This window comes from Pseudomonas sp. 5.2 (assembly GCF_059025405.1).
In genome coordinates this window covers 115344-170437 of record NZ_JBYBHH010000004.1, presented here as the reverse complement: position 1 = coordinate 170437, position 55094 = coordinate 115344, and the positions used below count along the sequence as shown (strand labels likewise).

Annotated in this window: 52 protein-coding genes and 1 riboswitch (2 of these 53 cut by a window edge); of the genes, 15 read left to right on the top strand and 37 right to left on the bottom strand. The window is 63.8% G+C overall.

Annotated elements, in window-relative coordinates; translation table 11 throughout:
- The 3 genes from AC5PZ0_RS08525 to AC5PZ0_RS08515 form a co-directional block, all read right to left on the bottom strand.
- Positions 1-180, bottom strand: the 5' portion of a protein-coding gene (locus tag AC5PZ0_RS08525) for an HvfX family Cu-binding RiPP maturation protein (protein ID WP_225876655.1). The gene continues 330 nt to the left of window position 1, outside the view; the window shows 180 of its 510 coding nt (coding positions 1-180); its start codon is at positions 178-180; its stop codon lies beyond the left edge, outside the window.
- 165 nt (positions 181-345) lie between these two features.
- Complete coding sequence (locus AC5PZ0_RS08520; RefSeq protein WP_454244129.1) at positions 346-1632, bottom strand: sensor histidine kinase; 1287 nt, start codon at positions 1630-1632, stop codon at positions 346-348.
- On the bottom strand, positions 1629-2369 hold the full coding sequence (locus AC5PZ0_RS08515) for a response regulator (RefSeq protein WP_099429879.1): 741 nt from the start codon (positions 2367-2369) through the stop codon (positions 1629-1631). The genes AC5PZ0_RS08520 and AC5PZ0_RS08515 overlap by 4 nt, the downstream gene beginning before the upstream one ends.
- Positions 2370-2588: 219 nt before the next feature.
- Between AC5PZ0_RS08515 and AC5PZ0_RS08510 the strand changes: the two genes are divergently transcribed.
- Together AC5PZ0_RS08510 and AC5PZ0_RS08505 are read left to right on the top strand one after the other, a co-directional pair.
- Positions 2589-2864 (top strand): DUF2790 domain-containing protein, encoded by a 276-nt coding sequence (locus tag AC5PZ0_RS08510; protein WP_493854687.1) that lies wholly within the window; start codon positions 2589-2591, stop codon positions 2862-2864.
- Positions 2865-2874: 10 nt separating this feature from the next.
- Positions 2875-3390 (top strand): thioredoxin family protein, encoded by a 516-nt coding sequence (locus AC5PZ0_RS08505; protein WP_238210804.1) that lies wholly within the window; start codon positions 2875-2877, stop codon positions 3388-3390.
- 54 nt (positions 3391-3444) lie between these two features.
- Here AC5PZ0_RS08505 and AC5PZ0_RS08500 read toward each other — a convergent pair whose 3' ends face one another.
- Positions 3445-4293 (bottom strand): shikimate dehydrogenase, encoded by an 849-nt coding sequence (locus AC5PZ0_RS08500; protein ID WP_085273256.1) that lies wholly within the window; start codon positions 4291-4293, stop codon positions 3445-3447.
- A complete protein-coding gene (gene aroQ, locus AC5PZ0_RS08495) occupies positions 4290-4739 on the bottom strand; it encodes a type II 3-dehydroquinate dehydratase (RefSeq protein WP_027593852.1) in 450 nt (149 codons plus the stop codon). Before aroQ ends, AC5PZ0_RS08500 begins: the two co-directional genes overlap by 4 nt.
- Positions 4740-4962: 223 nt before the next feature.
- Here aroQ and AC5PZ0_RS08490 point away from each other — a divergent pair, with 223 nt between their 5' ends.
- From AC5PZ0_RS08490 to AC5PZ0_RS08480, 3 genes are all read left to right on the top strand, one after another.
- Positions 4963-6198, top strand: a complete 1236-nt coding sequence (locus AC5PZ0_RS08490; RefSeq protein ID WP_493854686.1) for a TolC family protein — start codon at positions 4963-4965, stop codon at positions 6196-6198.
- A 158-nt stretch (positions 6199-6356) separates the two neighbouring features.
- Entirely contained in the window at positions 6357-7556 is a 1200-nt protein-coding gene (locus AC5PZ0_RS08485) for an efflux RND transporter periplasmic adaptor subunit (RefSeq protein WP_493854685.1), read from the top strand.
- A 16-nt stretch (positions 7557-7572) separates the two neighbouring features.
- Positions 7573-10719: an efflux RND transporter permease subunit gene (locus tag AC5PZ0_RS08480; protein ID WP_493854684.1), complete on the top strand. Its 3147-nt coding sequence runs from the start codon at positions 7573-7575 to the stop codon at positions 10717-10719.
- 33 nt (positions 10720-10752) lie between these two features.
- On the opposite strand, the gene AC5PZ0_RS08475 is transcribed toward AC5PZ0_RS08480, so the two are convergent.
- The 7 genes from AC5PZ0_RS08475 to AC5PZ0_RS08445 all read right to left on the bottom strand — a co-directional run bounded on the left by AC5PZ0_RS08475 (position 10753) and on the right by AC5PZ0_RS08445 (position 18888).
- Entirely contained in the window at positions 10753-12090 is a 1338-nt protein-coding gene (locus tag AC5PZ0_RS08475) for an MFS transporter (protein ID WP_493854683.1), read from the bottom strand.
- A 148-nt stretch (positions 12091-12238) separates the two neighbouring features.
- Positions 12239-13009: a hypothetical protein gene (locus tag AC5PZ0_RS08470; protein WP_493854682.1), complete on the bottom strand. Its 771-nt coding sequence runs from the start codon at positions 13007-13009 to the stop codon at positions 12239-12241.
- 117 nt (positions 13010-13126) lie between these two features.
- On the bottom strand, positions 13127-15277 hold the full coding sequence (locus AC5PZ0_RS08465; RefSeq protein ID WP_493854681.1) for a TonB-dependent receptor: 2151 nt from the start codon (positions 15275-15277) through the stop codon (positions 13127-13129).
- 66 nt (positions 15278-15343) lie between these two features.
- Positions 15344-15751: a DUF2946 family protein gene (locus AC5PZ0_RS08460; protein WP_085273260.1), complete on the bottom strand. Its 408-nt coding sequence runs from the start codon at positions 15749-15751 to the stop codon at positions 15344-15346.
- An 81-nt stretch (positions 15752-15832) separates the two neighbouring features.
- Complete coding sequence (locus AC5PZ0_RS08455) at positions 15833-16609, bottom strand: ParA family protein (RefSeq protein WP_027593844.1); 777 nt, start codon at positions 16607-16609, stop codon at positions 15833-15835.
- Positions 16610-16737: 128 nt separating this feature from the next.
- On the bottom strand, positions 16738-18321 hold the full coding sequence (locus AC5PZ0_RS08450) for a sensor domain-containing diguanylate cyclase (protein WP_493854680.1): 1584 nt from the start codon (positions 18319-18321) through the stop codon (positions 16738-16740).
- Between the two features lie 87 nt (positions 18322-18408).
- Positions 18409-18888: a hypothetical protein gene (locus tag AC5PZ0_RS08445; RefSeq protein ID WP_265969456.1), complete on the bottom strand. Its 480-nt coding sequence runs from the start codon at positions 18886-18888 to the stop codon at positions 18409-18411.
- Between the two features lie 128 nt (positions 18889-19016).
- On the opposite strand from AC5PZ0_RS08445, the gene AC5PZ0_RS08440 reads away from it, so the two are divergent.
- Complete coding sequence (locus tag AC5PZ0_RS08440) at positions 19017-19514, top strand: GNAT family N-acetyltransferase (RefSeq protein WP_493854679.1); 498 nt, start codon at positions 19017-19019, stop codon at positions 19512-19514.
- Positions 19515-19646: 132 nt separating this feature from the next.
- The gene (locus tag AC5PZ0_RS08435) at positions 19647-19970 is read left to right on the top strand and encodes a hypothetical protein (protein WP_027593840.1); all 324 of its coding nucleotides are present in this window, start codon (positions 19647-19649) and stop codon (positions 19968-19970) included.
- 66 nt (positions 19971-20036) lie between these two features.
- Here the strand turns inward: AC5PZ0_RS08435 and AC5PZ0_RS08430 are convergent, their stop codons facing one another.
- The 6 genes from AC5PZ0_RS08430 to AC5PZ0_RS08405 form a co-directional block, all read right to left on the bottom strand.
- Entirely contained in the window at positions 20037-21374 is a 1338-nt protein-coding gene (locus tag AC5PZ0_RS08430; protein ID WP_027593839.1) for an OprD family porin, read from the bottom strand.
- Complete coding sequence (locus tag AC5PZ0_RS08425; RefSeq protein WP_099453542.1) at positions 21371-21805, bottom strand: pseudoazurin; 435 nt, start codon at positions 21803-21805, stop codon at positions 21371-21373. The genes AC5PZ0_RS08430 and AC5PZ0_RS08425 overlap by 4 nt, the downstream gene beginning before the upstream one ends.
- Before the next feature lie 17 nt (positions 21806-21822).
- Positions 21823-22602 (bottom strand): ABC transporter ATP-binding protein, encoded by a 780-nt coding sequence (locus tag AC5PZ0_RS08420; protein ID WP_493854777.1) that lies wholly within the window; start codon positions 22600-22602, stop codon positions 21823-21825.
- A 5-nt stretch (positions 22603-22607) separates the two neighbouring features.
- Positions 22608-23624 carry a FecCD family ABC transporter permease gene (locus tag AC5PZ0_RS08415; protein WP_027593836.1) on the bottom strand — a complete coding sequence of 339 codons (1017 nt, stop codon included), beginning with the start codon at positions 23622-23624 and terminating at the stop codon, positions 22608-22610.
- The gene (locus tag AC5PZ0_RS08410; protein ID WP_493854678.1) at positions 23624-24634 is read right to left on the bottom strand and encodes an ABC transporter substrate-binding protein; all 1011 of its coding nucleotides are present in this window, start codon (positions 24632-24634) and stop codon (positions 23624-23626) included. Before AC5PZ0_RS08410 ends, AC5PZ0_RS08415 begins: the two co-directional genes overlap by 1 nt.
- 127 nt (positions 24635-24761) lie before the next feature.
- Positions 24762-24960, bottom strand: a riboswitch (cobalamin riboswitch).
- A 28-nt stretch (positions 24961-24988) separates the two neighbouring features.
- Entirely contained in the window at positions 24989-26155 is a 1167-nt protein-coding gene (locus AC5PZ0_RS08405) for an acetyltransferase domain-containing protein (protein WP_275750404.1), read from the bottom strand.
- A gap of 455 nt (positions 26156-26610) precedes the next feature.
- Here AC5PZ0_RS08405 and AC5PZ0_RS08400 point away from each other — a divergent pair, with 455 nt between their 5' ends.
- Positions 26611-27357: an outer membrane beta-barrel protein gene (locus AC5PZ0_RS08400; RefSeq protein ID WP_027593833.1), complete on the top strand. Its 747-nt coding sequence runs from the start codon at positions 26611-26613 to the stop codon at positions 27355-27357.
- Positions 27358-27482: 125 nt separating this feature from the next.
- Here AC5PZ0_RS08400 and AC5PZ0_RS08395 read toward each other — a convergent pair whose 3' ends face one another.
- The 3 genes from AC5PZ0_RS08395 to lpxO all read right to left on the bottom strand — a co-directional run bounded on the left by AC5PZ0_RS08395 (position 27483) and on the right by lpxO (position 29472).
- Complete coding sequence (locus AC5PZ0_RS08395) at positions 27483-28052, bottom strand: GNAT family N-acetyltransferase (RefSeq protein WP_027593832.1); 570 nt, start codon at positions 28050-28052, stop codon at positions 27483-27485.
- 78 nt (positions 28053-28130) lie between these two features.
- Positions 28131-28475 (bottom strand): carboxymuconolactone decarboxylase family protein, encoded by a 345-nt coding sequence (locus tag AC5PZ0_RS08390; RefSeq protein ID WP_013973174.1) that lies wholly within the window; start codon positions 28473-28475, stop codon positions 28131-28133.
- 97 nt (positions 28476-28572) lie between these two features.
- Positions 28573-29472, bottom strand: a complete 900-nt coding sequence (lpxO, locus tag AC5PZ0_RS08385; protein WP_027593830.1) for a lipid A hydroxylase LpxO — start codon at positions 29470-29472, stop codon at positions 28573-28575.
- 157 nt (positions 29473-29629) lie between these two features.
- Between lpxO and thpR the strand changes: the two genes are divergently transcribed.
- On the top strand, positions 29630-30175 hold the full coding sequence (gene thpR / locus AC5PZ0_RS08380) for an RNA 2',3'-cyclic phosphodiesterase (RefSeq protein WP_274887308.1): 546 nt from the start codon (positions 29630-29632) through the stop codon (positions 30173-30175).
- A 13-nt stretch (positions 30176-30188) separates the two neighbouring features.
- Here thpR and AC5PZ0_RS08375 read toward each other — a convergent pair whose 3' ends face one another.
- The 4 genes from AC5PZ0_RS08375 to AC5PZ0_RS08360 form a co-directional block, all read right to left on the bottom strand.
- On the bottom strand, positions 30189-32624 hold the full coding sequence (locus AC5PZ0_RS08375; protein ID WP_493854677.1) for a TonB-dependent siderophore receptor: 2436 nt from the start codon (positions 32622-32624) through the stop codon (positions 30189-30191).
- Between the two features lie 94 nt (positions 32625-32718).
- Complete coding sequence (locus AC5PZ0_RS08370) at positions 32719-33693, bottom strand: FecR domain-containing protein (protein WP_493854676.1); 975 nt, start codon at positions 33691-33693, stop codon at positions 32719-32721.
- Positions 33690-34196 (bottom strand): sigma-70 family RNA polymerase sigma factor, encoded by a 507-nt coding sequence (locus tag AC5PZ0_RS08365; protein ID WP_274887310.1) that lies wholly within the window; start codon positions 34194-34196, stop codon positions 33690-33692. Before AC5PZ0_RS08365 ends, AC5PZ0_RS08370 begins: the two co-directional genes overlap by 4 nt.
- A gap of 414 nt (positions 34197-34610) precedes the next feature.
- Positions 34611-35516: an AraC family transcriptional regulator gene (locus tag AC5PZ0_RS08360; RefSeq protein ID WP_493854675.1), complete on the bottom strand. Its 906-nt coding sequence runs from the start codon at positions 35514-35516 to the stop codon at positions 34611-34613.
- Positions 35517-35696: 180 nt separating this feature from the next.
- Here AC5PZ0_RS08360 and calA point away from each other — a divergent pair, with 180 nt between their 5' ends.
- Positions 35697-36749, top strand: a complete 1053-nt coding sequence (gene calA / locus AC5PZ0_RS08355; RefSeq protein ID WP_186678760.1) for a vanillin reductase — start codon at positions 35697-35699, stop codon at positions 36747-36749.
- A 64-nt stretch (positions 36750-36813) separates the two neighbouring features.
- Here calA and AC5PZ0_RS08350 read toward each other — a convergent pair whose 3' ends face one another.
- Positions 36814-38130, bottom strand: coding sequence for a hypothetical protein (locus AC5PZ0_RS08350; protein WP_493854674.1), 1317 nt, complete (start codon positions 38128-38130; stop codon positions 36814-36816).
- A 202-nt stretch (positions 38131-38332) separates the two neighbouring features.
- Between AC5PZ0_RS08350 and AC5PZ0_RS08345 the strand changes: the two genes are divergently transcribed.
- A complete protein-coding gene (locus tag AC5PZ0_RS08345; RefSeq protein WP_493854673.1) occupies positions 38333-39532 on the top strand; it encodes a sugar transporter in 1200 nt (399 codons plus the stop codon).
- A gap of 125 nt (positions 39533-39657) precedes the next feature.
- Here the strand turns inward: AC5PZ0_RS08345 and AC5PZ0_RS08340 are convergent, their stop codons facing one another.
- The 3 genes from AC5PZ0_RS08340 to AC5PZ0_RS08330 are packed head-to-tail and all read right to left on the bottom strand — an operon-like array spanning position 39658 to position 42094.
- Positions 39658-40242 (bottom strand): LysE family translocator, encoded by a 585-nt coding sequence (locus AC5PZ0_RS08340; protein ID WP_493854672.1) that lies wholly within the window; start codon positions 40240-40242, stop codon positions 39658-39660.
- A gap of 50 nt (positions 40243-40292) precedes the next feature.
- On the bottom strand, positions 40293-41123 hold the full coding sequence (locus tag AC5PZ0_RS08335) for an AraC family transcriptional regulator (RefSeq protein WP_099429858.1): 831 nt from the start codon (positions 41121-41123) through the stop codon (positions 40293-40295).
- A 47-nt stretch (positions 41124-41170) separates the two neighbouring features.
- Positions 41171-42094, bottom strand: a complete 924-nt coding sequence (locus AC5PZ0_RS08330) for a LysR family transcriptional regulator (protein WP_493854671.1) — start codon at positions 42092-42094, stop codon at positions 41171-41173.
- A gap of 103 nt (positions 42095-42197) precedes the next feature.
- On the opposite strand from AC5PZ0_RS08330, the gene nfsB reads away from it, so the two are divergent.
- Positions 42198-42851 (top strand): oxygen-insensitive NAD(P)H nitroreductase, encoded by a 654-nt coding sequence (nfsB, locus tag AC5PZ0_RS08325; RefSeq protein ID WP_493854670.1) that lies wholly within the window; start codon positions 42198-42200, stop codon positions 42849-42851.
- Positions 42852-42988: 137 nt separating this feature from the next.
- Here nfsB and AC5PZ0_RS08320 read toward each other — a convergent pair whose 3' ends face one another.
- Positions 42989-44143 (bottom strand): cysteine desulfurase family protein, encoded by a 1155-nt coding sequence (locus tag AC5PZ0_RS08320; protein WP_493854669.1) that lies wholly within the window; start codon positions 44141-44143, stop codon positions 42989-42991.
- A 185-nt stretch (positions 44144-44328) separates the two neighbouring features.
- Positions 44329-45255, bottom strand: a complete 927-nt coding sequence (locus AC5PZ0_RS08315; RefSeq protein ID WP_085273280.1) for a LysR family transcriptional regulator — start codon at positions 45253-45255, stop codon at positions 44329-44331.
- A 140-nt stretch (positions 45256-45395) separates the two neighbouring features.
- Between AC5PZ0_RS08315 and AC5PZ0_RS08310 the strand changes: the two genes are divergently transcribed.
- The 3 genes from AC5PZ0_RS08310 to AC5PZ0_RS08300 all read left to right on the top strand — a co-directional run bounded on the left by AC5PZ0_RS08310 (position 45396) and on the right by AC5PZ0_RS08300 (position 48534).
- Positions 45396-46625 carry an acyl-CoA dehydrogenase gene (locus AC5PZ0_RS08310; RefSeq protein WP_085273281.1) on the top strand — a complete coding sequence of 410 codons (1230 nt, stop codon included), beginning with the start codon at positions 45396-45398 and terminating at the stop codon, positions 46623-46625.
- A 117-nt stretch (positions 46626-46742) separates the two neighbouring features.
- Positions 46743-48140, top strand: a complete 1398-nt coding sequence (locus AC5PZ0_RS08305) for a PAAR domain-containing protein (protein ID WP_493854668.1) — start codon at positions 46743-46745, stop codon at positions 48138-48140.
- Positions 48133-48534: a hypothetical protein gene (locus tag AC5PZ0_RS08300; RefSeq protein ID WP_493854667.1), complete on the top strand. Its 402-nt coding sequence runs from the start codon at positions 48133-48135 to the stop codon at positions 48532-48534. The genes AC5PZ0_RS08305 and AC5PZ0_RS08300 overlap by 8 nt, the downstream gene beginning before the upstream one ends.
- A 53-nt stretch (positions 48535-48587) precedes the next feature.
- On the opposite strand, the gene AC5PZ0_RS08295 is transcribed toward AC5PZ0_RS08300, so the two are convergent.
- From AC5PZ0_RS08295 to AC5PZ0_RS08270, 6 genes are all read right to left on the bottom strand, one after another.
- Positions 48588-49655 (bottom strand): TerC family protein, encoded by a 1068-nt coding sequence (locus AC5PZ0_RS08295; RefSeq protein WP_493854666.1) that lies wholly within the window; start codon positions 49653-49655, stop codon positions 48588-48590.
- A gap of 169 nt (positions 49656-49824) precedes the next feature.
- On the bottom strand, positions 49825-51132 hold the full coding sequence (locus AC5PZ0_RS08290; RefSeq protein ID WP_493854665.1) for a substrate-binding domain-containing protein: 1308 nt from the start codon (positions 51130-51132) through the stop codon (positions 49825-49827).
- A gap of 163 nt (positions 51133-51295) precedes the next feature.
- Entirely contained in the window at positions 51296-52444 is a 1149-nt protein-coding gene (locus tag AC5PZ0_RS08285) for an ABC transporter ATP-binding protein (protein ID WP_493854664.1), read from the bottom strand.
- A 19-nt stretch (positions 52445-52463) separates the two neighbouring features.
- Positions 52464-53273, bottom strand: a complete 810-nt coding sequence (locus AC5PZ0_RS08280) for an ABC transporter permease (protein WP_027593811.1) — start codon at positions 53271-53273, stop codon at positions 52464-52466.
- Positions 53274-53279: 6 nt separating this feature from the next.
- Positions 53280-54197: an ABC transporter permease gene (locus AC5PZ0_RS08275; protein ID WP_033694105.1), complete on the bottom strand. Its 918-nt coding sequence runs from the start codon at positions 54195-54197 to the stop codon at positions 53280-53282.
- Positions 54194-55094 carry the 3' portion of a polyamine ABC transporter substrate-binding protein gene (locus AC5PZ0_RS08270; protein ID WP_099429850.1) on the bottom strand. It continues 125 nt past the right edge of the window, so 901 of the gene's 1026 nt are visible here — the last part of the coding sequence; the start codon falls outside the window, past its right edge; its stop codon occupies positions 54194-54196. The genes AC5PZ0_RS08275 and AC5PZ0_RS08270 overlap by 4 nt, the downstream gene beginning before the upstream one ends.

The window sequence follows — 55094 nt, the reverse complement described above, 5'->3', positions numbered from 1 at the left end:
CGGGAAGGGGAAGCTGGACTGCAGGTCACCGAACCAGTTGGTGCCGTTGTATTTTTCCAGACCAGACTCGAAAAACTCCCAGGCCAGAAACAGCCGCAGCGGCACGTCGGCGCTCCAGCTTCCGATCCGGTCAATGTGGTTGAAGGGGTGGGTAAATGCCGTCATGTTGGGACGTGTCATCGGTTTAACTCCTGGCGTGCCAATGTGTGGCCGGGAGTGTGTAGCGGTGGCGTATCGACAGTGTGTCGGCGGAGGCGACAGTGTGTATCGGACTGTAGCGATCGGTTGCGTAAGGCGGCATCCCTATCACGCGTAAGACCTGGAGGGGCGACATGCCGGTGGCACTCACTTCAACTCGATCTGTGCACACAACCCGCCGCCTTGGCGATTGCTCAGGGTCAAGCGCCCACCCATGGCCTGGGTCAGTTGCTGCGCGATCGCCAGCCCCAAGCCGGTGCCTCCGGTACTGCGGTTACGCGAGCTTTCTACCCGGTAAAAAGGCTTGAGCACTTCATTGAGCTCATCTTCCGGAATCCCCGGGCCGTCGTCGAGTATCCGAATCCGGGTGCATCCTGGTTCACGGCTGACCTCCAGCTGTGCTTTACCCGCGAACTTCAAGGCGTTGTCCACCAGGTTGACCAACACCCTGCGCAGCGCATGCGGGCGGGTTTCCAGCAGGCCGTCGGCGTTGCCGTGGCGTTCGACCTGGGCGCCGCTGTCCTGGTAGTCGAATACCAGGCTGTCGAGGAAGGCATCCAGGTTGATTCGGCATGGGGCTTCGGTGTTGATGTCCATGCTGCGGGCATAGGCCACACCTTCGCGTACCAGGTGCTCCATGGCATCCAGGTCGTGCCACAGCTTGTCTTTCTCGACCCCCTCGTCCATCACTTCGACCCGCAATTTCATGCGGGTGATGGGGGTTTGCAGGTCGTGGGAAATCGCCGCCAGCAACTGCATGCGCTCCTTGAGGTAGGCCGCGATGCGTGCCTGCAAGGCATTGAAGGCAACGGCGGCGTACTTCACCTCGCGCGGGCCGCTCTCGTCCAGTTGCACACCGGGTTTGTCCGGGTCGAGGTTGTCCACGGCCTGCGACAGGCGGGTAAGCGGGCCGATGGCCAGGCGCACTGCCAGCCAGGTGCACAGCAACAGCACGGCCAGCTGAATCAGCAAAACCACCGGCAGCCAGCGGGCGATCGGTACGGGGGTCGGGGTGACGTCGATGGTCAGGGGCGCGCCATCTGCCAGGTTCAAGTGCACCTGAAAATGCGCATTGGGGCCGGGGATCTCCTGGAAGGTCAGGCGAAAGTCGTCGCCAATGGCTTTGACGATCGACTCGGCGGCCATGGGCGGGTCGCTGGTCGGCATCGCCTGGCCATCCTGGCCCTGGTCAAGGTGGTAGCGGTAGGTGCGCCGCTCCAGGCGCGGCAGCCAGGCGGTACGTTCGGCGGCGGGCAGGCGGTCGAGGATGGCGACCGAAGTGGCAACGTCCTGTTCCAGGTTGCTGAGCATCATCGAGCGGCTGCTGATGTAACGCTCGTAGGCTTGCAGGCCGAACGACAACCCATAGGCCAGTACCAGGCCGGTGAAGAAAATCAATGCCAGGCGCGAGGCCAGGGTGCGGGGCCATTTCATGAGGGCGACCCGAGCAATTGCACCGGCAGCGAGAACACGTAGCCTTCGCTGCGCACGGTCTTGATGCAGCTGGGTTCGCGGGCGTCATCACCCAGGCGCTGGCGCAGGCGGCTGACCAGCAGGTCGATGGAGCGGTCGAAGATGTCCGCCTCACGGCCCTGGGTGAGGTTGAGCAATTGTTCGCGGCTGAGCACCCGCTGCGGGTGGTCGAGAAATACCCGCAGCAGCCGGTACTCGGCGCCGCTCAGGGCCACCAGGGTGTCTTCACTGTCGAGCAGGTGCCGTGCGGTGGTGTCCAGGCGCCATTGGCCGAAGGCCAGCAGGCGGCTGCTTTCGCTGATGGTCAGGTTGGGCGGCAGCATGCGCGTGCGGCGTAGCACGGCGTTGATGCGGGCCAGCAGTTCGCGGGCGGAGAACGGCTTGGTCAGGTAGTCGTCGGCACCCATCTCCAGGCCGATGATGCGGTCGGTTTCGTCGTTGCGCGCAGTCAGCATCAGCACGGGCGTGTTGCGGTGTTTGCCGGCACGCAGTTCGCGGCACAGCAACAGGCCATCGTCGCCAGGCATCATGATGTCGAGGACGATCAGGTCGACGCTGTTGGCTTCGAGAAAGGCGCGCATTTGCCGGCCATCGGCAACGATGCTGGTCCGCAGGCCGTTCTTCTTCAGGTAGTTGCCGACCAGTTCGCGGATCTCGCGGTCGTCGTCGACGATCAGGATGTGATCGACGTGTTCCATGCGCAGCGTTCCTGTATGGGGTGGGGTTGGCGCAGTGTACCGAGCGTAATCGCGCTTGCCTGCGGGGTTTTGTATTGCAGTGTATCTGGCGTTTGCAGAGATACAGGAGGAAGCAGATCACAGGCTCGGGTGACACATACGGGATACCTGGCGGCCGTGTAATGGCTCTCGACCGGGGAGTAATCCTCCCCACTTAAAGCGTTACACAGGAGAGTTGCCATGAACCTCAAAGCCTTCGCCAGCGTCAGCCTGTTTGCCGTGTTCAGTTTCGGCGCCATTGCCGCTCAGGCCGCCACCACCGCGATGAACGATGCCAGTGTGATGCAGTACCGCTACGGTGATCATCTGGATGTGAAGAAAGTCCTGTCGGTGCAGGATGATCAGGGCAACACCTGCGGCTTGGTCAACACCCGCATGGACTACCTCGATTCCAAAGGTCAGCATCAGCGTGTGGAATACCGCTCGTACGCCACCGGCGGTTGCCATGAGAATTGATCGCCGCCTGATGTTAAAGGTGGGCGGCATTGCGCTGGCCCTGACAGGCCTGGGCCTGGCGGGCTATCTGCAGGCCCGCGACAGTTACGGCGCCATGCCGTCGCTGGCGGGTGCCAGCCAGTGGTTGAATTCGCCGCCACTGGATGCGCCGGCGCTCAAAGGCAAGGTGGTGCTGGTAGACTTCTGGACCTGGGACTGCATCAACTGCCAGCGCAGCCTGCCGCATGTGAATGACTGGGCACGGCGTTACGCCGACCAGGGGCTGGTGGTGGTGGGCGTACACACGCCTGAGTATGACTACGAGCATGACGTCGCGACCTTGCGCGACAAGGTAGCTGCGCTGGGGATCGGGTACCCGGTGGCGGTGGACAACGATCACCGGGTGTGGAATGCCTGGGGCAACCAGTTCTGGCCGGCGCATTATTTTGTCGACCGCACAGGGCAGGTGCGCCACGTGCATTTCGGCGAGGGGGATTATGCCGGGCAGGAACAGGTGTTGAAGGCCTTGCTGGATGAAAAGGGTTGATGCGCCTGTGCCGGCCCTTTCGCGGGGCAAACCCGCGAAAGGGCCGGTGCCGACTCAGCTAAAACTGGCAAAATGCGCCTGCATCCGCGCCGCATCGGCCTCGCGCCCACTGAACAGCTCGAACGCCTTGACCGCCTGGAACACCGCCATGTTGCTGCCATCCAGCGTGCGGCAACCCAATGCCCGCGCGGCGCGCAACAGTTCGGTTTCCAGCGGGAAGTAGATGATCTCCGCCACCCACAACCGTTCATGCAGCAACTCCACCGGCAGCGGCGTCCCCGGCAGCTTGGCCATGCCCACGGGCGTGGTGTTGACCAGCCCGTCTGCCTCGGCCAATGCTGCGCGCAGGTCAGTGCCGAGCACTGCACGGCCGGCACCGAAATGCCCGTTGAGGTTGTCGACCAGCGCTTGTGCCCGCGCTGCGTCGACTTCGAACAGCACCAGCCGTTCGACCCCTTCGCCCAGCAGCGCATGGGCCACGGCCGAGCCTGCGCCACCGGCGCCCATCTGCACCACCTGCCGGCGTGCCACATCTGGCAGGCCGCGGCGCAGGCCTTCGGCGAAGCCCAGGCAGTCGGTATTGTGGCCGACCCGCTTGCCGTCCTTGAGCACCACGGTGTTCACCGCGCCGATCCCACGGGCTTCATCCGACAGCTCGTCGAGCAGCGGCAGAATCGCCTGTTTGAACGGGTAGGTGATGTTGAGCCCGGTGAACCCGGTGTGCTGTGCGGCATCGAGCAGGCCGGGCAGGGCGCTGTCGTCTAGCTGCAATTGATCGGCATCGATCAGGCGATACAGGTAACGCAGGGATTGCGCGTCACCTTCATGCTCATGCAGCGCAGGGGTGCGCGACAGCTGGATGCCGCGGCCGATGAGGCCGGCGAGGATGGCCTGTTGGCTCATGCGGTCTGCTCCTGGAACATTTCCGCGAAGTGGCTCAGGGCCAGGCGGTAGCCATGGCTGCCCAGGCCGCAGATCACGCCGACGGCAATCGATGAGACGAACGACAGGTGGCGGAAGGGCTCGCGTTTGTGCACGTTGGACAGGTGCACCTCGATGACGGGCAGTTCACTGGCCACCAGGGCGTCGCGGATGGCCACGGAGGTGTGGGTCCAGGCGCCCGGGTTGATCAGGATGCCAGCACAGCGGCCACGGGCGGCATGGATCCAGTCGATCAGTTCGCCTTCGTGGTTGGTCTGGCGGAATTCGATTTCCAGGCCTTTGGCAAGGGCGCTGTCGGCGCAGCCTTGGGCCAGGTCAGCAAGGGTTTCATGGCCGTACTGAGTGGGCTCGCGGGTGCCCAGCATGTTCAGGTTAGGGCCGTTCAGCACAAGAATAAGGGGCTTCATGAAAGGCATCACTTTGTTGTTTTTGGATGCGCTTATCTTTGTACCACCTGGTTAGTTTCGTCAATTGCGTGAATGGGCTTAGACGGGAAAGTGGGCGATAACCGGACGTTTTGCGCCAATACCGATCCCAGCTGATTACAGCATTGTAATGTTCACGCCACCGCCCCGATAAGCATGCCGCCCTACAGTCCCTCGCCAACGCTCGCCGACGAGGACCTGTTTCGTGCCCTGCACCCCTGCCATCCCCCGCAAGATCGCCTTGCTTTGCCTGTTACTGGCTGCCACTGGCAGTGCCCAGGCCAGTGGCAGCCTGAGCCTGCCCGAAGCGCTTAGCGCTGCCTTTGCGCAAAACCCGGAACTCGCTGCCGCGGGCCGTGAAATCGGCATTGCCGAAGGCGAGCGGCGCCAAGCGGGGTTGATACCTAACCCGGAGTTGTCCTGGGAAGTCGAGGACACCCGCAGCGAGACGCGCACCACCACGGTCACCCTGAGCCAGCCACTGGAGCTGGGCGGCAAGCGGGGAGCGCGCATCGCCGTGGCCGGTGCCGGCCAGACCATCGCCCAGCTTGACCTGGAACGCCAGCGCAATGGCTTGCGCGCCGATGTGGTGCAGGCCTTCCACGCGGCCCTGCGTGCGCAAACGGCGCTGGAGCTGGCGCAACAGTCCCAGGCACTGACGGAGCGCGGGCTGCGGGTGGTACAGGGGCGCGTTACGGCCGGCCAGTCTTCGCCGGTAGAGGCCACGCGGGCCCAGGTGCAACTGGCCCAGGCGCAGGCGCAAGTACGCCGCGCCGCCTCACAGCGCAGTGTGGCTTATCAGGCTTTGGCGCGGTTGACGGGCAGCCCGGTGGCACGCTTCGACCGCCTGCTGGCCACTGATCTGTCGCCGGGTGCCGCGCCTGCGGTCGAGGCCTTGCTGGCCAGGGTCGAACAGACCGCCGAGTGGCGCTTGGCGGCGGCGCAGGTCGAGCGCGGCGAAGCGTCGTTGGGGTCTGAAAAGGCTCAGCGCATACCCGACCTCACCGTCAGCCTCGGCAGCCAATACAGCCGCGAGGACCGCGAGCGAGTCAACGTGGTCGGGCTGTCGATGCCGCTGCCGTTGTTCGACCGTAACCAAGGCAACGTGCTGGTGGCTGCGCGACGTGCCGACCAGGCCCGTGACTTGCGCAATGCCGTTGAGTTGCGCTTGCGCAGCGAGACCCGCAGCGCCCTCAGCCAATGGGCCACGGCCATGCAGGAAGTGCAGGCCTACGACCGCACCATCCTGCCCTCGGCGCAGCAAGCGGTAGACACCGCCACCCGCGGCTTCGAGATGGGCAAGTTCGCCTTCCTTGATGTGCTCGATGCCCAGCGCACGCTGATCGAGGCGCGGGGCTTGTATCTGCAAGCCCTGGCCTCAGCGACTGATGCGCGGGCCCAGGTCGAGCGCCTGTATGGCGACCTTGAGGGCGGCTTGTGATTCAGGGGCCGCTGCGCGGCCATCGCCGGCAAGCCAGCTCCCACAAATGAAGCGCCACATTGATGCACGGTGCCGTCCCTGTGGGAGCTGGCTTGCCGGCGATGGGTCGCGCAGCGGGCCCATTGGCTTGAGCAAAAACACGAACAGCAGGAGCAACAATGGATAACCCACGCAAGATCGCCCTCCTGGCGGTCGCTCTGGCCGTGCTTGGCCTCGGTGGCCTGGCCTGGACCGGCAACCTCGGCCAGGCCACGAGCGGCGAAGCCCAGCACGACGCGCATGGCGAAGACGGCCACGGCCACGATGATGAGCAGGCCGAAGAAGGCCACGCCGACGAGGAAGGCAAATTGCACCTTTCCAGCGCCCAGATCGAGGCGGCTGGCGTGCAGTTGGTAGCTGCCGGCCCCCGTGAGCTGGGCACTGCCATCAGCTACCCGGGTGAGATCCGTTTCGATGAAGACCGCACCGCGCATGTCGTGCCGCGTGTACCGGGCGTGGTCGAGTCGGTGCAGGCCGACCTCGGGCAGGCGGTAAAGCGCGGCCAGGTGCTGGCAGTGATTGCCAGCCAGCAGATTTCTGACCTGCGCAGCGAACAACAGGCAGCCCAGCGCCGCCTGGAACTGGCGCGTCTGACCTTCCAGCGCGAACAGCAGCTGTGGCAGGAACGCATCAGCGCCGAACAGGACTACCAGCAGGCTCGCCAAGTGTTGCAGGAGGCCGAGATCGCGCTGGCCAATGCTCGGCAAAAGGTCGCGGCAGTCGGCCCCGCCGGCGCCGGCAATCGCTATGAGTTACGCGCACCCTTCGATGCGGTGGTGGTGGAAAAACACATGAGCGTGGGCGAGGTGGTCGACGCCTCCAGCAACGCGTTCACACTGTCCGACTTGAGCCGGGTCTGGGCCACCTTCGCCGTCGCCCCCCGCGACTTGAACCGTGTCGTCACCGGGCGCAGCGTCACGGTCAGTGCGCCGGACCTGGGCGCCGAGGTCGAGGGCACGGTCAATTACGTCGGCAGCCTGCTGGGTGAACAAAACCGCGCCGCCACCGTGCGCGCCACCTTGGCCAACCCCAACGGCGCCTGGCGCCCTGGGCTGTTCGTGAACATTGCGGTCAGCGTCGAGCGGTCGACCGCCGCCGTGGTGGTACCGGAAAGCGCGTTGCAGACCTGGGAGGAGCAGACCGTGGTGTTCGTGCGTACCGAGCAAGGCTTCGAGGCACGCCCGGTGACGACAGGGCGCCGCGACGCCGGCCAGGTAGAACTCGTCGCCGGCCTGGCTGCAGGCACTCAGGTCGCTGCCGCCGGCAGCTTCGTCCTCAAGTCGGAGCTTGGCAAAGGCTCCGCCGAGCACAGCCATTGAAACCGGGGACGACGCCATGTTCGAACGCCTGATCCAATTCGCCATCGAGCAGCGCCTGGTGGTGATGCTTGCCGTGCTGCTGATGGCTGCGGTGGGTATCCACAGCTACCAGAAACTGCCCATCGATGCCGTGCCGGACATCACCAACGTCCAGGTGCAGATCAACACCGCCGCGCCCGGTTACTCGCCATTGGAGACCGAGCAGCGCATCACCTTCGCCATCGAAACGGCCATGGCCGGCCTGCCAGGCCTCAAGCAGACCCGTTCGCTGTCCCGCTCGGGCTTGTCCCAGGTCACGGTGATCTTCGATGACGGCACCGACCTGTTCTTCGCCCGTCAATTGGTCAACGAGCGCCTGCAGGTGGCCCGTGAACAGTTGCCCGACGGCATCGAGGCGGGCATGGGGCCGATTTCCACAGGGCTGGGCGAGATCTTCTTGTGGACCGTCGAGGCCGAGGAGGGCGCGCTCAAGGACGACGGTACGCCCTACACCCAGACCGACCTGCGGGTGATCCAGGACTGGATCATCAAGCCGCAGCTGCGCAATGTGCCGGGGGTGGCCGAGGTCAACAGCATTGGCGGCCATGCCAAGCAGTACTTGATCGCACCGGAGCCCAAGCGCCTGGCGGCCTACAAGCTCACCCTCAATGACTTGATCGCGGCACTGGAGCGCAACAACGCCAACGTGGGGGCCGGCTACATCGAGCGCAATGGCGAGCAGTTGCTGATCCGCGCACCGGGCCAGTTGGACTCCGCCGAGGACATCGCCAACATCGTCATCGCCAGCGTCGACGGCACTCCGATACGCGTCAGCCATGTCGCCCAGGTTCGCCTGGGCCAAGAGCTGCGCTCTGGGGCTGCGACTGAAAATGGCCGTGAGGTAGTGCTGGGCACTGTGTTCATGCTGATCGGCGAGAACAGCCGCACGGTCTCCCAGGCGGTGGCGGCCAAGCTGGTCGAGATCAACCGCAACCTGCCCAAGGGCGTGGTCGCGGTGACGGTGTATGACCGTACCAACCTGGTGGAAAAAGCCATCGCCACGGTGAAGAAAAACCTGATCGAAGGCGCGATCCTGGTCATCGCCGTGTTGTTCCTGTTCCTGGGCAACATCCGCGCTGCGGTCATTACCGCCATGGTCATCCCGTTGTCGATGCTGTTTACCTTCACCGGCATGTTCAGCAACAAGGTCAGTGCCAACCTCATGAGCCTCGGCGCGCTGGACTTCGGCATCATTGTCGATGGCGCGGTGGTGATCGTCGAGAACGCCATTCGCCGCCTGGCTCACGCCCAGCAGCGCCATGGCCGCATGCTGACCCGCGCCGAGCGCTTCCATGAAGTGTTTGCCGCCGCCCGTGAAGCACGGCGCCCGCTGATCTACGGGCAGTTGATCATCATGGTGGTGTACCTGCCGATCTTTGCCCTGACCGGGGTCGAGGGCAAGATGTTCCACCCCATGGCCTTCACCGTCGTGATCGCCCTGCTGGGTGCCATGATCCTCTCGGTGACCTTCGTGCCGGCGGCGCTGGCGCTGTTCGTGACCGGCAAGGTCAAGGAAGAAGAAGGCTTGGTCATGCGCACCGCGCGCCAGCGCTATGCACCGGTGCTGGGCTGGGTGTTGGGCCGGCGCAAGCTGGCGTTCGCCGGGGCGGCAGCGCTGGTGGTGTTGTCCGGGGTGATGGCCAGCCGCATGGGCAGCGAGTTTATCCCCAGCCTCAGCGAGGGTGACTTTGCCCTGCAGGCGCTGCGCGTGCCAGGCACCAGCCTGTCGCAGTCGGTAGACATGCAGCAGCGCCTGGAGCGGGCGATCATTGCCCAGGTGCCGGAAGTGGAGCGCGTGTTCGCCCGCACCGGTACTGCCGAAATCGCCTCGGACCCGATGCCGCCGAACATCTCTGACGCCTACGTAATGCTGCGTCCGCCCGCGCAATGGGCCGACCCGAGCAAGCCACGTGAGGCGCTGATTGCCGAAGTGCAGCGCGCCGCGGCCAGTGTGCCGGGCAGCAATTACGAGCTGTCGCAACCGATCCAGTTGCGCTTCAACGAACTGATCTCGGGTGTGCGCAGTGATGTGGCCGTCAAAGTGTTTGGGGACGACATGGACGTGCTCAACCAGACCGCCGCGCAAATCGCCAGCAGCCTGCAGCGTGTGCCGGGCGCCTCGGAGGTCAAGGTCGAGCAGACCACAGGCCTGCCGGTGCTGACCATTGATATCGACCGTGACAAGGCCGCCCGCCATGGCCTCAATGTCGGCGACGTGCAAGACGCCATCGCCATTGCCGTGGGGGGGCGTACGGCAGGCACGCTGTATGAGGGCGACCGACGTTTCGACATGGTGGTGCGCCTGCCCGAGACTGTGCGTACCGATGTCGACGGGCTTTCCAGCCTGCTGATACCGGTACCGGCGAGCAGTGCAGCCGGCGCTGCCCAGATCGGTTTCATCCCGCTGTCGCAGGTCGCGACGTTGAACCTGCAACTGGGGCCTAACCAGGTCAGCCGTGAGGATGGCAAGCGCGTGGTGGTGGTCAGTGCCAACGTGCGTGGCCGCGACCTTGGCTCGTTCGTGCAGCAGGCCGAGCAGGCCCTGATCGAGCAGGTGCAGATACCGCCCGGTTACTGGACGCGCTGGGGCGGCCAGTTCGAGCAGTTGCAGTCGGCCGCCGAGCGTCTGCAGGTGGTAGTGCCGGTGGCCTTGCTGTTGGTGCTGGCCTTGCTGCTGATGATGTTCAACAACCTCAAGGATGGCTTGCTGGTGTTCACCGGTATTCCGTTTGCCTTGACCGGTGGGGTACTGGCGCTGTGGTTGCGGGATATTCCATTGTCTATTTCCGCAGGGGTGGGCTTCATCGCGCTGTCGGGGGTGGCGGTGCTCAATGGTCTGGTGATGATTGCCTTTATCCGCAGCCTGCGCGAGGAAGGGCGCACGTTGCGGGTGGCGGTCGAGGAGGGTGCGTTGACGCGCTTGCGGCCAGTGCTGATGACCGCGTTGGTGGCCTCGCTGGGGTTCATCCCGATGGCATTGGCCACCGGCACCGGGGCCGAAGTGCAACGGCCGCTGGCGACCGTGGTGATTGGCGGGATCCTGTCGTCCACGGCGTTGACGTTGCTGGTGTTGCCGGCGTTGTACCAGTGGGCGTATCGGCGGGAAGAGGTGGAGGAAGGCTGATAATGCCGGGGCTGCAAAGCAGCCCCAAAAATCTCAAACGCTGCTCCGCACCCCAGGCCGCACGCTATCGACGCCGGCCTCATCATGCAACGAAATCCGCGACGTCTCCGGCAATGCCAACCCTCCCACCAAAGCCACCAGCGCAATCACCACCAGGTAAAACGCCGGTGCCAGGCTGCTGCCGGTTTGCCCGATCAACCAGGTCGCCACCAATGGCGCAGTGCCGCCGAACAGCGTATAGGCCACGTTGTAGGTAATCGCCGACGCGGTATAGCGGGTCCGTGTCGGGAAGCTTTCCGACAGCAACGCCGCCGTCACCACGCCGCTGCTCAGCGCGCCAACGGCCAGCAGAATCACCCCCAGCAGCGCCCCGGACAGTGAGCCGGAACTGGCCAGCCAATACGCCGGGAACACACAGACCATCACCCACAGGCAGGTGAAACCAATGGTCTTGCGCCGCCCCACCCGGTCAGAAAACGCCCCAGCCAGCGGGCAGCCGATGGCAGCGAACAACAACGCCACCGTGGTTACCAGCAGCGATTGCGCACGGGTGAGGTTGCCGACCAGTTGCAGGTAGGTGGCAAAGTAGGTGGTGAACATATAGAACGACAGCGCCGTCAGCGAGATGAACGCCCCCAGGTTGCGGATGGCCCGGCCATGGTTGCGCAGGGTCTCCTTGAGCGGCGAGTGCTCGTGTTCTTTGCCCTGGGCCACGGCTTCGCGGAACGCCGGGGTTTCTTCCATGCGCCAGCGCAAGTACAGGCCAACCAGGCCCAACGGGGCGGCGATCAGGAAAGGCACGCGCCAGCCCCAGGCGTTCATCGCCTCGGCCGTCAGGTTCGCTTCCAGGCCGTAGGCGATCACCGCCGCGCAGGCAAAGGCAGAAAAGGTCGAGACCGGCACGAAGCTGCCGTAGAACGCGCGCTTGTCGTTGGGCGCATGCTCCATCAGGTAGGCGCAGGCACCGGCGTACTCGCCACCCGCCGAGAAGCCTTGCAGGCAACGGGCCAGGGTCAACAGCACAGGGGCCGCCAGGCCAATGCTGGCATAGGTCGGCAGCAAGCCGATCAAGGTGGTGGAGCCGGCCATCAGCAAGATGGTCAGCGACAGGATGCGCTTGCGCCCCAGGCGGTCACCCAGTGCGCCGAACACGATACCGCCGAGCGGGCGCAGGGCAAATGCCACGGCAAACACGGCGAAGGTCTTGAGCAAAGCCACGCTGGCATCTTCACTGGCGAAGAACTGGCTGGCAATCAGCGTGGCGAGAAAGCCATAGACGGCAAAGTCGAACCACTCGACGAAGTTGCCGATGGCAGAGGCGGCGATCACCCGGCGCAGGGTGGCGGGGGATACCTCATGAGGTGCGGACATGTGGGAGCTCTCCGGTTTCCATTGGCAGCCTGAATGAACGTGACGCGGTCGGGCCGCGTCATCATTGTTGTGCTTGCCAGTAGATCGGTGAGCGCCTGCGGGGGCTTCGTCGAGGGCGACACTGGGATGTCTGTTTCAACCAGGCAGGCTACTGCCGGCCAACCTTCCACGGGGCGTAGTCGAGTTCGCTGTAGCCCTCGGCTGTGCCTTGCTCGTGGGTGCTGAAGCCCGGCATCGTGCTCAGGTCGAGCTTCATGCAACGGCTGTTGAGCTGCGCCTGCAGGTTGCCGTCCAGGCGGAAGGCCGCTTCACGCAGGCGGGTTGGGGAAAGCTGCACCAGGCAACCCTCGACCTTGCCTTGGGCATTGGCCTGGTAGAACACCGTCGCCTTGCCGATGCTGGTGACCGGCTGATCGCGCAGCAGCTGTTGCCAGAAGTACTCGCGCTGGGCGTTGGCGCGTTGGCGCGCACTGCCGGGGGCCTGGATAGACGCGGGCAGCTGGACGATGATCGGTGCGCGTACGTCGAGCGTTGCCTCGCCGCCGAACAGCGACGCAGGCACGACCGGGTAAATGGTCTTCCAGCACAGTGCCTCGACCAGGTTGGCCAACGCCTGATGGTCGGAGGGCATGACGTCGGCGGGCAGCAGCGCGCCGTATTTGAACGGGGCCTTGCTGGCCTTGCAGGCGACTGGGGCGCTGTGCCGGTCGAAGGTGACCTGCAGGGTGACGGCGCCCAGCTGCTCGCCGGTTGGGGCCAGGGCAATGCTGCGCTCCAAGGCGCGCTGCATCTCGACAGTGAAGGTTTTGAACGCCTGCGCATCGGCGGCTGCCTGAGTGTCCGTGGGCGGGGACGCTTGGCAGCCAGCCAGGGCAATCAGAGCCGCGCTCAGGAGCGCGGGGGGCAGAGTTTTGAACACGTAAACTTCCTTGCTGAAACGGTAGCCGGGTGTCTTCGTGAGCCGGCGGGTCATGAACGTGGCAGCTTATCACTGGCAGCGCTGCCACGGGATAACCCCCGTGGCAGCGCTGTTCGATCAGAAGCGCATGTCCAGCGCCACCTCGAAGGTACGCGGAGCACCCATGTAGTACTGGGAGCTGTAGGCCTGCTTGGCATACACCTCGTCGGTCAGGTTGCGTACCCGCCCGGTCACTGTGGTGTGCTCATCCAGCCGGTAGCGGGCGAAGGCACCGAACAGCGTGTAGGCCGGTGCCTTTAGGGTATTGGCATTGTCGGCATACACCGAGCCCACGTAGCGCCCATCGACCCCCGCCGACCACGCGGACGTGAAGCTGTAGGTCAGCCACAGGTTAGCGACGCTGGCCGGTACGTTGACCGGCGTATTGCCCTTGCGTGACACCGATACCCCGTTGACCGCTTCGTTGAACGTGTCGTACTGCGCATCGACGTAGGCGTAGTTGGCCTCGGCCAGCAGTTTCGGCGTGACCTGCAGCCGCCCTGACAGCTCGACGCCGCGCGAGGTCTGCTGCCCGGCCTGCACCGTCTGGTTGGCATCGTTGGAGTCACGCACGGCAAAGTCCTTGCGCACGATCTGGTACAGCGCCAGCGTGGCGGCGCCGCGGCCGTCGAGGAAGTCGAACTTGCTGCCGACCTCCCATTGCTCGCCCTTGGAAAGGTCGAACAGGCCGACGTTGGAGTAGGTCGCCGCTGCCAGTGAGCCGGCTGGCAGATCGGCCGAGCTGCTGTACTGCGCGTACACACTGGCACTGGGCGTCAGCGCGTAGGTCAGGCCGATGCGCCCGGAAAGCGGCTCCCAGCGGCGCTCGAAAAACGCCGGCGAGGTGGGCGAGACCGTTCCGTAGTTGGTCACTTGCATGTCCAGGTAGTCATAGCGCAGGGCCGTCAGCAAGGCCAGGCGATCGGTCAGTTGCAGGCGGTTTTCGGCAAACACCGCGCGGTTGGTGACTTCGTGACGACGCTGCTTGGTCAGGCCGGCATTCACCCCGGGGATGTCGTCGAAACTGCCAGGGTCGAAATGGTCGGGGTCGACGACGTCGCTCCAGCTGCTCGACGTCGGGTAAAGGGTCTGGCGCATGCGCGAGTATTCCAGCCCTAGCGACCATTGGCTGGCGAAGCCGAACAGTGTGTTGTCATGGCGCAACTCGATGCGATCGCCCAACAGGTTCTGGTCGTGGCTTTGCAGGTAGGGGCTGCTGCGCTGCACATTGCCATTGGCGGTGTAGCTGTAGCGTTCAACGTTGCGGTAGTCGCGCTGGGCGTTGTAGTGGTACAGCGTGTTCTGCACGCTGGTGCTGTCGCTGAGCTGGTAGTCGAGGATCGAACGCAGCCAGCGTACCCGCTGCTCGTAGCGGCCGTCCGCGACGTTGTAGTTTTCGAAGCGGCGGCTTTTGTCGATCTTCATCGTGCTGCGGCCCGGCAGGATCGGCGAACCCCAGTACGGGCTGTCTTCGCGGTCTTCCTGGTACTCCAGCGCCAGGGTGTGGGTGAGGTTGGGCGCCAGGTCGCTGAGTACCGAAAACGCCAGGCTGTCGGTGTTGCGCTGGTTACGGTCGATGTAGCCGTTGCCCTGGCCCCGGCTGAAGTCCAGGCGCATGAAGTGGCGGGCGTCGGCGGGGTTGCTGGCCAGCGCCTGATTGATGCCGAAGGCCACTTCTGAGTCGTCGAAACTGCCATAGCGCAGGCGGCCGTCGATGATCTGCTGATCGCGGCTGGCAAGCTTGGTGATGTAGTTGATCGAGCCGCCCACGGCCCCCGCGCCATGCAGGAAAGAGGACGGCCCGCCGATCAGTTCGACCCGGTCGAGTACCCAGGCATCCACGGGCCGGGTGGCACTGCTGTAGCCCAGGTTGATGCCGTTGTAGAGCTGGGTGACCTGGTTCTGGGTGAAGCCCCGGTAGGCGACGAAGCCGCCATAACCGGGGTTGGCCGAGGCGTTGACGCCGGTCATGGCGTTGATCACGTCCTGGCTGTCCTTGGCGCCGTGCGCCTCGATCAGGCGGCGGTCCGAGACACTGACCGATGCCGGGGTTTCCCGTGCGGTGAGGCCCAGGCGCGAACCGGTTTGGATCGGCTCGTCCAGTTGCACACCGGAGGGGGCGTCGCGTTCGCCATCGATGGTGGTGGCGTTGAGTTCGACCGGGGCAGTGTCGGCCCAGGCGAAGGTGCAAGTGCCCATGAGGAGCACCAGGGAGGTCTTGCGGATCATGTTGTCGTGTCTTCCACGCAAAAGTCATGGCTGACCGCGAGCGCGCACAGGCGCACCCGCTTGAGGTCAGGCGAACAGAAGGGCTGCGGGAAGCGCGGCGGGGGAGGCGCGGGGGTTGAGGGCAGGGCGCAAGTAGCGCGGCGGCGGTTGTGCCCAGCTGCGCACGACAATGGGCGAGGTGGCCCCGGACTGGGGCGGCAGGAACGCCCAGCCGGTGTGGGCAAGCGGCACTGCCAGGCCGAACGAGGAGCACACGGGGCAGTCGAGCTGAGCCATGTGCTGGTCGCCACCGGCGTTGTCCAGGTTGATGGCCGGGCCGTGGTCACTGCTGATCGAACAGAAACCACCCTCGAGGCCCGCCAGGCGCAGGCCACTCATCTGGCCGTGATGCAGGCCGCACAGCAATAGGCTGAACAGGACGCTGGCATAAAGCGTCCAGGCGGTCAGCGTGCGGGTCTGCCGGGTGGTTTTCATGGCGGCGAATCTATCACCCGAATGCGTGATCGGGTAGCCCTGGTGACGCAAAATGCTGGGGTGCAAAGCACCCCGCTTGGCTCAGGCCGCGCGCTCCAGCACGTCCAGTAGGTCGGCAAACTCCAACGCCAGCTTGTGCCGCGGCGCCATGTGTACCAGCGGCACCGACGCCTGGTGCGACTCGCGCATCTTGATCGAGCTGCTCAGGTACACCGGCAGCACCGGAACCCCTTCACCGCGCAACTGATCGACCAGTGTCTGGTGCAGTGCCGTGCGCCCGGCGAACTGGTTGACGACCACGCCCTCCACCTGCAGCGCTGGGTTGTGGTCCTGGCGCAGCTCCTCCACTTCGGCCATGACGCTGTGCAGCGCATGGCGCGAGAAGCTGTCGCAGTCGAATGGAATCAACAGGCGTTCGGCGGCCACCAGGGCGCTGAAGGTGTAGAAGTTCAGCGCCGGCGGCGTGTCGATGTAGATCCGCTCGTAGTCTTCGGCCAATTCCACCAGCAGCTTGCGCAGCTTGTTGATCTTGAACTTGCTCTCCAGCTTGCTTTGCAGGTCGCTGAGGTCGGGGCTGGCGGTGATCAGGTGCAGGTTGCTGTAGCGGGTTTCGGTAATCGCCACACGGGGCTTTTTGCCGTGCGCGGTGGCGGAAGACAAGGTCTGGCGGAAGAAGTCGGCAATGCCCGAGGGGATGGCGTCATTGACCAGGCCGGTCAGGTAATAGGTGGCATTGGCCTGCGGGTCGAGGTCGACGAGCAAGGTCCGATAGCCTTCAGCGGCACTGGCGGCAGCCAGGTTGCAGGCGATGCTCGACTTGCCGACGCCACCTTTCTGATTGAAAACCACACGACGCATGAGACGCTCATCCATGAAGAGTGAAAATGTCAGGTTGGGGTCAATCCTATGACTGAAACACGACAGTTTTATGACAAGGCTTGTAACAACTTTTGCGAAGGGCCTGGCCGTGACGGTGTGCGCGGGTTTCAGGGCTGAACCCGCGCGACACACACCCGATTGCGCCCATTCTGTTTGGCCGCGTACAGCGCCCGGTCCGCCTCGCTCAATGCATCGCCAGGCTCGCTGCCGGTGCCGCCCGGCCAATGCGCAACCCCCAGCGAAATCGTCACCGCGCCCACGGGTTCCACCGGCGTATCCTGCACCGTTACCCGTAGCCGTTCTGCCACTGCTGCCGCAACCGCCAGGCTTGCCCCCGGCAGCAGCATGAGAAACTCCTCGCCCCCGGTGCGGCAAAGCAGGTCGCCCTCTCGGCAACAGCGGCGCATCAGCTCGGCCAGCCGCTGCAGTACCTGATCGCCCACCTCATGCCCATGGCCATCGTTTACCCGCTTGAAATGGTCGATATCGAGCACGATGGCCGAAAAAGCCCGCCCTTCGGCCTGCAGCAACGACAGGCTGAATTCCAGGTTGCGGCGGTTACCCAGCCCGGTCAGTGGGTCGGTTTGGGCATCGTGGTTCAGCCGGCCGATGCGCTCTTGCAGCAGGTTGAGCCCGAACAGCAGCGCACGCTTGAGCTCAGCCGCCTCGAAGTACCAGGCCGGCACCCGATGCAGGCGCTCGGCGGTGCCTGCGCGGTCCATCGACCTGGCCCCGGCCGCCAATTGCCAGAGTGGCCGAGCGATGGTCATCGCCAGCCACCACAGCACCAGGCTGCCCACCAGCGCCAGCGGCGCCGAGGTGCCGATAACGTTGAGCACAAGGTGGCTCAAGGGCGCCACGGTCTGCGCCAGCGGCTGCTGCGCCACTACACCCCAGCCAGCGCTCGGCACCGTGGCAAACCCTGCCAGCATTTCCACGCCCTGGCTGTTGGTCAGTTGGCGGGTGCCGCTGTCCAGGGTCGCCAGTTGATCGATCAGCGGGTTGCCTTCCACCACCGTTCCCACTCGCTGGTTGTCCGGGTGATAGAGCAGGCGGCGGTTGCGGTCGACCACATAGAGGTACGAGCCGTCCTTGTAGAAGTGCTCGCCCAGCAGGCTGTTGAGGATGTTGCGCTCGCGCAGGTACAGGCTGCCACCGACGTAGCCCAGGTAACGCCCATTGGTATCGAAGATCGGCTGCGACAGTGCCACCACCAGGTTGTTGGCGGTAGACAGGTAGGGCGTCGACACCAGCGCCTTGCGCCCATGCAAGGCCTCCTGAACCCCGGGCGACTGCACCTTGGTATTGAGGTAGTGGCGCAATGAGGCAGGGGAGATTGCCCGCAGGATCCCGTCGGCATCGACTACGAACGTCGAGTTGAAGGCCAGGCCCTGGTGCAGCACGCGGTCGGTCTCCGCCTGCAGCGCGGCGGCATCAGCCAACTGGCGGGCTTGCACGCCGGCACTGAACGACAACTGCTGCAAGGCACTGGCGATGAAGGTCTCGGTGATCGACGCCAGCTTCGCCGCGTACACCCGGTTGGCCTCCAGGGCGTGGTCGATCAGCAACTGACGCTGAACCCGGTAGCTGGCGAAATAACTGGCGCACAGCATCAGCAGCGCGGTGAGGGCGCAGAGAATCAGAATGAGCGAGCGTAAATCCAGGCGCAATCCGTGCTTGGGGTGTGGCAATCCTGACCTCACTGGTACGAAAAGGGAGTAACCCTGCTGCTTGTAGGTGTAGTGCGTTATTGTCGCCGTAGCGGTGAGTTACGTCGATCAGGAACCTGCTTTTTCCAGTTCAGCCAGCTCATCTTCGACCTGCTGCATGCGCTGCTCGGCCAATGCCTGCACCTGGGTGTCGCGGGCGGTTTCGCGCATCAGCGCGGTCAGTTTTTCGCTCAGGCGCTTGCCGGCCTCAGTCTCTTCAAGTGCGCGGGCCTTGGCCGGGTCCTGCATGGCTTCGACGATGCTGGCGAATTCAGCGTCGCTGAAATTCGTTTCGCTGTAGAGCTTGAACAAGTCCTGGCGCTGGTCTTCGACCGTCAGGTGTTTGCGCAGCACCTCACGGATGCGCGCCTCGGGCACCTGCGGGTGGGCTGGGGCCAGCAACGACGCCATGCGGTCGATGTTGTGCTCATAGGCGTCCTGCAGCGGCAGCTTGGCCAGGATCTGCGCTTCGCGGGAGGGTTGCTGGTCGCAGGCGGCGAGGGCGGTGATCAGCAGCAGGGGCAGTAGCAACGTCTGGAGGCGGGGCATGGGGTGGCCTGGTTGGGCGGTCTAGGCCTGCGATTATACCGGGGTCTTGATCGCGATGAGCCCAGAATTTGCCATGGGCGGCGCGCTGGGGTAGAACCTTTGCCCTCGACTCATTGCCTGTAGCCCACATGCCGAACTGGATCATCCAACCCGTCCCGCGTGACGCCATCGACGAGGTGGTCGTTTTTGTCGACAGCGCCCGCCGCGAACTTTTCCCGCAGCTTGCCGACGCACCATTGCCCCCTGACTTGGCTCGCTTCGCCGAGACTTACCTGGACGGCGAAGGCGTGTTTCTCGAAGTCCGCGATCAGGGCCGTTTGGTGGCCGTGATCGGCTATGTGCCCTATGACCATCGCTTCGCACAACTCGACTATCAGCGGGTGTGCGTGGTCGAGGTGGTGCGCTTGTTCGTGTTGCCGGCCTATCGACGCCATGGCCTCGCCGCCGCCTTGTTCGCCGCCTTGCGCGGTGCGGCCGAACAGGCGGGTGTCGAATGCCTGTACCTGCACACCCACCCGTTCCTCCCGGGCGCGATTGCCTTCTGGGAACGCCAGGGGTTCGCGGTGATCGATGTGGAGCAGGACCCCGTCTGGCAGACCACCCATATGCAGCTGACGCTGGCATGACGTCGCCGTAATCGGTCAGAAACCGCCTACAGCTGTTGTTGTGGCGTGTTCAACGCGTTCATTTCCATAACGCATCTGCTTGCTTACCGTCTCCCTCAAGGCTTACCCAACGCCCCTAAGGGAGACTCACCGATGCCACACATGGCCCTGTACAAGCTCAAGCTGCTGGACGAATTCGAAGACTGCAGAGACCCGTGGTCGTTCGGCCACTTCGAAAACAGGCTGATGGATTTGTGGCGGGGTGCCACGCGCCACGACGCCAAGGGCATCATCAATGCGGCGCACAAGGAAGGGCGTTGGCCCAATACCGTGAAGCGCTACCTGCTGACCAACTACAAGGCGTTCGGCAATGTCAGCGCAGAATTGGAGCAGACGTTTATGGAAGTGCTTGCTGCGATGACCTCGCAGGAAAAAGCCGAATGGGGCTTGCAGCCGCTATCCGCTGCAGCGTCTTGAACCGGGGGGCTGCTGCGCAGCCCGTCACCGGCACGTTGGTGCGAAGCCTGGGTCCCTGAACGATGATCAGAACCCGCCGCCCAGCGGCCATTCGACCGCCAGGCGGATCTGGTCACCATCCAGCTCCGCCTGCGCCGTGTTCCCCCGGTGCGCGTTATGCCGTACCGAGAACGTGGTGCCCTTGGCCTTGCCACTCTGCACCACATAGCGCGCTTCCAGGTCGCGCTCCCAGTGCTTGCCACCCTTGCCATACCCCAGGTACGCGTAGCCGCCGGTGGGGTCGACATGCGTGCCATCGATATCAAACCCGCGCACGTACAGCGCCGTCAGGTTCAACCCGGGCACACCGTAGGCGCCCATGTTCAGGTCATAGCGCGCCTGCCATGACTTCTCGTTCGGTGCGTTGAAGTCCGACATCTGCACGGCGTTTGCGATATAGATCGCGCCCCGCGTCACATAGTCGAACGGTGTATTGCCGTCTACCTGCTGCCAGCCCAGGCTGAACCCGTGCGGCCCCTGGTTGTAACGCGACACCAGGCTCCAGGTGGTGTTGTCGATGCGCCCGGACAGCGCCTTGCCGGTGTCGGTGGTGCGGTACAGGTTGAGGTCCAGGCTCAAGCTGCGCCGGTCATCCAGTGCGTGGGTCAGGGTGCTGCCCAGGTAGTGCTGGTTCCAGCTGTCCTCGTAGCGCGAGGTATATAGGCTGCCGCTGAAGGCCGCGCCGGGGTTCCAGACCACGCCGGCCAGGTCGAAGGCATTGCCCTGGCGGCCATTGGAATAGTTCACCACGAACCCTTGATCGTGGCTTGAAGCGTTGCGATCCGCGTTTTCATTGAAGTGGCCGGCCACCAGCCGAAGCGTGTCGATCTCGTTGCTGGTGAGGAAAAACCCCGTCGCGGTCTCGGGCAGCAAGCGGCTGTCGGACGAACTGAAAACTGGGGTTTTCACCCGCTGCTCGCCGTACGACAGCACCGTGTTCGACACCCGCATCTTCAAGGCTGCGCCTGCTCGGCTGTATTCGTTTTTCGGGTGCCCGTCGTTGTCGATGCCCAGCAAGCGCGCCTTGCCGGCACGGCCACCGCCGCTGTCGAGCTGTACGCCCAGATAAGCGTGGGCATCGACACCGACGCCGATCAGGCCTTGGGTAAAGCCAGACTGCAAGGTCCCCATCAAACCGTAGGCCCATTCCTCAGCTTTGCCGCTACGTTCGTCGCGTGGCTTGTAGGCATTGCGCGCACTGCTGTTGCGCCCGCCATGCTTGTAGTCGCGCTGGTCGAACACGCTGCGGTTGAGGATGCTCCAGCTGGCGTCTTCTACCAAACCGTTGCTCTGGGACTGAGCGGATTCAGCCAATGCGAGCGGGGTAAGCCCGAGCAGAGGCAGGGCCAGCAACAGCCGGCTCATTGCCCGGCCCCCAGCTTCTGCAATTGCGCTTCGAAGCGGGTTTTCGCCCGTGCAGGCAGGCTGGCAGGCACTGTGGCCGGCGCCGCGTCACCCACCTGGATCACCATCACCATGCCCATCGCCAGGTGCGGAATGCACTGGATACCGTACATGCCGGGTACGCTGAAGGTGTGCTCGTAGGGCTGGTTGAGCTTGCTCTTGAACGCCTCAGCGCCCTGCGGCAGCAACCCCGGCACACTGGCTGCGTTGTGCCCACTCATGGTCGGCACAAAGCGCACGGTATCGCCGGGTGCGATGCGCAAGTGGTCCGGCTCGTAGACCATCGCGCCCTGCGTACCGCGGTTGAGCATCTTCACTTCGTGCACGTCTGCCAGCGCGGCAGGGGCAAACAGGGTGCTGGCGAGCAGCAGGGCGACAGGGCGCAACAGCATGGTGGGAACTTCCTGGTTCAGGGGGCGCGAAAACGCAGAATGCGTGCGCCGTCGAAGGGGTCGGTAAGGTAGTGGGCGTGTACGCCGAAGGTGCTCAGCAGGCGCTCTGGGGTGAGGACGTCGAGCGGCTTGCCGAGGGCGACCAGGCAGCCTTTGTCGAGCACCGCGAGGCGGTCGCAGGTCAGCGCCTGGTTGAGGTCATGCAGGGCCACCAGCGTGGTAACCGGCAGCCCCTGCACCTGTTGCAGCAGGCTCAGCTGGTGCTGGATGTCCAGGTGGTTGGTCGGTTCGTCGAGCAACAGCACCTGGGGGCGTTGCGCTAGGGCGCGGGCAATGTGCACGCGTTGGCGTTCACCACCTGAAAGCGAATGCCAAAGGCGCGTGCGCAGGTGCAGGGCATCCAGGTCAGCCAGGGCCTGCTCGACGATGGCGCGGTCTGCTTTGCTGAACGGCGCCAGGGCCGACAGCCAGGGCGTGCGGCCCAGGGCAACGGCGTCGTACACGCTGATGGCGTCAGCGGTATCCGCCTGCTGTTCGACCAGCGCCAGGGCCTGGGCAATGCGCCGGCGTGGCAGCTGCGTGAGCGGCTCGCCCAGCAGCTCGACATGGCCACTGTCAGGCTTGCGCAGGCCCGCCAGCAGTTTGAGCAAAGACGACTTGCCCGAGCCGTTAGGGCCGACGATGCCCAGCGTTTCGCCGGGGATAACGGTTAGCTCGATGTCGCGCAGTACAGGATTACCCCCCAGCTGCAGCCCTAAGCCCTGGCAGGCCAGGGGAGCAATCTTCACGTTGGCCATGACGGTCATGGGCGCCCCCTTCTGCTGACCAGAATCAGCGCGAACACTGGCGCGCCGATCAGCGCGGTCACCACGCCCACCGGGATCACCTGGCCTGGGATCAGCGTGCGCGACAAGATATCGGCGCTGATCAGGAACAGTGCGCCGCCCAGCGCACTGGCCGGCAGCAGGCGGCTATGCCCGGGCCCCAGCAGCAGGCGCAGGGCGTGGGGGATGACCAGCCCGACAAAACCGATGGCGCCGACGATGGACACCATCACCGCCGTCACCAGGGCGGCACAACTGATCAGCAACAACTGAGTGCGCCGCACCGGGATCCCCAGCGACGCGGCCGAGTCGGCGCCGAAGGTAAAGGCATCCAGCGCGCGGCGATGCCACAGGCACACCACCAGCCCGAACAGTGCCACGGGCAGGGCCAGCCACACGGACGGCCAGCGCACGCCACTGAGGTTGCCCAGCAGCCAGAACAGAATGCCGCGCGCCTGCTCGGCGGTGGCCGACTTGGTGATGAGGAACGCGGTCAGCGCAGTGAACAGTTGCGAGCCAGCGATGCCGGCGAGTATCACCTGGGCGTTGTTGCTGCTCGGCCCAGCGGCGCGGGCCAGCACCAGCACCAGCGCAAACGCCGCCAGCGCGCCGATGAAGGCGCCCCCGGACATGCTCAGGGCGACGCTGCCCAGCCCCAGCAGGCCGACCATCACCGCGCCGGTCGAGGCACCGGCCGACAACCCCAACAGGTAGGGCTCGGCCAGCGGGTTGCGCAGCAGCGCCTGCAGGATCACGCCACACGTGGCCAGCCCGGCGCCACAGGCGGCGGCGACCAGGGTGCGGGTCAGGCGGTAGTTCCAGACGATACCGGCATCGATGGGGTCGACCGGGTAACCGGCCTGCCACAGGTGATTGGCCAGCACTTGGTAGACCACGTTCGGCGCCAGGTTGCTCTCGCCGATCGCCGTGCCGGCCACCAGCGCGACACACAGGGCTGCCAGGGCCAGGGCGCTGTAGGGCAACAGGCGGCTCATCACTGGGCTGCTTTACCGCTGGCGAACGCCGTCGACAGCGTCTGCAGGCCACGGAACAGCCGGATGCCGGCCTGCATGGCGTCGGCGTCGAGGACGATGATGCGGTCGTTCTTCACCGCGTCCATGTTGCGGGTAACCGGGTCGTTGCGCAGGAATTCGAGTTTTTTCTGGTAGTCGTCTGCCGGGAAGCGGCGACGGTCCATGCGGGCGATGATCAACCAGGTCGGGTTGGCCTTGGCCAGGGTTTCCCAGCCCACGGTCGGCCATTCTTCGGTGGACTCGACCACATTGCGCACCCCCAGGGTACGCAGCATGAAGTCAGCCACCCCTTGGCGGCCGGCGACGTAGGGGTCGATATCCAAGTCGGCGCTAGAGAACCAGAACAGTGCCGAGGTGTTCGACAAATCCTTGCCAGCCAACTGTGCCTTGGCGCTGTCCAGGCGGCCCTTGAGGTCGGCGTTCAATGCGGCGCCGCGGTCTTGCACGTCGAAGATTTCGGCCAGCTGGTTGACGCTCTTGTAGATGCTCTCGACCTGGAACGCCTGCAGGCGGGTGCCGTCGGCGCCCACCAGGTTGTCTTTGCCTTCGCAGTCCGACGGCAGCAGGTAGGTCGGGATCTTCAGCTCGTCGAACTGCTCGCGGGTGCCGACCACGCCTTGTGCGCCGACCATCCATTCAAACTGAACGGCCACCAGTTGCGGACGCTTGCCGACCACTGCCTCGAAACTGGGGTCGTTGTCGGCCAGGCGCTCGACCTTGTCGTTCAGCGCCTTGTACTCGGGCAGCACGTTGTTGAACCACAGCGAGGTGCCGGCCAGTTTGTCGCCCAGCCCCAGTGCGTAGAGCATCTCGGTGCCGGCCTGGCCAATGGTCACTGCACGCTCGGGCGCGTGGGCGAAGGTCTGCGGCATGCCGCAGTTGTCGACCGTGAGCGGGTAGTGGGTGGCGGTAGCCTGGGCCAGGCTGGTGAGGCCGAGGCCGGCGATCAAAGCGGCAAGACGAGGCAGCATGAGGGGACGATCTCCTATCGAAGGGTTCACGGAATGAACGCATGGACAGGCATCGCCGAGCCCCGTGCACGCGGCAGGGGGCAGCACCCAGAAAAGGGTGGAGATGGCCATCCCGGACACCCCGCCGGTTGGTGTTTTTGCGCCGGCAGGTCTCCTGACTGGTGCGTCATGGCCCAGCTCCAGCCTTCCCGGACAAGGTTATCCAGTGGCATCGATGGAGCAGGCTCGGCACCTACAGTTGCGGGGGCAGTTCCGTTTGGCCCGCGTTAGCGGGCTTGGGATTCCCTATTAATTCCGTGGTGGAAACCGGCGGCCGGCATGGTAGACCATCAGGCAGCCGGGTGAAAACGCTTTTCAGAAGTACTTGAGCCAGGTGATGTCACGCCGACGCGCCTTCAGCCGGGCGAAGCTACGTACCGGCAGGTACAGCGACACGGCGAGCAAGGCGGCGCCCAGCCACACGGCACCGATGCCGTCGAAGCCGAAGTAATCCCCTTGGTTGTGGCCGAACAGCGCGACGCAGGCCAGGTAAAGCAGCTTCAGCACATACAGGTGCAGCAGGTAGAAAAACATCGGTGCTGCACCGTAAACCGCCAGGGCGTTGATCCAGCGGGCCTGGCCGGCACGCTCGAAGGCGCGCAACAGCAGCAGGCCACAGCCCAGGGTGAGGGCCAGGAACAGCAAGGACGGCGGATACTTGGTGATGTTGAAGAAGCTCATCAGCGTTTGCGTCAACGTCGGGTACCCGCTCCAGGGTGCCTCGCCGTAGCCGTTGAGCATGCGCAGCACGACAAAACCAAGCAGTGCGATCACCCCGGCCAGCAGCAGGCGATGCTGGCGTTGGCCTGCGTCGCTGCCACGGGCGAACCAGGGGCCAAGGCCGTAGCCCAAGGCGATGACGCCGATCCAGGGCAGCACGGGGTACGACGTGCGCAGGCGAAGGTTGTCGGAGAATGCCAGCCAGCCACGGTCGTGCAGGATCGCCCACGGCACGTGCAGGGCCGACTCAGCGCCGAAGTGCAGGCTGTCGAGCAGGTTGTGCCCGGCGACGATGATTGCACCCAGGGCGATCAGCGCTGCCCGTGGCAACCACACCAGCAGCGACAGGGCGATCATGCTCACGCCGATGGCCCAGATCACCTGCAGGTAGATCACGCTGGGGGGCAGTTGGAAGGTCCAGGCGAAGTTGACGAGGGTGAACTCCAGTGCCACGAGGAACAGCCCGCGTTTGAACAGAAAGGCCGAGACATCGCTACGGCCCTGGTATTTTTCGCCATACAGCCAGGCCGAAAGGCCCGTCAACAGGACGAACACCGGCGCGCACAGGTGGGCCAGGGTACGGCTGAAGAACAACGACGGGTCGGTGACGTCGATGGCCATCGGGTCGCTGACCTGGCGGTGCAGAAAGAAGGTCTCGCGGACGTGGTCCAGGAGCATGAACAGGATGACCAGGCCGCGCAGGGCATCGATGCTCTGCAGGCGCTGGGTAAGCAGGGTGGGGGTGGCGCTGGCGCTAGTCATGGAAGGTCGCTGGTAGGAATGGGTGTCAAATGAAACGTTATCTTATAACTTAAACTGGGTGGCCAGCAATGGGGTTTTAGAGGGGGTGCATGGAATTGAGGAGGGTGGCGCCTATGAGATCGAGCGCCGCCCGCGCGGCGCTTCGCAGCACAAGGCTGCTCCTACAGTTGTTTCGGGCCAGTTACGCCTGTGCCTGCGCGCGCGACCGCCTTGTTGGTCCGGCTCGATATCAAGGTGGGCACCAAGGGGCCGCGCGCCCATGCCCCAGGAATAATTGGCCCGAAACAACTGTGGGAGCAGCCTTGTGCTGCGAAGCGCCGCGCGGGCGGCGCTCGATCTCATAGGCGCTGCATAGCCCAAGGCATACGCTCTCAATGATTTTTTTCGAACTTTCTCCAAAGCGTGTCTCTCGAACCGCTCGTTATCACTGTTTTCACGTCATGGAGACTTCACGCATGTCCGCTCGTCACCTTTTGCGTCACACTTGCCTGCTCGCCTTGATCGCTTCGCCTTTAGCCGCCACCGCCGCGCCCAGTACCGACCCGCTGTTCACCCTCGGCCTGCTGGGTGCCTATAACGACTTCAAATTCGAAGGCGGCAGCGAAACCGACAAGGAACACTTGGGGCAGGGCGGTGTATTCGCCACCTTCGGCAACAAGATGACCGCAGAGTCCGGCTTCATCTACCAGATCGGTGCCGAGGCCAAGTACGGCAAGAAGAATGACAACAAACTCAAGGAAGCCCAGGCCGATCTCGACCTCGGTTGGCGTGCTGCACTGGATGCGCGCAACTTTGTCGATGTGACCGTGGGCGGCGGCTACAGCTGGTCGCGCTTCGAGCCCGAAATCAACGACCTGGACACCAAACTCACGGTCAAGTCGCCCTTCGCCAAGGCGGCCTTGGGTTACAACCACCAGTTCGATGCGTCGACCCTGCGCGTGGAGGTGGGCGCGCGCCATACCCTCGATGGCCGTGCGCGCCTGAAGGTCGATGATTTCGGCAGTGACACCGTGGACCTTAAAGACCGCACCAACCCCTATGCCGAGGTCAGCCTGCTGATGAACCAGCAGGGTGGCATGCCGGTACAGGCGGGGGTCTACTACACCCGCACCGAGTACAAGCTGGATGGCGACTCGCCCGTGGCGGACAACACCAAACTCAAGCGTGATGAGTTTGGCTTCAAAGTCGGCTTGGCGTTCTAAGCAGCGATTTGCCAAGACCGCGGTTTGTGTAGGAGCAGCCTTGCGCTGCGAAGGGGCCAGTGCAGGCGATGACCGGCATGGTGCATGCGCTGCCTCTTCGCAGCGCAAGGCTGCTCCTACGTCGGCTAACGCCCCCGGCGGCGCGACACGCGGGCCTCGATGTTCTTGCGCCCGATCAACAGTGGCGGTTTTTCCACCACTGGCTCATCCGCCAGCCACTTGTACATCACCAGGCAATCCACCAAGCCCAGCCGGGCATGCCGGAATGCTTTGGGCAGGCGGCCGACCGTTTCGAAACCGAGCTTGTGCCACAGCGCCACGGCCACTTCGTTGCTGGCCACGACCGAATTGAACTGCAGCGCCAGAAACCCCTCCTGGCGCGCCAGCTTCTGCGAATGCTCGCACATCATCCGGGCCACGCCACGGCCACGCGCGGCCTCGCAGACCATGTAACCGCAGTTGCCTACGTGGGCCCCGGGGCCGGCAGCATTGGCTTTGAGGTAGTAGGAACCCAGCAGCTCACCGTCGTCCTCTGCTACCCAGGTGCGAAGGGGCATCTCCAGCCACAACTGGCGGGCCTGGTCGAAGTTCAGGGCAGGGTCGAAGGCGTAGGTTTCACGGGCCTGGACAATGGCCTGGAAGGTGGGCCAGAAACGCTCGAAGTCCTCAGGCGTCATGGGGCGGATGTGGATCATGGTGGTTCCTGCAATGGCTGGACCGCCAAGTCTGGGTGGCGCGGCGCCGTCGCGCAAGGGCGGCGACGCCACGCAGGGTCAGCCGTTGGCCTTGCCCACTGCGTCCATGGCGCGTGCCGAGTACACCAATGCGGCGCCGGCGTTCATCGCCACCGCCACGCCAAGGGCTTCGGCAATCTCTTCGCGGCTGGCGCCGTGTTTCACTGCCTGCTGCGAATGCACGGCGATGCAGCCGTCACACCGGGTGGTCACGGCCACCGCGAGGGAGATCAGTTCGCGGGTCTTGGCGTCCAGGTGGTTGGTCTTGGCGCCCGCACCGCTGGCGGTCATGTAGCCGGCCACGGTGTCGGGAGACAACTGCTTGAGATCGCCGATGCCGGCCATCAACTGCTTACGGTAGGCGTCCCAGTCCATCATGCTCATCGTCTTCACCTTGGGGTGGTTGCGAGTGGAGCTTTCAGGCTAGTCGAAAAAGGCGAGGGCATCTGCTGCCTGTACCGACGGCACAGGCAGCGCTGAATCAGATGTAGATGAACACCAGCACCAGTGCAGCCACCACCGCCCATTTTTCCAGGTAGTAGCGCATGCGATTGCGCTTTTTCAGCGCCTTGCCGCGTTCGCGGATCTTGTAGATGCGGGTGAATAGCCGGTTGATGCCACCCGTCTTGTCGTTGGCATCGTTGGGCGCGGCGGCGGCTGCCATCACGTTGCGGCTGAACCAGCGGTTGAACGCCGTTGCCCAGCGGTACTTGAGCGGGCGCTCGACATCGCAGAACAGGATGATGCGGTTGTGGTCGGTGGTGTTGGCCGCGTAATGGATGTAGGTTTCGTCGAAGATCACGCCCTCACCGTCGCGCCACGAGTACTTCTCGCCGTCCACGTCGATATAGCAACCGTCATCGTTCGGCGTGTCCAGGCCCAGGTGGTAGCGGTAGGAGCCGGCATACGGGTCGCGGTGGCGCACCAGCTTGGCGCCCGGTGGCAAGGTGGCGAACATTGCAGCCTTGACCGTGCCGATGCCTTGCAGCAGTTCGGTGGTGCGTGGGCACAGGGTCATGGCCGAAGGGTGGCTTTCGCCGTACCACTTCAGGTAGAAGCGCTTCCAACCGGTCTTGAAGAATGAGTTGAAACCGACGTCATCGTAATTCTCGGACTTCTTGATTTCACCGACGTGGAGCAACTGCTGGGCCTCGGCACGGATTTCCTGCCAGTGGTCCTGCAGCGGTTGCAGTTCGGGGAAGGCCTCGACCGGCAAGTAGGGCTTGGCCGGGTGCTTGGAAAACAGGTAGAGGAAACTGTTGACCGGGGCCAGGAAGCTGGAGTGGTCGCCCAGCTGGCGAGTCAGCTTGTGGCGAACGCGACCGCGTAGGTGAACATAGGCGATCGACAGAACAAAGAGGAGTACGAGTGCAATTTTCATGGACGTTTACTTGTCGAAAAATGGCCATGCGCCATGGCATAAGCTGGCCAGCATAAACAATCATGGGAGCAGTTTGTACTTATTGTTACGTGACTACCGCGCGACTTAGGTGTAATGGCCTAGCACTTGCGCAAACGTTTCATGTCAAGGAGATCACATGGTTCAGGACGTTCGCCCCAGTGGCGCCCCTTTCAAACGGCTGTTTTTCGCCCTGCCGGTCAGCGATGCCCAGCGCCGTGCCCTGGCCCAGTGGCGGCGCGGTTTGAACCTGCGCACTGGCAAGCCGGTACCCGCCGACAACTTCCATGTGACGCTGCTGTTTCTCGGTGATGTAGACACCGCCTTGCTGCCCTCGATCTGCGCTGCGGTCGATGCGCTCAAGCGCCCGGCTGCGGCGCCGCGCCTGTTGCTCGACTGTTTGCAGGTGTGGCCGCGCGCCAGTGCGCTGGTGCTTGAGCCGCAGCAAACGCCGCCAGCCTTGCTGCAACTGGTGTATGGCCTGCAGCAGGCGCTGCTGCCATTGGGGGTAGAGGCGGCGAGCCGTGAATACCGCCCGCACCTGACCTTGTCCAGGGACTACCGCGGCCAGCCGCCGGAGGCCGCCACGGCGCCGGAGTTCTTCCTGGCCGCGCGGCACTTCGCCCTGTATGAATCGCGCAAGGGTGTGTACTGGCCGCTTGCGCAATGGCCGTTGACCGAGTGATGCGTGCTGCGTTTTAAAACTCAGGCGTGTACTTGACCGTCAACATGAAGTTGCGGGGTTCGCCGTAGTTGTTGCTGCCATTGAGCTGGTTGAAGCCGGCAACCCAGTACTTCTTGTCGAACAGGTTGTTGGCGTTGACTGCAAGGTTCACTTCCGGCGTCAGCTGATAGGCCAGGCGCGCGCTCCACACGGTGTAGCCAGGCACGGTGTAGGTGCGTTCGTAGCCCAAGGTGTGGCTTTGGCTGGTGAAGCCCAGGCCGGTGCTCCAGCGTTGGCCGTCCAGTGGCAGGGTGTAGTCGGCCCAGGCGCGCAACATGTGCTTGGGCGTCCACTGGCTGAACACGCGGCCTTCTTCGTCCGGGTCGTCGAGGAACTTGGTGGTGTTGTAGGTGTAGCCGGCAAACAGCTGCAGGCCGCTGAGCACTTCGCCGCTGATCTCGGCCTCGATGCCCTGGCTACGCACCTTGCCCGCCGCAGTGGAACAGTACCAGTCATCACAGGCAAAGCCCGAAGCCACGTCGGTCACCGCACGGTTTTCCTGGTCGTAGCGGAACACCGCCAGCGAGGCATTGACCCGGCCGTCCAGCAATTCGCCCTTAAGGCCCGTTTCGTAGTTGCTGCCGATTACAGGCTTGAGTGGCACGTTGTTGACGGCCCGCTCGGTCTGCGGCACGAACACGTCGGTGTAGCTGGCGTACCAGGCCCATTCGCGGGTCAGGTCGTAGACGAAGCCGGCATACGGGGTGACTTCGCCCGACTCGGTCATGCGGCTGGTGGGGGTGCGGCTGCCGGGGTCGGTGCGGCTGTTGAAGTCGATCGAGTCCCAGCTGTAGTCGAACCAGCTGACCCGCGAGCCGAGGATCAGGGTCAGGTCATCGGTCGGTTTGACTCGCCACACGCCGTACAGGCCTTTTTGGCGGATGTCATAACTGGCCTTGTTGGAGCGCGCGAGTTTGCCGTCGAACACACTGTCACGGCTAGGCTCGGGGCGGTTGTGGTCGATGTCGAAGAGGGTGTCGCCAGACGCAGCGAAGTTGCGCCAATAGGCGTCGTCCGACGTCAGCTTGGAGTAGTTGCCGCCGACGGTGATTTCATGGGCCAGCGGCCCGGTGTTGAAGTGGCCCACCACGTTCATGTCCAGGCCCAGCTTGGTGTTGTGGAAGTCGGTGAGCCAGTCGGCATAGGTGATGCCGCTGCCGTCCGGCGCCACGCCCTGGCCGGTCGACTGCACGCGCTGGTGCGTGGAAGTGTTGACTTCGTCCATGCGCACGGCGGCGGCCTTGAACGCCCAGTCGTCGTTGAAGCGGTGTTCGAGGTCCGCGTAATAGGTGGTCACGTCGGTTTCGGCACGGTTCCAACGGGCGCCGGTGAAGGTCGAGCGGGGCAGGTCGACCGGCTTGCCGTCGGTGTAGCGGGGGATGCCACGCAGCATTGGCCGCGACTGCTGGCGGTTGTAGCTGATGCCGGCACCTACGGTGGTGGCGTCGTTCAGGTCAATGTCCAGCGCGCCATACAGGGAGTGGGACTTGCTCCATTGGTAGTCGATGAAGCTGTCGCTCTGGTCCTCGTCGGCCACCATCCGGCCGCGCACGCGGCCGTCGGCGGTCAGCGGGCCGCCAGCGTCCAGTTGCAGGCCGTAGTGGTCCCAGGAGCCAGCCTTGCCGGTGACGGTGACGGTCGGCGTGGCCTGGCCGCGTTTGCGCACCAGGTTGATCGCGCCGCCGGGGCTGCCGGTGCCTTGCAACAAGCCTGAGGCGCCGCGCAGGACCTCGATGCGGTCGAAGAACACCAAGTCCTGGGTCGCCCAGTTGCCCAGCGAATAGTTATTACGTGGGATAGGCACGCCGTCGTACTGCCAGTCGTCGATCTGGAACCCGCGCGATGTCACCACCACGCCTGGGCCGATGCCTTGCGCCCCGACGATCCCGGTGGTGTGGTTGAGCGCCTCCTGCAGGTCAGTGATGCCTTGGTCATCCAGCTGTTTGCGGGTGATCACCGTTACCGATTGAGGGATTTCCTTGAGGGTATGCGTGCCTTTGCCAAGGGTCACCGCGCGTGCGGCGTACGAGCCGCTGCCTTCGCTGGTGGCATCCAAGTAATTGTCGGTGATGCTGGTGCTGCCAAGCTCCAGCACGTCGCTCTCTGGGGTTGCCGGGGCGACGCTGAAGTGGCCGCTGCTGGTCAGCCGCAATTGCAGGCCGCTGCCGACCAGCGCGGTTTGCATGGCTTGCTCGGCACTCATCTGGCCGACGATTGCCGGCGCCTGCTTGCCGCGTACCAGCTGGGGTTCGAGCGCGATGATGTAGCCGCTCTGGCTGGCAATCCGGTTAAGGGTGGTGGCCAGGCTGGCAGGCGGCAGGTCGAACGCCAGGGTCTGCACCTGGGCATGGGCATTGAGGCTGCTCAGGGCAACGACGAGGGGCAAGGCGCGGGGCCAGAGGTTGAGCACAGAATTCTCCCGAATGAAGTGACTTGTCAGGAGATAGGTGGGACGAGAAACGAAAACCGGACACGCCCGCGAATGATTTTCAAAAATATTTTCATTAGCCGTGGGCGGGGCCGATCAACGTCACCCAGGGGCCGAACGGTTCGACCTTGATCGGCAGGGCTTCCGCCAGGGCGGCCAGCGCCTCCTGCGGCTGGTCGAGCGGGAATACGCCCTGCACGCGCATCCCGCGCACCGCCGGGGCCAGCCGTATGTAGCCGCGCTGGTAGGGGCGCAGGGCATCGATGACCGCGTGCAGGGGTTCGTCGAGCACTTCCAGGCGCCCATACAGCCAGGCGCTGCGTTGCTGCTGCTCGCCGCCCAGTTGCTGGATGCCATCGCTGCGCAGCAGGGCTGCCTGCCCCTGTTGCACGTCTTGCCAGCGGCCATCGCGCAGGCTGGCGCGCACGCTGTGCTCCAGCACCACGACGCGGGTAGCGGCTTGCTCTTGGCTTACCAGAAAGCGGGTGCCCAGCGCCTGCACTTGCCCTTGGGGCGTGCGCACGCGCAGGGGCCGCTGAGGGTCGGCCGCAACCTGAATCACCATTTCGCCACGGCGCAGTATCAGCAGGCGTTGGCTGGCATCGAACTGCAGGTCGACGGCACTGGCGCTGTTGAGGCTCAGGTGGCTGCCGTCTGCCAGGGTAAAACTGCGCCGCTCGCCGCTGGCGGTGTGCAGGTCAGCCAGCCAGTTTTGCGCGCTGTCGCTGCGCCAACCGCTCCACAAGGCGCCTGCGACGACACCCATGCCTGCCAGCGCGCCCAGCACTTCGCGGCGAGAGTGGGTGGGCGTGAGCAGCAGTTGGCGGGCTTCGGCGGCTTGCCCTGGGGCACGTTGGTCCAGCGCGTGCAGCGCCGCAAACGGGCTGCCCAGGCGTTGTTGCAAGCGGTCCCAGGCGCGTTGGTGTGCGGGGTCCTGGCGCAGCCAGTGCGCCAGGCGTTGCAGCAGCGCCTGGTCAGGCGTGCCGGCCTTGAGTGCGACCATCCAGTCGATGGCTTGCTCGCTGATCGGGTCCAGGCGTGTTGCGCTCATGCGTGCACCTCGCACAGGTAGCACTGGCGCAGGGCCTGCTTCATGTGGCGACTGACGGTGCGTTCGCTGATCTGCAAGCGGGCGGCGATGTCGACGTAGCTCATGCCGTCGAGCTGGCTGTAGAGGAAGGCAGCCTTGACCATGGCGGGCAAGCCGTCCAGCACCTTGTCGATGGTCACCAGTGCCTCGATCAGCAGCAGTTGCTCTTCGGCAGAAGGCGCGACCGGTTCAGGCAGCAGCGCCAAGCGCTCGAGGTACGCCTGCTCGAGTTGGCGACGGCGGTACCGATCGAAGATCAGCCGACGGGCGATGGTCGAGAGGTAGGCACGCGGTTGCTCGATGCTGTCCGGATCGACGCGTGCGCCCAGCATCTGGCAGAACGCCTCGGCTGCCGTGTCCTCGGCATCGGCGCGATTACGCAGGCGTTTAAAGACATGTTGGAGCAGCCAGCGGTGATGGTCGCTGAAGAAGAAGCCCAGCTTGCGGGTCGATGTGCTGTCCAACGCCTGGTATCCAGTTGTGAGTGTGAATCGTTCTCAATATTAGCTGGGTCGGTTGGTGGGTAGCAATGGGGGGTGAGATGTTGGGTGGGTGATGTTGGGTGCATGGCTCAAGTTTGGGGGTGTGGCACAAATCGAGCGCCGCCCGCGCGGCGCTTCGCAGCACAAGGCTGCTCCTACAGTTGTTTCGGGCCAGTAACGCCTGTGCCTGCGCGCGCGACCGCCTTGTTGGTCCGACGCGATATCAAGGTGGGCACCAAGGGGCCGCGCGCCCATGCCCCAGGAATAATTGGCCCGAAACAACTGTGGGAGCAGCCTTGTGCTGCGAAGCGCCGCGCGGGCGGCGCTCGATTGCAGCCACACCACAGCCCCCCAGCCATCCACCTAAAAACCTCACGCACGCCCCACATCCAACCATCAAACCGGCAAGCTCTGGTACGCCACCTCATCCCCCGGGCTACGGTCAAACTGGCGTTTGTACTCACGGCTGAACTGCGACGTGCTCTGGTAACCCACCCGGTGCGCTGTCTGCGCCACTCCCAGGCCTTCGCCGATCAGCATCTGCTGCGCCTTGAGCAGCCGCAGGCGCTTGAGGTACTGCATCGGTGCCATGTCGGTGCAGCGTTTGAAATGCTCATGGAAGGTCGACACGCTCATGTTGGCGCGTGCCGCCAGCGCTTCGACGCTCAAGGGCTCGGTGTAGTGTTCGCGCAAGTGGGCGAGGGCGGCACCGATGCGCGCGAAATGCCCCTGCTGTTCGACCAACGCCCGCAACACGCCGGCTTGCGGGCCGCGTAGCGCGGTATAGAGCACTTCGCGCACCCGCGCCGGGCCGAGCACCTTGGCATCCAGCGGGTCTTGCAGGCAGCTCAGCAGCCGTTCGACGCTTTCGCGCATGGGCGCATCCAGCGCTGCAGACGTCATGGACTGCGGGGTCTGGGCCTGGACGGCGGCATCCGGTGCCAGGTCCATGCTTTGCACCAATTCACCGAGCACGCTGCGGTCAATGTCCACTGCCACGCCCAACAGCGGCGCCTCGCGGGTGGCGAAGGTTTCGCACATGAACGGCACCGACAACGCCTGGACCAAGTAGTGGCCCGCACCGTACTCCAGGGTGCGCGGCCCCAGCCGCGCGAGTTTGCTGCCCTGGGCCAGGATCATCAGGCTTGGCTCGTAAATTTGTGGGCTGCTGGCGACATAGTGGTCCCAGCTCAGCACCTGCACCTGGGGCAGGAGAGTGGGCACGAAACCCGGGCGCGTGGCGAGGCGGCGGATCAGCGCGCAGAGGGGGGCGTTGGCGTCGACATGGCGGGTGAGCTGCATGGTGAACCTGGGCAGAGAATCAGACAGTTGCATCATCGCAGATTGAAGGTCTAGCGTCAGATGCTTGCGGGCAACTCCGGAGAATCAGGCATGCATGCCGGAGAATCTGCGGTGGGCGAGGGGAGGCAGGACGCGCAAAATGCGCCGCCTGAATCGTTTCACTTCTCTGCGAGGTCCCGCATGTACACCGCCATCGGTTATGCCGCCCAAACCCCGACCAGCCCTCTGGCTCCCATGACCTTCGAACGCCGCAGCCCGCGCCCGGACGATGTTGCCATCGAGATTCTCTACTGCGGCGTGTGCCACTCCGACATCCACCAGGCGCGCAACGAATGGGGCATCGCCGTGTATCCGTTGATGCCGGGCCACGAGATCATCGGCCGGGTCACCGCGGTGGGCGACAAGGTGTCTGCGCACAAGGTCGGCGACCTGGTAGGCGTCGGCTGCATGGTTGATTCCTGCCGCCACTGTGAGGCGTGCGCCAAGGACCTGGAGCAATACTGCGTGGAAGGCCCGACCATGACCTACGCCACCCCTGACCGGGTCGATGGCAGCAACACCATGGGTGGCTATTCCAGCAGCATCGTCGTCAGCGAGCACTTTGTGGTGCGTATCCCTGCCGGCATGGACCTGCCCAGCGCCGCGCCGATCTTGTGCGCCGGCATCACCACCTATTCGCCGCTCAAGCACCACGGCGTTGGCCCTGGCCACAAGGTAGGCATCCTGGGCATGGGCGGCCTCGGCCACATGGGTATCAAACTGGCCAAGGCGCTGGGCGCGGAAGTGACCTTGTTCACCCGTTCGCCAGCCAAGGCCGAGGAAGCGCGCCGCCAGGGTGCCGACCATGTGATCGTGTCCACCGATGACGAGCAGATGCGCGCCGCGGCAGGTCGCTTCGACTTCCTGCTCGACACCATTCCGGTGCAGCACGACCTCAATCCGTACCTGGAAACCCTCACCTTCGATGGTGTGCATATTCTGGTCGGCCTGATCGAACCGATTGAACCGGCGCTGCACGCGGCCAACCTGGTGCTCAAGCGTCGGGTACTGGCCGGCTCGCTGATCGGCGGCATCGCCGAGACTCAGGAAGTGCTGGATTTCTGTGCGGAGCACGACATCCGTTGCGATATCGAGATGCTCGATATTCGTAATATCAACCAGGCTTACGAGCGGATGATTGCTGGGGATGTGAAGTACCGCTTTGTGATCGACATGGCCACGCTTCAGGGCTGATCGAGTAGTCGTCTGTACTGGCCTCTTCGCGGTCCGACTTGCCCGCGAAGAAGCCAGTGCAGATCTACCAGACCAGCGCCTTGTCCCACCCCTTCCAGAACAACCAGCGCCGCACTTCACCATGCTCGCCGGTACCGATCTGCCACTCAGGCCGTCCACTGCCCAGCGCAATCACCGAGATGAACCCGGCATGGCTCGCCGCAACCAGCGTGCGTCCATCGGTGCTGATGTCCATGGCGCTGATGGTCGACCCCAGGAAGTGTTGCCAATGTTCCGTGCCTTCTTCGCCAAAGGCCCGCAGGTAGCCGTAGGCATCGCCGACGATGTACTCGCCATCGCCTGCGACCCCGGCATACACCCGCGCCCCGTCTTGCAGCAGTGGGGTGCGTGGGTCTTCGCTGTAATAGTCGGTGTCCAGGCCCGCAAGGTCTGCCACGCGTACCCCCAGTGTGCCGCCGTTGTAGAAGTGGCAGGCATTGACGATCAACTGGTCGCCGCTGCGGTTGAACAGGGCGAAGTGCGGGTATTCGCCGCCGGGGCCGATCTGCGCCACTTCCTCCAACTGGTCATTAAGCACCAGGTGGCGGCTGCATTGTTCACCCACCACGATCAGGTGCCCGTCCGGCGACACTGCACCGTGCTCCATGGCCAGGCCCAGGGCAATATCGTCCGGGTCGGTGCCTTCGGCCAGTTCCTCGAGTATCTGCGATTGGCGTGGCAGCAGCCGGGTGGCACCTTCGGCGGCCAGCAGGTAAATACCCTCGGCGCTCACCAGCAGCACCCGCTGGCCATCGGCGAAGGGCACCAGGCTGGTGGGTGTGGGTGGCAGGTCGAGCGGCTCGAACGGGTAACCTGCTGGCAGGCCTTCGAGCCCGCTAGGCCAAGCCAGGCGAGCGACCTGCGGGCCGCCCCAGCCATCAGTCACGCGCACGCCCTCGGCGTTGGCCAGGGCAAAGTAGCGGCGCTGTGGGCAACGCCCGAAGTGCTCGATACCGATGACGGGCGTCACGCCTTGTTGATCGATGCGCACCACCTGGCCCTTTTCATAGGGCATGCCAATGCGCGCGAGCAGGCTGCCGTCTTCCAGCAGCAGGACGCTGCAGATGCCTTGCCCATGCGCGTCGAGCAGCGGCACCAGCGGCAGGTGGGCAGGCGGCCAGGCGGCGCGGAAGGCTTGGCGTTGCTGTTCGTCCACCCCCGGCCGGTTGATCGCTTCCAAGGCGGCCTGCCAGGCGTCGAGCAGGTGCTCGGTGGCCGCAGGCTGTGGTTCTTCGAGGTTGTCCCAGCCCTGTGCGCAGCCTTGCGCGACGTAGCGGTTGATGGCCTGGGCGTAGGTGGTGACCGCCTGCTGCCACTGCTGCTGGGGTTGTTGCTTGTCCATGGGCGGATCGGGCTCCTTGTTCCGCTTGCAATTCACATTAAGCGGGCATGTTACTCGCAATGTGCCGCTGGTTGTGAGGCCCGGTATTGACGCGTACCATGCCGGCATTCCTTCCAATAACAAACCCGTGCCTCAGCGCGGCCGATACTTGGCCCCTGACGCGCGTCTTTTCGCCATGCCTGCGGAGAATACAACCCCACCCATGAACGGACCCTTACCCACCGACGTGCCGCCGACCACCGGTAACGGCAGCTGGCTGAGCGTGATCGCCCTGGCCCTCGCGGCCTTCATCTTCAACACCACCGAGTTTGTCCCGGTGGCGTTGCTCAGCGACATTGGCCGCAGTTTCGACATGAGCACTGCCCAGGTCGGCCTGATGCTGACCATCTATGCCTGGGTCGTGGCCCTGGCGTCGCTGCCGATGATGCTGCTGACCCGCAACATCGAGCGCCGGCGCCTGCTGCTGTTCGTGTTTCTGGTGTTCATCGTCAGCCACCTGTTGTCGTGGCTGTCGCAGAGCTTTGCCATGCTGCTGGTGAGCCGCATCGGCATCGCCCTGGCCCACGCTGTGTTCTGGGCGATTACCGCGTCGCTGGCCGTGCGTGTGGCGCCGCCTGGCCAGCAGGCCAAGGCCCTCGGCCTGCTGGCTACCGGTACTACCCTGGCGATGGTGTTGGGTATCCCGCTGGGCCGTGTGGTGGGTGAGGCCCTGGGCTGGCGCGTGACGTTCCTCAGCATTGCCGGGGTGGCATTGGCCACTATGCTGTGCTTGATGAAGTCGTTGCCGCTGCTGCCCAGCCAGAACTCCGGTTCCCTGCGCAGTTTGCCGATCCTGTTCAAGCGCCCGGCCCTGGTGATCACCTACCTGTTGGTGACGCTGGTGATCACTGCGCAGTTCACCGCTTACAGCTACATCGAACCGTTTGCCCTGCATGTGGCGCAGATCAGCGGTGAGCGCACCACGTTGCTGCTGCTGTTGTTTGGTGGCGCCGGCGTGTTCGGCTCGGTGCTTTTCAGCCGTTACAGCGACCGCTTCCCCCAGGGGTTTCTGGTGGGCTCGATTGGCCTGCTGGCGGCCTGCCTGCTGTTGATGTTGCCGTTGTCGGGCAACTTCTATGCGTTTGCTGGGTTGAGCATGTTCTGGGGCGTGGCGATTTTGAGCTTCAGCCTGTCGCTGCAGTCCAAGACACTGAAGTTGGCGTCCGATGCCACGGACGTGGCCATGGCCTTGTTCTCGGGCATTTACAACATCGGTATTGGTGGAGGGGCATTGCTGGGCAGTATCGTCAGCAGCCAGATGGACGTGGCCGACATCGGCCTGGTCGGAGGCTGTGTCGCGGTTGTCGGGTTGCTGCTGGCGGCGGCCAGTACCCGGCGGTTCCGTGATGCCTTAGGTGGCTGATTTGCCTGTACAGGCCTCTTCGCGGGCAAGCCCGCTCCCACAGGATCCCCATCAGTCTGGAGAGTAGTTCAGTACCTGTGGGAGCGGGCTTGCCCGCGAAGAGGCCGGCAAAGCCAACATCACAATCAACCCAGCAGCGTCGCCCAAGCCGACACCAGCAACACCACCGCCAACCCCCGGTTGAACCACAGCAACCGCGCAGGCACCTGCAACCAGCGTGCACTTCCCACCCCCAGCAGTGCCCAGGCCGTCATGCACGGCAGGGCAATCAGCAGAAACACCAGCGCCAACTGCCACACCGGCAGTGCCGGCGCGGCAAATACCCCGATCACGGCCACGGCCATCATCCACACTTTCGGGTTCACCACTTGCAGCGACGCCGCGCTGAGCGCATCCAAAGGCTTGTCTGCGTTGATGTCCAAGGGCTGCCCAGCGCTGCGCAGAATGCGCCACGCCAGCCAACTCAACCACAGCACGCCGGCCCAGCTCATCAGCTGCTGGGCCAGTGGATGGCGCAGTAACAGCTCGCCCAGCCCCAGCCCGACCAGCAACACCACGGCCGCCGCCGCGCCACAGCCGGCCAGGATGGGCGCCACGCTCGCCCGCAAGCCCTGCTGTGCACCATGTGCCAGGATCAACAGATTGGTCGGCCCCGGGCTGATGCTGGCCACCAGGGCGAAGAGGATGAAAGGCAACAACGACTGCGACATGGCACAAGGCTCCGAGGGTTCGAAGCGCCATGTTCGCTGCCCGGCTGCAGTCAGTCTGGAAGGTTTGAGCAGCGCCTGCGGTAGTCGGCCGGGGTCAACCGATACGCCCGGCGGAACCAGCGCCCCAAGTGGCTCTGGTCGGCAAAGCCCAGCGCCATGGCCACTTCAGCAGGTGTCTGGCCTTGGCTGAGCAGGCGCCGCGCGCGGGCCAGGCGCAACTGGATCAGGTAGGCGTGCGGGGCCAGGCCGAAGGCGGCTTTGAACGCCCGGGTCAGGCGAAAACGGTCGACGCCGCAGGCCTGGGCCAGGTCTTCCAGGCCGATGTCGCGGTCCAGGTGAGCATGCAGGTAGTCACGCGCCCGCTGCGCGGTCAACGGCAGGCGCGGGTCGGGGTTGACGCGTTTGCGCCAGTGCAGATGGCGGGTCAGGCAGGCCAGCAGGTCGTCCATGGCGGTCTGGCGGACAATGCGCAGGTCCTGGTAGTGCACGCTGTTAAAGGCCAGCGCGGTGGCGCGGGCCAGGCGCTCATCGTGGCACAAGGTATCGGCAAAGCTGGGCAGGCCGGCGCTGGGTGCGTGTTCGAACAAGGCCCGCAATTGATCGTCCAGCCAGGCAGGCTCCAGGTACAGCGTCGAGTAGGTGAAACCTTCCTCGGTCGGTGCAAGGCCGTCGTGGATGTCGCCGGGCTCGAGCAGAAACACCTGGCCCGGCGTGCTGCGATGGCGTACCCGCCGGCAGTTGAACTGCTGCACACCTTGCTCGGTAACGCCGACCAGGAAACTGTCGTGCCAGTGCGGGTCGTAGGCATGCCCGACAAAATGCGCGCGGACCGACTCGATGCCGGTGTCGGCGTCTTGTTTGAGGTCGATCCAGTTGCTCATGGGGGCAGGCCGTGGGGTAAAACGCTACCTTAGCGCACGCGTGCGGTTCAGTCTGGAACGATTGTGCAGCCCTTGTTCAGCAGCCGCGGCCGCAGGGCCTCGAAGCGTTCGCGCAGCCACAGGTGCAGCTGTGTCACTGCTGGCGTCAGCTGCTTGCGGTGCGGGCAGACCAAGGTGACCGGCGTTGGCTCGCCCAGGTATTCGGGCAGCAGAACCTCCAGTGCGCCTGCATCGATGTCGGCGCTGACATCCAGCCACGACTTGTAGACGATGCCTTCACCCAGCAGCGCCAGGCGGCGGATCACATCGGCGTCGTCGCTGACCAGCGGCCCACGCACCTGCACGGTGCGGTTACCCACCCGCCATTTGTCATAGACCCGGTTCTGTTGCATGTACAACAGGCAGGCATGTTGCTGCAGGGCCTCTGGCGTCAGTGGCCGGCCGTGGCGCGCGAGGTAATCGGGGGAGGCGACCAGTACCCGGCGGTTCCAGTTGGCCAGGGGCAGGGCGATGTAGTTGGCATCCTGGTTGAGGCCGTAGCGGATGGCGATGTCCACCGGGTCGCGATTGAGGTCGGCCATCTGGTCGGACAGAAAGAAGCGCAGGTGCAGCGCTGGGTGCTCGCGGCGAAAGGCGCTCAACCAGGGCAGCAGCATGTTGCGGCCCATGTCCGAAGGGGCTGAAACCTGCAGGGTGCCGCGCAAGGTATTGGCATTCCCGTGCAGGTCCTCGCGGCCCTGGCGCAGGCTTTCCAGCACGTTTTGCGCGGTCGGCAAGTACAACTCGCCCGCAGCGGTCAGGCGCAGGCTGCGGGTGGTCCGCGCAAACAGGCGCACGTCCAGCTCGCGCTCCAGGCGTTTGATGGCGGCGGCCACCTGGCCCGGCAGCAGTTCGGCCTCATGGGCGGCGGCAGTGAAGGTGCCCAGCACGCTGCTGCGTACGAACAGTTCAAGGTCGGTGATGCGCAGCATTTTCACTCGCAGGATGAAAGTGTTGCTGTAGTTTGCCGGTTTTTCTTATCTGCAGGAAAGATAAGATGCGCGACAAATCCCGTTTCATTGCAGGAGTTGTTGCATGGATACCGTTTCCCTGGCCAAGCGCCGCTACACCACCAAGGCTTATGACGCCTCGCGTCGCATTCCCCAGGCCACCCTCGATGCGTTGCTCGAGCAACTGCGCCACAGCCCATCGTCGGTCAACTCACAGCCTTGGCACTTCATCGTCGCTGACAGCGCCGAAGGCAAGGCCCGGTTGGCCAAGAGCACCCAAGAGCGCTTCGCCTACAACACGCCGAAGATTCTCGATGCGTCCCATGTGATCGTGTTCTGCACCCGTACCGAGATGACCGAGGCCCATTTGGATGCGGTGCTCGCGCAGGAAGCCGCTGATGGCCGTTTTCGCGATGAACAGGCCCGCGCCGGGCAGAACCAGAGCCGTCGTCACTACGTCGACCTGCACCGCTTCGACCAGAAAGACGTGCAGCACTGGATGGAAAAGCAGACCTACCTGGCCTTGGGTACCGCACTGCTTGGGGCTGCGGCACATGGCCTGGATGCGACGCCGATCGAGGGCTTCGACAGCAAGGTGCTGGATGCCGAGCTGGGGCTGCGCGAGCAGGGCCACACCAGCGTGGTGATCATGAGCCTGGGCTATCGGAGCGAGGCTGACTTCAATGCGGGGCTGAGCAAGTCGCGGTTGCCGGCTTCGGAGGTGTTTACCTTCCTCTGAGCGCCTTTCGCTGAGCCTGTAGGAGCAGCCTTGTGCTGCGAAGAGGCCGGTGAAAGCAGCCAAGATTCGCTGTATTTCACCGGCCTCTTCGCAGCGCAAGGCTGCTCCTACATTGGCCTAGAACGTCGGCGCCAGCTTTACCACAACGACACTGACGCCGCTGTCACAGTCCTGGCAAACACCTCGATTGCCTTGTCCACTTCAGCCTCGGTGCTGAACCGCCCAATGCTCAACCGCACGCTGCTACGTGCCCGGCTTTCATCCAGCCCCAGTGCCAGCAGCACATGCGATGGCGCATTGCTCGCCGAATTACACGCTGACGTGGTCGACAATGCCAACTCACTGGCCAACGCTGCACTGTTGAAGCCTCGGCTCTCGATGCACAGGTTCAAGGTATGCGCAATGCGCTGTGTGTCGCAAGCATTGAGGCTGACCGCTGGCAAGGCCAACAACCCATCGCGCAGCCGCCGGGACAGGTGCTCGATGCGCTGGTGTTCGCTGTCCCCCGGCTGGCCGGCCAGGGCAAAGGCGCTGCCCATGCCGACAATCTGGTGGGTCGCCAGGGTGCCCGAACGCAGCCCGTGTTCATGCCCGCCACCGTGCATCTGCGCACGCATCAGCTCGCGCGCGCGCGGCCCGACGTAGAGCGCGCCGATGCCTTTTGGGCCGTAGACTTTGTGGGCCGAGAACGACATCAGGTCTACCGCCATTGTTGCCAGGTCGATGGCCAGCTTGCCCACCGCCTGCGCGGCGTCCACATGCAACAGCGCACCGTGGGCACGCACGCGCTCGCCAATCGCCGCAAAATCGGTCACGGTGCCCAGTTCGTTATTGACCGCCATCAGCGAGACCAGGCGGGTATCGGCCTGCAGTGCCGCCTGCACGGCTTCAGGCTGGATCAGGCCCGAAGCATCCACAGCCAGGCGGGTAACGGCCCAACCTTGGCGCTCCAGTTCAGCGACCGTGTCGAGCACGGCCTTGTGTTCCAGCTGGCTGGTGATCAGGTGTCCCGGCTCGCCAATGCCCTGGGCGATGCCCTTGAGCGCAAGGTTGTTGGACTCGGTTGCGCCTGATGTCCACACCAGCTCATCGGCGCGGGCGCCGACGCGTTCGGCGACCTGCTGGCGCGCCTGCTCCACAGCATTGCGGGCTGCTTGGCCATAGGCGTGGCCACTGGATGCGGGGTTACCGAAGTTGGCTTGGCGGCCAAGGCAGGCGAGCATCGTTTCGATGACGCGGTCGTCAACGGGCGTGGTGGCGGCGTAGTCGAAGTAGAGCGGGGCGCTGGGCATGGGGCGGGTCCGTGTCTGTCACGTGGGATTCAGTGATCGTTGCAGTAAGCGTACCCGGCCCTTGGCCAACAATTTTTGCCTTCTGTTTAGTTGATTCGCACCTGTTTGGTAAATAATCCTTCTAATTTAGGCTGGTGGAGAAAAAAATTCTCCAGCAGACAGGCGTCCGTCCCATCACAGCAGCGTCAGGCCGGTTCCAGCGTGCGTTCTTCCTCCGCCACCACCCGTTCGCACAACTCGATGATCTGCTCGCGCATCCAGCGGTTGGCGGGGTCCTGATCCGTGCTTTCATGCCAGTACAGGTGGGTTTCCAGCGCTGGTACATCCACAGGCAACGCCTGGTAGCGCAGTTGGTGGCGGCGGGCGAAACGCTCGGGGACGGTCATCACCATGTCGGTCTGCTGCAGCACCTGCGAAGCCATCAGGTAGTGCTGTGAGCGCAAGGCCACCTTGCGTTGCACGCCCATCTTGCCCAGGGCCAGGTCGACATAGCCGAGGCCATTGCGGCGGCTGGAAATATGGATATGGGTCATGCCCAGGTAGCTGTCGAGGGTCAGTTTGCTGTCGGCCAGCGGGTGGCCCTGGCGCAGGGCGCAGACATAGCGGTCTTGCATCAGTTTGACGTGGCGTACCTGCGGGTCGGTGTTCAGCGGGGCGTCGACGGCAAAGTCCAGCCGCCCGGCTGCCAGTTCCTTGGTGGTTTCGCGACGTTTGCACAGGAAGCTCTCGATCAGCACCGAAGGCGCCAGGCGGCGCAGGCGCTGGAACAGCGGCGGCAGGATCACCGCCTCGGTCAGGTCGGTCATGCTGATGCGGAAGGTCTTGTTGGCCTGTTGCGGGTTGAAGATGCGGCTTTCTTGCACCGAGGTGCGCAGCAGGGCAAGGGCGTTGCGCACTGGGCCGATGATGTTCTGCGCCATCGGCGTGGGCACCATGCCTTGTGCGGTGCGCACGAACAGCGGGTCGTTGAAGGTTTCGCGCAGCCGCGACAGGGCATTGGACACCGCCGGTTGGGTGATGCCGACAATTTGCCCGGCGCGGGTCAGGTTGGCTTCGGTGTAGATCGCGTCGAAGACGATGAACAGGTTGAGGTCGACCTTGCTGAGGTTCATGTGCGCCGCTCGTTGTTGGAATTATTGCCCGATCATATATCGGTTATGAATGTTTATACACGCTGAAAATAGACTAGGTGGATGGGCGCGTGCTGCTCTAGGCTCTGGCCCATGTCCTACGAACCGTGAAGGTAGCCCCGATGGATTTCGCCTATTCGCCCAAGGTCCAGGCATTGCGTGAGCGCGTCACCGCGTTCATGGATGCCTATGTCTATCCCGCCGAGGCGGTGTTCGAGCGCCAGGTCGCCGAGGGGGATCGCTGGCAGCCCACCGCGATCATGGAAGAGCTCAAGGCCAAGGCCCGCGCCGAGGGGCTGTGGAACCTGTTCTTGCCTGAGTCGGAGTACGGCGCCGGGCTGAGCAACCTGGAATATGCCCCGCTGGCCGAAATCATGGGCCGCTCGCTGCTCGGGCCAGAGCCGTTCAACTGCTCGGCACCGGACACCGGCAACATGGAAGTGCTGGTGCGTTATGGCAGCGAGGCGCAGAAACGCCAGTGGCTGGAGCCCCTGCTGCGCGGGGAGATCCGCTCGGCGTTCGCCATGACCGAGCCGGACGTGGCCTCCTCGGACGCCACCAACATGGCCGCCACTGCTGTGCGTGATGGCGATGAGTGGGTTATCAATGGCCGCAAGTGGTGGACCTCCGGGGCCTGTGACCCGCGCTGCAAGGTCATGATCTTCATGGGCCTGTCCGACCCCGAAGGGCCGCGCCATCAGCAGCACTCGATGGTGCTGGTGCCAACCGACGCGCCTGGCGTGAAGATCGTCCGGCCGCTGCCGGTGTTCGGTTACGACGACGCGCCGCATGGCCATGCCGAGGTGTTGTTCGAGAATGTGCGGGTGCCTTACGAGAACGTGATTCTGGGTGAGGGCCGTGGCTTCGAAATCGCCCAGGGCCGCCTCGGCCCAGGCCGCATCCACCACTGCATGCGCTCGGTCGGCATGGCCGAACGGGCGCTGGAATTGATGTGCAAACGCTCCGTGGAGCGCACAGCCTTCGGCCGCCCGCTGGCCCGCCTGGGCGGCAACGTCGACAAGATCGCCGACTCGCGCATGGAAATCGACATGGCCCGCCTGTTGACGCTGAAAGCGGCCTACATGATGGACACGGTCGGCAACAAAGTGGCCCGCAGCGAAATCGCGCAGATCAAAGTAGTGGCGCCGAATGTGGCCTTGAAGGTGATTGACCGGGCGATCCAGATGCATGGTGGCGCCGGGGTGAGCGGTGATTTCCCGCTGGCGTATATGTACGCCATGCAGCGCACCTTGCGCCTGGCCGACGGGCCGGATGAAGTGCATCGGGCCGCGATTGGCAAGTATGAGATTGGCAAGTATGTGCCGGTGGAGATGTTGCGTAGTTCCAAGTGATTTGTAAGCAGATTTCGTAATTGCTGTAGGAAGTGTCTGGTTTTGACGTTCAGGCACTAAAAGCGCTGTTGCAGCTGTTAGGTTTCGACACCTCACCTATGCACAGAGAGCGTGTCGATGCGTGTCAACCTGGGAGGAAAAGGTCAGGCGGTAGACGGTGATGTCACCACGACGGGCGCTGTTTGCATCGCGACTGATCTCTGCTACTTGAGCGATGGGCGTAGGGTGCTCAGGGAGGGCGACAGGACAACACCCTGTCCCCTCTGCGGCGATGAAGGGACCGTCGCTGAAGGCGTTTTGCATTTCTTCTCTGATGGCCATGCCGTGGCCATGGATGGGGCGCTGGTGAACTGTGGTTGCCCGCCTGGTAGTAACCGAGTCGTAGCACCGCTGGATGTGGCACCGCCACCTCTGCGGACTTTGGCGTCTAACCGCGTAATGTCTATTGTGCCAACCGCGGGTGCTCAAGCAGGCAACTGCTCGCGAGGGTCAGTTACAGCATTGCCGGGGACAATGGAGCCGGGCTTTTATGTGGTTCCCAGAAGCATGTCGCTCTCTCAGGTTCTGCTGCGGTTGGCCGAGCAGGACGCCACGTTACCCATTTCCCGTTTGCAGCGGCTTAATCCTACCTACGATCAAGGATTCAAGGCTGGGGAAATTTTCGTCATTGGTGACCCAGATAATGGCGATGCCTGTACCCGGGAGGAAGCCAAGCTGATGGCTGCCGCTCAGGACGCCCGGCACGCGTTGGCGGCGCTGGATTTTGCCGAATCGGATTTCATGATGAAGCACCAGGCTGATATTGCCGGCTTGCTCAGCAATGCCAGCCAATCGATGGGCGTGGGCAAGGACATGCTGGATCAAGGGTTGAAACAGGTCCGCAACACCTTGAACCAGATCGAGCAATTGCATCAGCGGGAGTTTTTGCGGCATGGGCACTTGAACAGTCGCGAATTCTTCGTCTCGCGGCGTCAGCTGTTGCAGCAACTGGATGGACAGTTGAAGGCGGCATTGCTTAACAAACAGCTGAACTTGGGGAGTTATGAGCGGCTGAAGAAGAGTCTGAATATTTCGACCAAGAGCCTGGTGCACCATTGGTCGAAAGCGGGTGGGGCGGGGCAGATACCGGGGTATGCGACGCATCTCGATAAAGTGGCGAAACTCTCCAATTACCTCAAACACGGCGGGAATGCTGCAATTGGACTGAGCGGGGCTTCGTCGTACCTCAATGTGAGAGAGGTTTGTCAGGCAGGGAGTACAGAGGCTTGCAGGAAAGCCCGTTTCGTAGAAACAGGAAAATTTAGCGGGAGCGTGGGTGGTGGAATGGCAGGGTCGATACTGGCCACTGCAGCGATTGGCACATTGTGTGTTGGTTTTACCGTGAGCACAGCGGGAGTAGGGGCCCCACTGTGCGGCATTATAGTGGCAGGGGGTAGTGGCCTAGTTGGCAGTAAGCTTGGAGAACTCGCCGGTGAATACACGGGAGAGTTTATATATGAGGTGTCAGGTGACTGATATTCATGCCTGGCCCGCGATGGTAAAGCTGCTGTTAATAGTGGTGCCATGCTTTATCTGCATGCTGGGTATTGCTATTAATGTGTACACCACTGTAAGCCGCGATTACCAGGTTGTATGCGATTCGATCACCACCAGTCCCTATGTGGAGATGTTGAAGGTTACGTGGGGAACATCCACCTTAAAATGGCGCGTGCTTTTAATGTGCGCGATAGGAGGTCTTGTTATTTTTCCAGGACGAGCCTTGCGTCTTGGGCAGTTGAGTCCGGATGAGCTAAAAGCATTTCCACCCAACCTGAGGCTAAGATTTGTAGTGGCTTTATGGCTAACTGCTGTAGGTTTCATCGGGGTCGCAGCTGTCACTTTGATGCTTGAGCTGTCCAAGAGTAATTAACTGACTCTAGAGTTTCATAACCTTTTCGCGGCGCTCCGTCGCGAAAAGGCTCCTCAACTGACAGAATTCTGCTTCGTGTCATTATCCTTGGCCGCAGTCTTTTGTTCAGCAGGAGCTCGCTCCAACGGATCGCCCTCTGTTGCCACCTTACCCCCCCGCGTCTTGACCAACGACACCACCACCCCACCCAGCAACAACCCAAACGTCACCCCCAACGACAGCAGCGCCGGCACCTTGCCGACCATCCCGTGGTAGAAGATCTTGCAACCAATGAAGATCAACACCAACGCCAGCGCGTACTTGAGGTAGATAAACCGGTGCATCAACGCCGACAAGGCGAAGTACAGCGAGCGCAAGCCAAGGATGGCGAAGATGTTCGAGGTGTAGACAATGAACGGGTCCTGGGTAATGGCGAAGATCGCCGGCACGCTGTCGACCGCAAACACCAGGTCGGCCAGTTCGATCAGTACCAGGGCCAGAAACAGCGGGGTGGCATACCGCAGCGCCTTGCTTTGCCCTGGCGGGGTCTGGCGCACGAAGAAGTGCGAGCCGTGGATCTGGTCGGTAACCCGCATGTGCCGGCGCACGAATTTCAAGATTGGGTTGTTGGCCAGGTCCGGATGGCTGTCCTCCTTCGACAGTGCCATCTTCACCCCGGTAAACAGCAGGAAGGCGCCGAAGATGTACAGTACCCATTCGAAGTTCTGCACCAGTGTCGCACCCACGCCGATCATGATCGCCCGCAGGAACACCACGCCCAGGATGCCCCAGAACAGCACGCGGTGCTGATAGCGGCGGGGGATGGCGAAGAAACCGAAGATCATCGCCATGACGAACACGTTGTCCATCGACAGCGACTGCTCGACCAGGAACCCGGTGTAGAACTCCAGCGCCGACTGCGCGCCCAGTTCAAACCAGACCCAGACGCCAAACAGCACGCCGACACTGAAATAGCCCGAGTACAGCAGCAGGCTTTCGCGCATTTCGATCTCGCGGTCCTGGCGGTGCAGCACGCCCAGGTCGAGTACCAGCAAACCGATGACGATGGCGATGAACACCAGCCACAACCAGGTGCTGGTACCGAGAAACGGAGTGGTGAGGAATGTCTGCAGAGCCGTCATGAGCCCCTCCTTGATTGTCGACGTTGCAAGGCAACAGTGATCCGACATGGCGGCTTGGTAGCCGTCAGAGGGGCCCGGTATCACATGGGCTTGAGCCTAGTCCCGTTTGCGCGGGATGCCGAATGCAGACCTGTTACATTTCTTTGCCTAGCACCCAGCGGGTTACGCCTTAATACACCCACACTTCTACCCGCCGATTGCGCAAGCGGCCTTGCTCCTGGTCGTTCCCTGCCACGGGCAGTTCGTCGCCCATGCCGGTCACTTCCAGCACGTCCACGCCATCGCGTGCCAGCTCGCGACGAACCGCCAGCGCCCGCAAGCGCGAAAGCAGCGCCGCGCGCCCGGGTGTCTCCTTGGGGTCACCAAAGCCCACCAGCACCGCCTTGCTCTGCAGCTTGCCGGCCTGGCGCAGGTACTCGGCTACCCGCTGCACATCGCGCAACGCTTTGTTGTCGAGGCTGGCGCTGCCCTCCTGAAAGCGAAAATTCACGCTCAACCGCTGCGCTTGCTCGGCCAGTGTGCGGTAGCGTGGCGGCATGTCGGCCTGTGGGGGGACCGCTTGCGCCTTGACCTGCTGCGAAACGAAACCCAGTTGCGCGACGATGGCCTGGCCGGCTGGGCTCTGGGCAAAGTCGGCCAGGGCCTTGGCCTGAGGCTTGGGGTTGGCTGGCAGGTAGAAATACAGGCGCCGCGACAGCGGGTAGTCCTCGCTGGCCACCAGCGAGCGCTGCGGCAGCATGGCCGGTGCATCGCCCTGGGCGACGGCCAGCACCTTGGCCCCGTGTACTGCCGCCAGGCTGCTGAAACCGATGGCCTGGCGGTCGGCGGTGACGCGCTCGGCCAGCGTGTCGCTGGACTCAAAGCGCTGAGCCTTGGCAGACAGCTCGCCTTGATTAGGGTCGAGCACCAGTGCCTTGAAGGTTTCGAAGGTGCCGGAACGGTCGTCGCGGGCATAAAGGTGAATCTTCCCACCCGCAATGCCCACCTGGTCCCAGCGCTGGATGTGCCCGGAGAAGATCTGCGCCAGTTGCAGCGTGGTCAGTTGCGGCAGTGGGTTGTCGGGGTGGACGATCACCGCCACGCCATCGAGGCCGATCACCTGTTCGGCGCTGGCCGCACGCAGGTCACCCAGGGCATGCAGTTGCTCAACTTCTGTATCGTTGATCGGCCGCGAGGCGGCAGCCAAGTCGGCCTCGCCCCGGCCCAACGCTGCAAAGCCGGTGCTGGAACCATGCGCGGCGATGTCGATACGCAGCGGTTGCCCGCGAACGTCGCGGGCGGTGATGACGGTTTCGTTGGTGTGTGTGCCGGGGGCCTGTTCAATCGCCGTTGCACCTTGAGCCCGCAATTGCCCTTGCACCAAAGCCGGCAGCAGGGCCGCGCCGATGGTGTTGGAGCCCTGCACGCGCAAATGCGCAAAATCGGCCAGGGCCGACAGCGGAAGCAGGGCAAGAAGAATGAGCAGCAGGCGGGGCATGCCGGGCAACCTATGGCACAGAGTTGCCCGGCAGATTACGACGGTGGCGTGATAGAAATATGACAGGCAGTCGGGAGGGCGTTAATCCTGTGGGAGCTGGCTTGCCCGCGAAGAGGCCGGTACAAGCACCATAAGACAGTTGCTCCCACAGGTTGCTGCTAAATCAGTGCGCGCCTGCCGACTTGCTCAGGTCACTCTCCGCCCACTCGGTATAGATGCAGGCATCGGCCACGGCCCAGCGCACGTTCACGGTATCCCCTGGCTGCATCGGCATGCCTGCCGCAGACAGCGCCTTCACGGTCATCTCGGTACCGCCGGCAGTGACCACATGGCACGTTTGGCTTTCACCCAGGAACAACACTTCGGCGACCTTGGCCCGCACCTCGTTCCAGCCCGCTGGCAAGGGTTGCGCGGCGGCCTGGGCAGCGGTCAGTGCCAGGGCTTTTTCCGGGCGTACCATGATCAGTGCCTGCTGCTCGGCAGCCAACCCGACGGTCAGGCGAATGGCCACCGGCTGGCCCTCGAAACTGCCCGCGCCATTGCTGCTGGCCTTGATCCGCAGGAAGTTGGAATTGCCCAGGAACGAGGCGACGAACGCGTTCGGCGGGTTCTGGTAAAGGTCATAGCCACTGCCCAACCCAACGATCTTGCCATGGCTGAAGATGGCGATGCGCTGGGACAGGCGCATGGCCTCTTCCTGGTCGTGGGTGACGTAGACGATGGTGATGCCTAAGCGGCGGTGCAACTGGCGCAGTTCGTCCTGCAGGTCCTCACGCAGCTTTTTATCCAATGCGCCGAGCGGCTCGTCCATCAGCAGGATGCGGGGCTCATAAACCAGCGCGCGGGCGATCGCCACCCGTTGCTGTTGGCCGCCCGACATTTGCGAAGGCTTGCGGTGAGCGAACTTTTCCAGCTGCACCAGCTTGAGCATGGCATCGACCCGCTTGTTGATCTCGGCGGCGCCGAGTTTGCGGATGGCCAGGGGGAAGGCGATGTTGTCACGCACGTTCAGGTGCGGGAACAGCGAATAACGCTGGAACACCATGCCGATATCACGCTTGTGCGGCGGTACGTTCACCAGCGACTGGCCCTCGACCAGAATCTCGCCGCTGCTGGGGGTTTCGAAACCGGCCAGCATCGACAGGGTGGTGGACTTGCCCGAACCGCTGGAGCCGAGGAAGGTGAGGAACTCGCCGTCCTGGATTTCGAGGTTCAGGTTGTCCACGGCGGTGAAGTCGCCGTAGTGCTTGTTCAGGCCGCGCAGGCTGACCAGGGTCTTGTTGTGCGCGTTGTCTTTGATCACTGCACTCATTGTTGTTTTCTCCGGGCGCTCAGGCGTTGACTTCGGTGCGCCGGCGCAAAGCGGCGGCAATGACCATCACAAGCAGGGACAGGCCGATCAGCAGCGTCGAGGCGACGGCGATCACCGGGCTCAGGTCCTGGCGCAGGGTGGTCCACATCTTCACGGGCAGGGTCTGCAGGTCGGGGCTGGCCATCATCACGCTGAGCACCACTTCATCCCACGAGACGAGGAAGGCGAACAGGCCGCCGGCGATCATGCCCGGGCGAATGGCCGGGAAGGTCACCTTGAAAATCGCCTGCAGGCGCGAGGCGCCGCAGATGACCGCGGCATCTTCGATCGACTGGTCGAACAGCTTCAGCGAGTTGATGATCGAGATAATGGTGAAGGGCAGGGCGACGATCACGTGGCTGACCACGAACGCGAACAGCGTGCCGGTGTAGCCCAGTTTGAGAAACAGCGCATACACCGCGACGGCGATGATCACCAGCGGCACGATCATCGGCATGGTGAACAGGCCGTAGAGCATCTCACGGCCGGGGAAGCGGCCGCGCACCAGGGCAAACGCCGTCGGCAGGCCCAGCAGCACTGCGGCAACGGTGGTCAGCACGGCGACCTTGAGGCTGGCCAGGGCGGCATCCATCCACTCTGGGTTGGAGAAGAACTGGCCGTACCACTTGAAGGTCCAGCCCGGCGGAGGGAACACCAGCCACTGTGAAGAGCCGAACGAGAGCAGCACGATGAACACCACCGGCAGCAGCAGGAAGGCCGCGATGACCCCGGTGGTCAGGTACAGGCCCGTACGCAGCGGGCGGCCCATGGCATTGGGTGACAGGAGCATGGCGGATTACCTCGCGTTGCCGACCGGGGATTCCGGCTGCAGCTTCAGGTACAGGTAGAAGAGCACCAAGGTGATCACCACCAGCAGTGCGGCGGCGGCGCTGGCCAGGCCCCAGTTGAGGAACGACTGCACCTGTTGAATGATGAATTCGGGCAGCATCATGTTCTGTGCACCACCGAGCAGGGCCGGCGTGACGTAGTAACCGAGCGACATGACGAACACCATCAACGCCCCCGAGAACAGCCCCGAGCGGCACAGCGGCAGGAACACCTTCCAGAAGTTGGTCCACGGGCTGGCCCCGCAAATCGACCCGGCTTGCAGCACCATCGGGTCGATGGCGTGCATGGTCGCCTGCAGCGGCAGCACGATGAACGGGATCATGATGTAGCTCATGCCGATCACCACGCCGGTGAGGTTGTGCACCATCTCCAGCGGGGTATCGATGATGCCCATGGCCATCAACGCCTTGTTGATCACACCCGAGCTTTGCAGCAGCACCAGCCACGAGTAGGTGCGCGCCAGCAGGCTGGTCCACATCGACAGCAGCACGATGTTCAGCAACCAGCGGCCCCAGCCGTTGGGCACCAGGGTGATCGCCCAGGCCAGCGGGAAGCCCAGCAGCACGCTGATCAGGGTCACCACACCGGCCACCGAGAAGGTGTTGAACAGTACCCGCGCATAAGCCGAGTTGGCGAACAACTGCTCGTAGTTACCCAGGCCTGGCACTGGCTCCAGCACGCCGCGCAGCAACAGGCCGATCAGCGGGGCGAAGAAGAACAGGCCAAGGAACAGCAGGGCAGGCAGCAGGTTGCGGCTGCCTTTCCAGCGCTGGCCCAGGCTCACACGGCGGGGGGCCGTTCCCGGGGCGCCGGCGCCCGTGGGGGCACCTTGCGCGTTGTGCAGGGCGTTGATGGCGACTTTCATTTGACCAACCACTCATTCCAGCGTGCGGCGATGGCCTGGCCGTTTTTCGCCCAGTAGGCAAAGTCCAGTGTCACCTGGTCCTGGGCGTAGGCGGTCGGCAGATTAGGTGCCAGGTCGGCTTTGAGCTTGGGCACGCTGTCCAGGTTGACCGGCGCGTAAGCGGTCAGGTTGGCGAACTCGGCCTGGCCTTCGGGGCTGCTGGCGTTGGCCAGGAACTTCATGGCCGCGTCCTTGTTCTTGGCACCCTTGGGGATGACCAGGAAGTCGGCCATGACCAGGTTCTGCTTCCAGCTCACGCCCACCGGCGCACCGTCTTGCTGCAAGGCATACACGCGGCCGTTCCAGAACTGGCCGAGCGAGGCTTCACCAGAGGCCAGCAGTTGCTGCGACTGCGCGCCGCCACCCCACCAGACGATATCTTTCTTGATGGTGTCGAGCTTTTTGAAAGCGCGGTCCAGGTCCAGCGGGTAGAGCTTGTCGGCGGGCACGCCGTCGGCCAGCAGCGCCAGTTCCAGCACGCCAGGGCTCGGCCATTTGTACAGGGCGCGCTTGCCGGGGTAGGTCTTGGTGTCGAACAACGAGGTCCAGTCTACCGGCTTGTTCGCACCCAGCTTGCCTTCGTTGTAGCCGAGCACGAACGAGAAGAAGAACGAGCCGACGCCATGGTCGGACACGAAGCGCGGGTCGATGCGGTCTTTTTTGACGGTGTTGAAATCCAGCGGCTCGAGCAGGCCTTCACTGGCGGCGCGCAGGGCGAAGTCGGCTTCGACGTCGACCACGTCCCACTGCACGTTGCCGCTTTCGACCATGGCCTTGAGCTTGCCGTAGTCGGTAGGGCCGTCTTGGACGACTTTGATGTTGGTCGCTTTGGAGAAGGGTACGGCCCATGCTTCTTTC

What these genes read in the sequence shown, in the direction of transcription:
- AC5PZ0_RS08520 (WP_454244129.1), bottom strand. Translation starts at nt 1,632, where the DNA reads ATGAAATGGCCCCGCACCCTGGCCTCGCGCCTGGCATTGATTTTCTTC.
- AC5PZ0_RS08515 (WP_099429879.1), bottom strand. Translation starts at nt 2,369, where the DNA reads ATGGAACACGTCGATCACATCCTGATCGTCGACGACGACCGCGAGATC.
- AC5PZ0_RS08510 (WP_493854687.1), top strand. Translation starts at nt 2,589, where the DNA reads ATGAACCTCAAAGCCTTCGCCAGCGTCAGCCTGTTTGCCGTGTTCAGT.
- AC5PZ0_RS08505 (WP_238210804.1), top strand. Translation starts at nt 2,875, where the DNA reads ATGTTAAAGGTGGGCGGCATTGCGCTGGCCCTGACAGGCCTGGGCCTG.
- AC5PZ0_RS08500 (WP_085273256.1), bottom strand. Translation starts at nt 4,293, where the DNA reads ATGAGCCAACAGGCCATCCTCGCCGGCCTCATCGGCCGCGGCATCCAG.
- aroQ (WP_027593852.1), bottom strand. Translation starts at nt 4,739, where the DNA reads ATGAAGCCCCTTATTCTTGTGCTGAACGGCCCTAACCTGAACATGCTG.
- AC5PZ0_RS08485 (WP_493854685.1), top strand. Translation starts at nt 6,357, where the DNA reads ATGGATAACCCACGCAAGATCGCCCTCCTGGCGGTCGCTCTGGCCGTG.
- AC5PZ0_RS08480 (WP_493854684.1), top strand. Translation starts at nt 7,573, where the DNA reads ATGTTCGAACGCCTGATCCAATTCGCCATCGAGCAGCGCCTGGTGGTG.
- AC5PZ0_RS08475 (WP_493854683.1), bottom strand. Translation starts at nt 12,090, where the DNA reads ATGTCCGCACCTCATGAGGTATCCCCCGCCACCCTGCGCCGGGTGATC.
- AC5PZ0_RS08465 (WP_493854681.1), bottom strand. Translation starts at nt 15,277, where the DNA reads ATGATCCGCAAGACCTCCCTGGTGCTCCTCATGGGCACTTGCACCTTC.
- AC5PZ0_RS08460 (WP_085273260.1), bottom strand. Translation starts at nt 15,751, where the DNA reads ATGAAAACCACCCGGCAGACCCGCACGCTGACCGCCTGGACGCTTTAT.
- AC5PZ0_RS08455 (WP_027593844.1), bottom strand. Translation starts at nt 16,609, where the DNA reads ATGCGTCGTGTGGTTTTCAATCAGAAAGGTGGCGTCGGCAAGTCGAGC.
- AC5PZ0_RS08445 (WP_265969456.1), bottom strand. Translation starts at nt 18,888, where the DNA reads ATGCCCCGCCTCCAGACGTTGCTACTGCCCCTGCTGCTGATCACCGCC.
- AC5PZ0_RS08440 (WP_493854679.1), top strand. Translation starts at nt 19,017, where the DNA reads ATGCCGAACTGGATCATCCAACCCGTCCCGCGTGACGCCATCGACGAG.
- AC5PZ0_RS08435 (WP_027593840.1), top strand. Translation starts at nt 19,647, where the DNA reads ATGCCACACATGGCCCTGTACAAGCTCAAGCTGCTGGACGAATTCGAA.
- AC5PZ0_RS08430 (WP_027593839.1), bottom strand. Translation starts at nt 21,374, where the DNA reads ATGAGCCGGCTGTTGCTGGCCCTGCCTCTGCTCGGGCTTACCCCGCTC.
- AC5PZ0_RS08425 (WP_099453542.1), bottom strand. Translation starts at nt 21,805, where the DNA reads ATGCTGTTGCGCCCTGTCGCCCTGCTGCTCGCCAGCACCCTGTTTGCC.
- AC5PZ0_RS08420 (WP_493854777.1), bottom strand. Translation starts at nt 22,602, where the DNA reads ATGGCCAACGTGAAGATTGCTCCCCTGGCCTGCCAGGGCTTAGGGCTG.
- AC5PZ0_RS08415 (WP_027593836.1), bottom strand. Translation starts at nt 23,624, where the DNA reads ATGAGCCGCCTGTTGCCCTACAGCGCCCTGGCCCTGGCAGCCCTGTGT.
- AC5PZ0_RS08410 (WP_493854678.1), bottom strand. Translation starts at nt 24,634, where the DNA reads ATGCTGCCTCGTCTTGCCGCTTTGATCGCCGGCCTCGGCCTCACCAGC.
- AC5PZ0_RS08405 (WP_275750404.1), bottom strand. Translation starts at nt 26,155, where the DNA reads ATGACTAGCGCCAGCGCCACCCCCACCCTGCTTACCCAGCGCCTGCAG.
- AC5PZ0_RS08400 (WP_027593833.1), top strand. Translation starts at nt 26,611, where the DNA reads ATGTCCGCTCGTCACCTTTTGCGTCACACTTGCCTGCTCGCCTTGATC.
- AC5PZ0_RS08395 (WP_027593832.1), bottom strand. Translation starts at nt 28,052, where the DNA reads ATGATCCACATCCGCCCCATGACGCCTGAGGACTTCGAGCGTTTCTGG.
- AC5PZ0_RS08390 (WP_013973174.1), bottom strand. Translation starts at nt 28,475, where the DNA reads ATGAGCATGATGGACTGGGACGCCTACCGTAAGCAGTTGATGGCCGGC.
- lpxO (WP_027593830.1), bottom strand. Translation starts at nt 29,472, where the DNA reads ATGAAAATTGCACTCGTACTCCTCTTTGTTCTGTCGATCGCCTATGTT.
- thpR (WP_274887308.1), top strand. Translation starts at nt 29,630, where the DNA reads ATGGTTCAGGACGTTCGCCCCAGTGGCGCCCCTTTCAAACGGCTGTTT.
- AC5PZ0_RS08370 (WP_493854676.1), bottom strand. Translation starts at nt 33,693, where the DNA reads ATGAGCGCAACACGCCTGGACCCGATCAGCGAGCAAGCCATCGACTGG.
- AC5PZ0_RS08360 (WP_493854675.1), bottom strand. Translation starts at nt 35,516, where the DNA reads ATGCAGCTCACCCGCCATGTCGACGCCAACGCCCCCCTCTGCGCGCTG.
- calA (WP_186678760.1), top strand. Translation starts at nt 35,697, where the DNA reads ATGTACACCGCCATCGGTTATGCCGCCCAAACCCCGACCAGCCCTCTG.
- AC5PZ0_RS08350 (WP_493854674.1), bottom strand. Translation starts at nt 38,130, where the DNA reads ATGGACAAGCAACAACCCCAGCAGCAGTGGCAGCAGGCGGTCACCACC.
- AC5PZ0_RS08345 (WP_493854673.1), top strand. Translation starts at nt 38,333, where the DNA reads ATGAACGGACCCTTACCCACCGACGTGCCGCCGACCACCGGTAACGGC.
- AC5PZ0_RS08340 (WP_493854672.1), bottom strand. Translation starts at nt 40,242, where the DNA reads ATGTCGCAGTCGTTGTTGCCTTTCATCCTCTTCGCCCTGGTGGCCAGC.
- AC5PZ0_RS08335 (WP_099429858.1), bottom strand. Translation starts at nt 41,123, where the DNA reads ATGAGCAACTGGATCGACCTCAAACAAGACGCCGACACCGGCATCGAG.
- AC5PZ0_RS08330 (WP_493854671.1), bottom strand. Translation starts at nt 42,094, where the DNA reads ATGCTGCGCATCACCGACCTTGAACTGTTCGTACGCAGCAGCGTGCTG.
- nfsB (WP_493854670.1), top strand. Translation starts at nt 42,198, where the DNA reads ATGGATACCGTTTCCCTGGCCAAGCGCCGCTACACCACCAAGGCTTAT.
- AC5PZ0_RS08320 (WP_493854669.1), bottom strand. Translation starts at nt 44,143, where the DNA reads ATGCCCAGCGCCCCGCTCTACTTCGACTACGCCGCCACCACGCCCGTT.
- AC5PZ0_RS08315 (WP_085273280.1), bottom strand. Translation starts at nt 45,255, where the DNA reads ATGAACCTCAGCAAGGTCGACCTCAACCTGTTCATCGTCTTCGACGCG.
- AC5PZ0_RS08310 (WP_085273281.1), top strand. Translation starts at nt 45,396, where the DNA reads ATGGATTTCGCCTATTCGCCCAAGGTCCAGGCATTGCGTGAGCGCGTC.
- AC5PZ0_RS08305 (WP_493854668.1), top strand. Translation starts at nt 46,743, where the DNA reads ATGCGTGTCAACCTGGGAGGAAAAGGTCAGGCGGTAGACGGTGATGTC.
- AC5PZ0_RS08295 (WP_493854666.1), bottom strand. Translation starts at nt 49,655, where the DNA reads ATGACGGCTCTGCAGACATTCCTCACCACTCCGTTTCTCGGTACCAGC.
- AC5PZ0_RS08290 (WP_493854665.1), bottom strand. Translation starts at nt 51,132, where the DNA reads ATGCCCCGCCTGCTGCTCATTCTTCTTGCCCTGCTTCCGCTGTCGGCC.
- AC5PZ0_RS08285 (WP_493854664.1), bottom strand. Translation starts at nt 52,444, where the DNA reads ATGAGTGCAGTGATCAAAGACAACGCGCACAACAAGACCCTGGTCAGC.
- AC5PZ0_RS08280 (WP_027593811.1), bottom strand. Translation starts at nt 53,273, where the DNA reads ATGCTCCTGTCACCCAATGCCATGGGCCGCCCGCTGCGTACGGGCCTG.
- AC5PZ0_RS08275 (WP_033694105.1), bottom strand. Translation starts at nt 54,197, where the DNA reads ATGAAAGTCGCCATCAACGCCCTGCACAACGCGCAAGGTGCCCCCACG.